The organism is Streptomyces sp. NPDC002994, assembly GCF_040611155.1.
GTDB lineage: Bacteria > Actinomycetota > Actinomycetes > Streptomycetales > Streptomycetaceae > Streptomyces.
In genome coordinates this window covers 57,672-115,342 of record NZ_JBEXNQ010000012.1, presented here as the reverse complement: position 1 = coordinate 115,342, position 57,671 = coordinate 57,672, and the positions used below count along the sequence as shown (strand labels likewise).

The following is a 57,671-nucleotide window of genomic DNA, read 5'->3' as shown; positions in this document are numbered from 1 at the left end:
CGCGACGCTGCCCGCGTGGATGCGCGAGAACGTGCCCCGGCTGCGCAAGCGGTTCCCGCAGGCCCCCGAGCGGATATGGCGCTCCATGGAGTCCGCGGACGAGCGCGAATTCGCCCTCGCCGTCGGTGTGATGGGCACGATCGTCGCCTCGGCCGCCGTCGCCGGGCACCGCTCCGGCGGCCGCTCCGGCTTCTACCAGTCGACGCTGTACGGCTTCGGGCTGCACGGCCTGCTCCACATGGCCCAGGCCGCCGCCGTACGCGGCTACACCCCCGGCGTCGCCACCTCGCCGCTGCTCGTGGTGCCCTTCTCGCTCTGGGCGCGCGGGCGGCTGCGCCGGGCCGGTGTGCTGCGGCCGACGCGAGCGCGGGACGGGGTGCAGGGCTTGGCCCTCGCCGGAGCGGCTACGGCGCTGTCGCACATGGTGGCGCGGCGAGTGCTCGGGACGCGGGGCGCCGGGGCCGGTGTAAAGAGCAGGTAAACGCGGGCGTACGCTGCGGGCATGAACGAGGCGAAAGTCCTTTTGCGGCGCATACGCGTGTGGTTGGTCTTCTTCATCGTCGCTCTCGTGCTGAGCGGTGTGACGGCCTTCCCGCTCGTCACCGAACTCCACTGGCTGGAGAGCCTGCTGAAGTCCTCGGCCTCCCCGGTGGCCGAGTTCTTCCCCGGTCTGATGGAGTGGATCGAGCGCGTACGGACCGGCCTCGACGCCACCGACGCCAAGTACCCCTTCGTGCTGTACGGGACGGACTGGCTGGCCTTCGCGCACCTCGTCATCGCCGTCGCCTTCTACGGCCCGTACCGCGATCCGGTACGCAACATCTGGGTGATCGAGTTCGGGATGATCGCGTGCGCCGGGATCATCCCGCTCGCGCTGATCTGCGGCCCGATCCGGGGCATCCCCTTCTGGTGGTCGGTCATCGACATCTCCTTCGGGGTCTTCGGCATCATCCCGCTGTACGTCGTACGCCGGAAGATCAAGCAGCTGGAGGCGCTCACCGCGCCGGTGCGGTTCGCGGTGCCGGCGGCGGTCTGAGTCAGCGGCGAAGGGCCACCACCGTGCCGCGCGTAATGGCCTCCTTGAAGCGGGCCGAGGTACGGCCGGTCAGGACGGCGCCCACCGGGCTGTCGTCGGCGCGGGTGAACTGGGTGAGGCCGTCGCGGCGGCCAAGGCTGATGTTCTGCCAGACGTAGCGCAGCCGCAGCGGCTTGGGGGTGCGGCCGGTGAGTGCGGCGGTCGCGCTGCCCGCGACGTACATGCCCATCGGCAGTCCGGTCTGGCAGGACATGCGCGATGCGCTGCCGCCGGGATCGTACGCCGCCGCCGCGTCGCCTGCCGCGAAGACCTCCGGGTGGGAGACCGAGCGCAGCGTCCCGTCGACCTTGATCAGACCGCGCGCGTCGACCGCGAAACCGGCCTCGCGCGCCAGATCCGGGACGCGGAAGCCGGCCGCCCAGACCACGGCGTCGGCCGGGATCTCGCCCCCGTCGGCGAGCACGAGGCCGTGCGCGGCGACCTCGTGGACCCGGGCGTACTCGCGCAGCTCGACGCCGCGCAGCTCCAGGGCGCGGCGGAGATAGCGCCGGCCGCGCTCCGAGAGGCCGGGGCCGAGCTCGCCCCCGGTGACCAGCCGCACTGTGAGCCCCGGGTAGGTCTCGGCCAGCTCGGTGGCGGCTTCGATGCCGGTCAGGCCGGCTCCGGCGACGGCGAGCGAGCCCTGCGCGCCGGCCGTGCGCTCGCGCAGGCGCACCGCGTCCTCGTAGGTGGCGACCGCCGTCGCGTGCTCGGCGGCTCCGGGGACGGCGGTGGTGTCGGCGGCGCTGCCCAGGGCGTAGACGAGGGTGTCGTATCCGATGGCGTACGGAGCGGAGTCGACCCGGACCGTACGGGTGTCGGCGTCGATGCCGGTCACCCGGGCGACGACCAGCTCGATGCCCGTACCGGCGAGGAGCCTGCTCAGGGGCAGGTCCCTCAGCCGCTGACCGGCGGCCAGCTGGTGCAGCCGTACCCGCTCGACGAAATGGCCGGCGGCGTTGACCAGCGTGACGCGTGCGCCGCCGCGGCCGCGCAGCTTGCGGGCAGCGCCCTTTGCGGCGGCCAGTCCGGCGTACCCGGCTCCCAGGACCACGATGTGATGTGTCATGCACCCTGAACCGGCGAGCGAGCAGATCCGTGACAGCTCAGCGTGTGAAGCGGATCACGTGAGCTGGGCGGCGGCGAAGGCGAGTTTGCCGGGGCTGATGACCGTACGGACCCCGCTGACCAGGCCGTCGGTGATCTCCGGCACCACGATCGCCAGCAGCGTCTCGTCGGCGAAGACCGCCACGGCGGGCTCGCCGTTCGCCTCGACGGACTCAGCTCTGACGTACGCCGCTTCCGGCCGGGCGCCCAGACCCAGCAGATAACGGAGCACCTTCTCGCGTCCGACGATCGGCCGGCGCGCCGCCGACACCTGACCTCCGCCGTCGGCCCAGGCGACCACGTCGTCGGCGAGCAGCCGCTCAAGCCCGGGCACATCGCCTTCGAGGGTGGCGGCGAAGAAACTCTCGACGATCTCGCGGCGCCGGTCGTCGTCGACGGAGAACCGGCGCCGCGGACGGCCCAGTTGTTCGCGGGCGCGGCGGTGCAGCTGCCGCGAGTGGGCCTCCTCGATGCCGAGGACTTCGGCGGTCTCCCGGTGGCTGTGCCCGAACGCCTCGCGCAGGACGAACACCGCGCGCTCGGCCGGGGTGAGCCGCTCCATCAGCGTGAGCAGCGCGAGCGATACGGACTCACGCTGCTCGGCGGTCTCCAGCGGGCCGAGCGGGGAGCCGCCGGAGCGCGTGAAGACCGGCTCGGGCAGCCAGGGGCCGACGTACAGCTCGCGCTTGGCCCGGGCGGAGGTGAGCTGGTTGAGGCAGAGGTTCGTCATGACCTTCGTCAGCCAGGCGGCGGGCGTGCGGACGGCGCCCCGGTCGGCAGCGCTCCAGCGCAGATACGTGTCCTGTACGACGTCCTCGGCCTCGCTCGCCGAACCGAGCATCCGGTACGCGAGCGAGAAGAGCCGGGGGCGGTGCGTTTCGAACTCTGCGGCGGGCTCCGTGGTCATATCCGCAGCATGCCAGGCGTGTCAGTTGGTGGCGAAGGCGGCGAGGACGATCTTCAGAGCCACCGGATTCATGCCTTCTCCCTTCGCGTCGGTCGCGTTGACCGAGTAGACGAGCGTGCGGGACAGATCACGGGTTCCGCCGATGGCGGTGTTGTAGTCGTACCGGCCGCCCGTCTTGCCCCAGGAGACCGTGCCGTCGGGCAGGACCATGCGGGACATGCCCGCGGTGAACTGGGCGTCCTCGCCGGACTCGGCTCTCCTCCAGCTGCGCCTTCGGCACGACCCGGCCACGGAACAGCGCGTCGGTGAAGCGTTCCAGGTCGGCGGTGGTGGAAATGATGTCGCCCGCTGCCCAGCGGTCGGAGGAGTTCCACTCGGTGACATCGCGGAGCTCAGTGGAGCCGTCGGCCTTCTTGACGGCCTGGTAGCCCCGGTTGTGCGGACCGTGGATCTTCGGGTCGTCGCCGGGGAATGACGTGTGGCGCATCGCGAGTGGCGTGAGGATCCGGTCGCCGACGGCTCGCTCGTACGACGTACCGGTCAGCCTCTCGATCAGGACGCCGAGCACGGTGTAGTTGATGTTGAGGTAGTGCTGTTCGCGGCCGGGCCTGAACTCCGGGCCCTTCGCGGCTGCGTTGGCGATCTGATCGTGCGGGGCGACGGTGTCGAAGCGGTGTGCGTACAGCTCCTCGAAGGTGTCGCCGGGGCCGTCGGCGGGCTGAATCCCGCTGGTGTGATTGAGGAGTTGGCGGACCGTGATGGGTCGGAAGGTGCGCGGCAGGAGGCCGGGGAGGTACTGCTGTACGTGCTTGTTGAGGTTGACCTTCCCCTCGGCGGCGAGCTGGAGGACGACGGCCGCGATGAACACCTTGGTGGTGGACCCGGCCCGGAAGCGGGCGTTCTCGATCGCCTCGCCGCGGGTCGTGAGCCCCCTGCGTGGAGGTTACTGGTACTGGCCCAGCGGAAGGGTGACGTGCACTTCGAAGCCCTTGCCGCCGGGGCCGGGCCCGCTACGGGCCGTGCCGTCGTGGGCCGCCGCTCGCTCGCGGATGCCGATCAGGCCGTGGCCGCCGGAGGGGGCGGTGCCCGTGACCGGGCCGCGTCCGTCGTCGGTGACGGTGATGTCCAGCGCGTCCGGACCGTACGCCAGCCGTACGAAAACCACCCGCGCGGCGGCATGCTTGACGACGTTCGTCAGCGCCTCCTGGACGATGCGGTAGACGGCGGCCCCGGTGTCGAGGGGGAGAGGGACGGCGCGGCCAGTGGTCTCGTAGCCGACGTCCAGGCCGCTGCGCGCCACCCGCTCCACCAGCGCGGGCAGTGCGGCCGGGCCCGGCTGCGGCTCGCGCGGAGCGTCCGTCCGCCCGTCCGCCGGCTCGCCCTCCCGCATGACCCCCAGCATCCTGCGCAGCTGCACCATCGCGTCCCGCCCCGTCTCCGAGATCGAGTCGAACGCCGCCTCCGCCCGCTCGGGCGCGCTGCGCACGGCGACGGGCCCGGCCTCCGCCTGGACGATCATGATGCTGACGGCGTGCGAGGGGATGTCGTGCATCTCCCGCGCGATACGCGCCCGTTCGCGCGCCGTCGCCTGCTCGGCCTCGATCCGGTTCGCTTGCTCCAGCTGCGCCGCGCGGTCCTCCACCGCGGCGGTGTACGCCTGGCGCGTGTGGGTCAGCCGGCCCATGGCGTATGCCGCTGCGAAGACGATCAGCGAGAAGACCAGCTCGCGCGCCTCGCCCGTGTTCAGCGCCACCGAGGGGAAGACGACCGCGAACACCAGCGCTCCGGTGATCTGGCGCTTGGGTGCGGGCGACAGTGCGGCGACGGTGTAGAGCGCGACGAGACCGTTGTACGGAAGGGTCTGTCCAGGGCCGTCGACGGCGAGACCGTAGACACCCTGCGTCACCAGAATCGCGCACAGCACCGCGACCGGTGCCCTGCGCCGCCACACCAGCGGCACCACGGTGAGTGTGGTCAGCAGATAGGCGGTCAGGGTCGCTTCCGGCAGACCAGGGGCTCGCGGGATCACCCAGGGCGTGGTCATCACGGCCTGCACCAGCAGGGCGACCCCGACATCCGTCATCCACGGGTGGGCGCCTCGCAACCGCGAGACAAGAGTGCGTACGACCGCCATCAGGGCTTGCGGGCCACCGCGCCGAACTGAGCCACCTCCGGCGCCCCTTCGCCACCCCGCCAGCGCGCGCACGACACGATGCCGGGCTCCAGGAGCTCCAGGCCCTCGAAGAAGGACGCGAACTCGGCTCGGCCGCGCGCCACGATCGGCGGCGTCGCGTTCTCGTTCCAGAAGCGCATCGCCTCGGCGTTGCCCTCCCCGCCCAGTTCGAGGGTGGGGTGGGTCAGCACGAGGTGGCTGCCGGACGCTACGGCGTCCATCAGTTCCCGTACGACCGACCGCGCCTTTCCGGTGTCCTGTACGAAGTTGAGGATGCCCAGCATCATCACCGCGACCGGCTGCCCCAGGTCCAGCGTCGCCGCCGCGGCGCGCAGTATGTCGCCCGGGGCGTGGGCGTCCGCGTCGATGTACTCGGTGACTCCGCCGGGAGCGCCGGTGAGCAGCGCGCGGGCGTGGGCGAGCACGATCGGGTCGTTGTCGACGTACACCACCCGCGCGTCGGGGGCGATGCGCTGGGCGACCTCATGGGTGTTGTCCGCCGTGGGCAGTCCGGTACCGATGTCCAGGAACTGGTGCGCTCCCGCGTCCGCCGCCAGGTGGCTCACCGACCGCTTCAGGAACTCCCGGTCCGCGCACGCCACTTCACCGATGCTCGGATACATGCCGGTGACCTGGTCGCCGACCGCGCGGTCGACGGGGTAGTTGTCCTTGCCGCCGAGCCAGTAGTTCCAGACGCGGGCGTTGTGCGCGATGTCCGTGCGCATTCTGTCCATCGGGTCATCATGCCGGAGCGCTCAACCGGCCTATGGGCGGGGCTTCTTGGCGGTAGTGGTGGTGAGTGCGTGCAGTACGTCGACGCGGTTCGTGGTGATGGAATCGACGCCGCGGCCGATCAGGCGGCGCATCGTACGACCGGTGTCGGCGGTCCACGCGGAGACCAGCAGCCCGTCCCGGTGCACGCGGTCCGTGAGGTCGCGGCTGACCAGACCGAAGCGGTAGTTGAGCCAGTGGGGCTTCACCGCGTCGAGCAGTGCCGCGCCCGGCGGGGTGAGGGTCGTCCACGTCATGGCGATCTCGGCGCCGGGGTCGGCGGCGCGTACGGCCAGCATGGCGGAGGTGCCCCCGCAGTAGTACGCGCGCTCGCCCGCCCCGCACTCGTGGACGACGCCGACCACGGTGCGTACCGACTCGGGCGTGGCGCCCGGCAGGTCGATCATGACGCGGTGGGAGTCGATGGCGCTCAGCGCCTCGCGGAGAGTGGGGACGCCGCCGTGAGTGAGCTCGCGCAGGTCATGCTCGGTGAGGCGCGCGAGCAGCCGCTCGTGGCCCCAGAGCCGCTTGAGCGAGTCGTCGTGGAGGAGGACGGGGACGCCGTCGCGGGTCAGGCGTACGTCGATCTCCACGGCGTCCGCACCCCGCTCCACCGCTGATCGGAGCGAGGCGAGGGTGTTCTCACGGACTCGGTACGGGTCGCCGCGGTGGGCCACGGCAGTGACGGTGCGCATGGGTATGAGCATGGCCCCATTGTCCGGCGTGCCAAGGCGTTACCGCGCGAGCCAGGCCGCTGTGTACGTGTCGATCTCGGCGGCGATCCTGGCCTTGCCCGCCGGGTCGAGGAAGGACGCCTCCACGGCGTTCTTGGCCAGGTCGGCCACGCCGCGCTCGTCGAGGCCGAGGAGGCGGGCGGCCACGCCGTACTCGCTGTTCAGGTCCGTGCCGAACATCGGCGGGTCGTCGCTGTTGATCGTGACCAGTACGCCCGCCTCCACCATCTCCCTGATCGGGTGCTCGTCCAGCGTGGCCACCGCGCGGGTCGCGATGTTGGACGTCGGGCAGACCTCCAGCGGGATCCGGTGCTCGGCGAGGTGCGCGAGCAGCCGCGGGTCCTGGACGGCGCTGGTGCCGTGGCCGATGCGCTCCGCGCGCAGGTCGTTCAGCGCGTCCCAGATGGTCTCGGGCCCGGTCGTCTCACCGGCATGCGGTACGGAACGCAGCCCGGCCGCGATCGCGCGGTCGAAGTATGGCTTGAACTGCGGGCGCGGTACGCCGATCTCGGGGCCGCCGAGTCCGAACGACACCAGGCCCTCCGGCCGCAGGTCCACAGCCAGCCGTGCCGTCTCCTCCGCCGCCTCCAGCCCGGCCTCGCCCGGGATGTCGAAGCACCAGCGCAGCACGGTGCCGAGCTCGGCCTCCGCCGCCTTGCGGGCGTCCTCGATCGCCTCCATGAAGGCCTCCTCGTCGATGCCGCGACGGGTGGAACTGAACGGCGTGACGGTCAGCTCGGCGTACCGGATGTTCTGCCTGGCCATGTCGCGGGCGACCTCGAAGGTCAGCAGCCGGACGTCCCCCGGGGTGCGGATCAGGTCGACGACGGAGAGGTAGACGTCGACGAAGTGCGCGAAGTCGGTGAACGAGAAGTAGTCCACGAGCGCCTCGGGGTCGGTCGGGACCTTGGAGTCGGGGTGGCGGGCGGCCAGCTCGGCGACGATGCGGGGGGAGGCGGACCCGACGTGGTGCACATGCAGTTCGGCCTTGGGCAGCCCTGCGATGAAGGGGTGCAGATCGGTCATCGGATCCTCCGGTGTACGGGCAGGTGGAGCGGGTTCAGGGATCATCGTAGGCGGGCGGTACGGGGGCGAAGCCAGGCCGTAGCATGGCGGAAATCATGATGGGGGAGCACATGTCAGACAACGTAAACCACCCTTCGGGCCCGCCGCCCGAGCAGTCGCGGGACCCCTGGGCTCCGCCGGACCAGTCGGGTCAGTCGGGCCCGTCCGGCCAGTCGGCGCAGAAGGTGCCGCTGGACAAGCCGCCGGCCGGGCGGCCTCCGGTGCACGACCAGCAGACGGTCACCTCGATGCCGGCCGCGGACCCGGTACCGGGCTTCGGTCCCACTGCTCCCGGGCAGGGCGCGGTGCCGCCGCCTCCGGCCGCACCGGTGGGTCCGGCGCAGACGACCCCCGGTCAGTACGGCTACCCGGCGGCGTACGCGAGCCCGTCGGCCTCGGCTCCGTACAACACCGGCGGCTACCCCGGATATCCCGGGTACGGCGGCGGCCCGGCCGCCTGGACGGGGCAGCATGGTCCGGCGCCGGCGAATGGTTTCGGCATCACCGCGATGGTGCTCGGCATCATCTCCGTGACGTTCTTCTGCGCCTACGGTCTGGGCATCATCCTCGGCATCCTGGCGTTGATCTTCGGCATCCTGGGTCGCAAGCGGGTCGCGCGCGGCGAGGCGACGAACAGTGGCATGGCGCTGGCCGGGATCATCCTCGGGGTCATCGGCTTCGTGCTGAGCGCGGCGTTCATCGGGTTCATCGTCTGGGCGGTTGTCCAGGGGGAGAGCGGGAGCAGCGACCTCGACTCGGAGGAGTACGACCCGTACGCGAACTCGTCACTGGTGATCGACGCCCCCCTCCGCGACTAGCGGTGGATCGGGTCCCCGTTTTTCTTTCCCCGCCCCGCCCCTTCCCGAACTGGGGCGCTGCCCCAGGCCCCGGTCCTCAAACGCCGGACGGGCTGAAGGTGCGCGCACGGAAGATCAAGCCCCTCCGGCGATTGAGGACACGCCCGTAGGGCGTCCGGGGGCCCGGGGGCTTGCCCCCGGTTCGGGAAGGGGCGGGGCGTGGGAGCGCCGCAAGCGCCGGGGGAACCGGCCGCACCGGCGGGACCGGCCGCACCGGCGGGACCGGCCGCACCGGCGGGACCGGCCGCACCGGGGAGACCGGCCGGGCCGGGGGAACCGCCGGAACCGGCCGCACCGGCCTTACCCGCTCCCGCCCACCCGCACCCGCCCTCACCTGGGCTTTCGTCCCGCGCCCCCGCCATGCCACGCCGCTTCGAGCCGCGCCACGGACACTCCGTACCGTATTTCGGTCCCGCCTCGACACATGGTCGACCGATTCCGTCGCGTAACCAAAAGGCAACAACGGAATCCCTTGTTGGTGATGGACCACTCTGCCAGGATCGGCACTCAAATCCAGCTGGAGCTACGGAGTGCGTCATGGTCAACCGCTTCCCGGTGCAGGACCGATTCGCGGACGGTGCGCAGTACATCGGCGGACAGCTGCGCCCAGGCACCTCGGGACGTACCCATGCCGTCGTGGACCCAGCGACCGGCGAGAAGGTCTACGAGTACGAGCTGGCCTCCACCGCTGACGTGGACGCCGCGGTCGCCGCCGCGCGCGACGCGTTCCCCGGGTGGGCCGCCACCACCCCCGGCGAGCGCTCCGACGCGATGCACCGCTTCGCCGCCGTACTCGCCGAGCAGGCCGAGGACTTCGCGTACGTCGAGTCGCTCCAGTGCGGCAAGCCGATCAAGCTGTCCACCGAATTCGACGTGCCGGGCAGCATTGACAACACCGCCTTCTTCGCGGGTGCGGCCCGCCATCTCGAGGGCAAGTCGGCCGGCGAGTACTCCGGCGACCACACCTCGTACGTACGCCGCGAGCCGATCGGTGTCGTAGGGTCCATCGCACCCTGGAACTACCCCCTCCAGATGGCCGCTTGGAAGGTCCTGCCGGCAATCGCCGCAGGCAACACCATTGTTCTGAAGCCCGCCGAGATCACGCCGCTGACGTCCATCATGTTCGCGCAGGCGGCCAAGGAAGCCGGCATCCCGGACGGTGTCGTCAACATCGTCACCGGAGCCGGCAAGGACGCCGGCGAGCACCTCGTCGGGCATCCGGACGTGGTCATGACGTCCTTCACCGGGTCGACCGCCGTCGGCAAGCGCGTCGCCGAGATCGCCACCTCCACCGTCAAGCGCCTCCACCTCGAACTCGGCGGCAAAGCACCCTTCATGGTCTTCGACGACGCCGATCTCGAAGCGGCCGTGAACGGCGCGGTCGCCGGCTCCCTCATCAACACCGGGCAGGACTGCACGGCCGCGACCCGCGCCTACGTCCAGCGCCCGCTGTACGACGCCTTCGTCCAAGGGGTCGCGGAGTTGATGGACAGCGTGCGGCTCGGTGACCCCTTCGACCCGTCCACCGACCTCGGGCCGCTCATCAGCCACGCCCAGCGCGACCGGGTCGCCGGTTTCGTCGAGCGGGCCCGTGCGTACGCCCGCGTCGTGGCTGGCGGCGAAGCGCCCGGCGGGGACCTCGCCAAGGGCGCGTACTACCGGCCCACCCTCGTGGCCGACGCCCCCCAGGACAGCGAGATCGTCCAGGCCGAGATCTTCGGCCCGGTGCTTGTCGTGCTGCCCTTCGACAGCGACGAGGAAGGGATCGCGCTCGCCAACGACACCCCGTACGGACTCGCCGCCTCCGCCTGGACCCGCGACGTGTTCCGCGCGAACCGCGCCACGCGCGAGATCAAGGCGGGCTGCGTGTGGGTGAACGACCACATTCCGATCATCAGCGAGATGCCGCACGGAGGTTACAAGGCCAGTGGGTTCGGCAAGGACATGTCGTCGTACTCCTTCGAGGAGTACACGCAGGTCAAGCACGTGATGTACGACAACACAGCGGTCGCTCGCAAGGACTGGCACCGCACGATCTTCGGGGACCGATAAGCACGCCGCCCGACCAGCGGCCACACCCACCCGAAAGGGCACTTGCGCATGGAGCAGTACGAGCCTGACAGCCTGTCCGCGGCCCAGATAGCCGCCATGCGACGCAGCGCGACGAGTGGGCGGGGTGCCCTCACCCGCCGTTCGCTGCTGCGCGCCTCAGGCGGCGCGCTCGCGATCGGCGGCCTGGGCACACTGACCGCCTGCGGCATCCCGGCCGCCAAGCGGGAGGACGACGCGCCGGCCTCCGACGACCACTCGGCCAAGGAGAAGCGGATCACCTTCTCCAACTGGACCGAGTACATGGACACCAGCGAGGACGAGAAGAGCCGGCCCACCCTGGAGGCGTTCACCAAGCGCACCGGGATCAAGGTCAAGTACACCGAGGACATCAACGACAACGTCGAGTTCTTCGGGAAGATCAAGCCGCAGCTCGCCGCCGGTCAGGACACCGGGCGCGACCTCATCTGCGTCACCGACTGGCTGGCGGCCCGGATGATCCGGCTGGGCTGGGCGCAGAAGCTCGACCCGGCGAACCTGCCGAACGCGTCCGCCAATCTCTCCGCCCAGTTCCGCAGCCCCGACTGGGACCCGGGCCGGGCCCACTCGTACCCCTGGACCGGCATCTCCACGGTCATCGCCTACAACTCCAAGGCGACCGGCGGCCGCAAGGTCGACTCCGTCAGCCAGCTGCTGGACGACCCCAAGCTCAAGGGCCGGGTCGGCTTCCTCACCGAGATGCGCGACTCGATCGGCATGACCCTGATCGACATGGGCAAGGACCCGGGGAAGTTCACCGACGCCGACTACGACGCCGCGCTCGGCCGGCTCCAGAAGGGCGTCGACAAGAAGCAGATCCGCCGCTTCACCGGCAACGACTACATCTCGGATCTCGACTCGGGCGACCTCGCCGCCTGTCTCGCCTGGGCCGGTGACGTCATCCAGCTCCAGGCCGACAACCCGGACATCAAGTTCGCGATCCCGTCGGCGGGTTACATCACCTCCAGCGACAACCTGCTGGTTCCGGCCAAGGCGCGGCACAAGACCAATGCCGAGAAGCTCATCGACTACTACTACGAGCTCCCGGTCGCCGCGCAGCTGGCCGCGTACATCAACTACGTCTGCCCGGTCGAAGGCGTACGCGACGAACTCAAGAAGATCGACCCCGAACTGGCCACGAACACGCTGATCCTCCCGGACAAGGCCATGGCCGCAAAGTCCCGCGCCTTCCGCGCACTCAGCAGCAAGGAAGAGACGGCGTACGAAGAGAAGTTCGCCAAGCTCATCGGTGCCTAGCGCCCGCGCGGCGGGGCCTTCGCGGGCCGGGTGCGGCTCTCCCGGTGCTTCTTCAGGAGAAGCACCGGGAGAGCGGCCCCGGCCCGGCCGGCCCCGCCTTCGCCCTGGACCTCCTCAGCCCCCTCAACGCCGGGAACCATCCATGACACAGACCAGCGGCGGCGACGTCCGCCTCTCGGGGATCAGCAAGACCTACGGCTCCTTCACGGCCGTGCATCCCCTCGACCTGACCATTCCGCAGGGCTCGTTCTTCGCCCTCCTCGGTGCGTCGGGCTGCGGCAAGACCACCACCCTGCGGATGATCGCGGGACTTGAGGACCCGACGACCGGCACCGTCTTCCTCGGCGACAAGGACGTCACCGACCTCCAGCCGTACAAGCGCCCGGTCAACACCGTCTTCCAGAGCTACGCGCTCTTCCCGCACCTCGATGTCTCCGAGAACATCGCGTTCGGCCTGCGCCGCCGCGGCATCAAGTCGGTGAAGAAACAGGTCGACGACATGCTCGGCCTCGTCGAGCTCGGCGCCTTCGCCCACCGCAAACCGCACCAGCTGTCCGGCGGTCAGCAGCAGCGCGTGGCCGTCGCCCGCGCGCTCATCAACCACCCTCAGGTCCTGCTCCTCGACGAGCCGCTGGGCGCCCTCGACCTCAAGCTGCGCCGCCAGATGCAGCTGGAACTCAAGCGCATCCAGACCGAGGTCGGCATCACCTTCGTGCACGTCACCCACGACCAGGAGGAGGCCATGACCATGGCCGACCAGGTCGCGGTGATGAACGGCGGCCGCGTCGAGCAGCTCGGCGCCCCCGCCGACCTCTACGAGAACCCGAAGACGACGTTCGTCGCCAACTTCCTCGGTACGTCGAACCTCATCGAGGCCGAGGTCGTCGAGACGGCGGGCGAGGACACCGTCGTCACCTGCGGCGGCTCCAAGCTCCGCGTCCCCGGCGAGCGGTGCGCCTCGCAGCCGCGCAGCGGCGGCAAGCTGCTCGTCGGCGTACGCCCGGAGAAGGTCTCGGTCGCGCACGCGGACGAAGCCGGCAGTGTCGCGATCGGCCGCAACAAGATCACCGGCCGGATCGTCGCCTCCAGCTTCATCGGCGTCTCGACCCAGTACATCGTCGACAGCCCGGCCTGTTCCGACTTCGAGGTGTACGTCCAGAACATCGAGCGCGACGCGCGGCTGACGCCCGGCGCCGAGGTCGTCCTGCACTGGAACCCCGCCCACACCTTCGGGCTGGACGCCGACCAGGACATCGACGCCGGCGTGGAAACGGTGGAGGAGAGCGCGTGAGCGTCACCGACGCGCCGCCCCTGGCGCCCGCACCGGCGGAGGAACCGCCCGCCCCGCGCAAGGCCTCCACCCGCAAGCGGCTCGTACCGTACTGGCTGCTGCTGCCCGGCATCCTGTGGCTGATCGTCTTCTTCGCGCTGCCGCTGGTCTACCAGGCGTCGACCTCGGTGCAGACCGGCTCTCTGGAGGAGGGCTTCGAGGTCACCTGGCACTTCCAGACCTACTGGGACGCACTGACGGAGTACTCCCCGCAGTTCGTACGGTCGCTGCTGTACGCCGGCACCGCCACCCTGCTGTGCCTGCTGCTCGGCTATCCGCTCGCGTACATGATCGCCTTCAAGGCGGGCCGCTGGCGCGGACTCGTCCTGGTGCTGGTCATCGCGCCGTTCTTCACCAGCTTCCTGATCCGCACGCTCGCGTGGAAGACGATTCTCGCGGACAGCGGTCCTGTGGTGGACGTGCTGAACACGCTGCACATCCTGGACGTCACCAGCATGCTCGGCTGGACCGACGGCAGCCGCGTGCTGGCCACGCCGATGGCCGTGGTGTGCGGTCTGACGTACAACTTCCTGCCCTTCATGATCCTGCCTCTCTACACCTCCCTGGAGCGCATCGACGGCAGGCTGCACGAGGCGGCCGGTGACCTGTACGCCACCCCGGCGACCACGTTCCGCAAGGTGACCTTCCCGCTGTCCATGCCGGGTGTCGTCTCCGGCACGCTGCTGACCTTCATTCCGGCGAGCGGCGACTACATCAACGCGGAACTGCTCGGCTCGACCGACACGAAAATGGTCGGCAGCGTCATTCAGTCGCAATTCCTGCGGGTGCTCGACTATCCGACGGCTGCCGCGCTTTCCTTCATCCTGATGGCGATCGTGCTTGCCATGGTCACCGTGTACATCCGCAAGTCCGGGACGGAGGATCTGGTCTGATGCGCTGGATACGACGCAACCTCGTGGTCATTGCCGGGCTGCTGACGCTCGCTTATATGATCCTGCCGAACATCGTCGTGATGGTGTTCTCGTTCAACAAGCCGCAGGGGCGCTTCAACTACTCGTGGCAGCAGTTCTCCCTGGACGCGTGGAAGGACCCGTGCGGCGTGGCCGACCTGTGCGGCTCGCTTTCCCTCTCGTTCCAGATCGCGGTCTGGGCGACCGTCGGCGCCACCGTACTCGGCACGATGATCGCCTTCGCGCTGGTCCGCTACCGCTTCCGGGCGCGTGGCGCGATCAACTCGCTGATCTTCCTGCCGATGGCCATGCCCGAGGTCGTCATGGCCGCCTCGCTGCTGACGCTCTTCCTCAACATGGGTGCGCAGCTGGGCTTCTGGACCGTCCTCATCGCACACATCATGTTCTGCCTGAGCTTCGTGGTGACGGCGGTCAAGGCGCGCGTGATGTCGATGGACCCGCGCCTCGAAGAGGCCGCGCGCGATCTCTACGCCGGTCCCGTGCAGACATTCGTACGGGTGACCCTGCCGATCGCCGCGCCCGGAATCGCCGCGGGAGCGCTGCTCGCCTTCGCGCTCTCCTTCGACGACTTCATCATCACCAATTTCAATTCGGGCTCGACCGTGACGTTCCCGATGTTCGTATGGGGATCGGCGCAGCGCGGCACGCCCGTACAGATCAACGTCATTGGCACGGCTATGTTCGTCATCGCCGTCACGATGGTTCTCGCCGGTCAGCTCATCGCGAGCCGGCGAAAGAACAACGCACAGCCCCAGTAAGTCCTGAAGGAGTTGGAAACCATGGCCCCAGTTGCCATGCGTAGTGCCGCACAATCCCTTTCCGGCGTAAGGCCGGTGTCGTTCTGGCTGGACGACCCCGAAAAGCCCGCTCCACAACCCGCCCTCACCGGCGACGAGCGCTGCGATCTGCTCGTCATCGGCGGCGGATACAGCGGACTGTGGACCGCGCTCCTCGCCAAGGAGCGCGATCCCGAGCGGGATGTCGTACTGATCGAGGGGCACGAGGTGGGCTGGGCCGCCTCGGGCCGCAACGGCGGATTCTGCGCCGCCTCCCTCACGCACGGCCTGAGCAACGGCATCGCGCGCTGGCCGGGGGAGCTGGCCAAGCTGGAGGAGCTCGGCGAGCGCAACCTCGACGCGATCGAGGCGGCGGTGGCGGCGTACGGCATCGACTGCGACTTCGAGCGCACCGGTGAGATCGACGTCGCCACCGAGCCGCACCAGCTCGAAGAGCTGAAGGAGATGTACGAAGAGGCCCACAAGCTCGGCTTCGGCGGCCATCTCGAACTCCTCGACCAGGACGCTGTCCGGGCCGAAGTCGACTCGCCGACCTTCATCGGCGGGCTGCTCGACCGGCGCGGCGTCGCGATGCTGAATCCGGCCAAGCTGGCGTGGGGGCTGAAGCGGGCGTGCCTCGGGCTGGGCGTACGGATCTACGAGCACACGCGGGGTCTGGACCTGGTTTCGGCCGGCGCGGGGATGGCGGTGCGCACGCCGTACGGCCGGGTCTTCGCCCGCCGGGTCGCTCTGGGCACCAACATCTTCCCGTCGCTGGTCAAGCGGATCCGCCCGTACACCGTCCCGGTCTACGACTACGCGCTGATGACCGAGCCGCTCACCGACGACCAGCTCGCCTCGATCGGCTGGAAGAACCGGCAGGGGCTGGGCGACAGCGCGAACCAGTTCCACTACTTCCGGCTGAGCGCCGACAACCGCATCCTGTGGGGCGGTTACGACGCCATCTACCCCTTCGGCGGCAAGCTGGACGCCGCCATGGACCACCGTCCGGAGACGTACCTCAAGCTGGCCGAGCACTTCTTCCGCTGCTTCCCACAGCTGGAGGGCGTGAACTTCAGCCACGCGTGGGGCGGCGCGATCGACACCTGCTCGCGCTTCTCGGCCTTCTTCGGTACGGCTCACGCCGGGAAGGTCGCGTACGCCGCCGGGTACACCGGCCTCGGTGTCGGGTCGACCCGCTTCGGCGCCGACGTGATGCTCGACCTGCTCTCGGGCGAGCAGACGGAGCGTACCGAGCTGGAGATGGTGCGCAGCAAGCCGATGCCGTTCCCGCCGGAGCCCTTCGCGTGGGCGGGCATCGGCATCACCAAGTGGTCGCTCGCCAGGTCGGACGAGAACGGCGGCCACCGCAACCTGTGGCTGAAGGCCATGGACAAGCTGGGACTCGGCTTCGACAGCTGAGACCCGGCTCACACCAACGAGGTGACCGAACCCGCGTAATACTCCGGGCCCAGGCCCCTCTCCCTCGTGAACGCACTGGCTGCGCACACGAATGGAGGCGGGGACACCATGGCCGGCTCGGGGCCCAAGACCGCGGTGGAATGGCTCGTATCGGTAGCACCGGACCCTGACGCCTGCCGGTGGGAATGGGAGCGAAACCCCCTGGGGGTCGCTCTTCTTCCCGCCGGCAGGCGCTGGGACGTCCTGATCCTGCCGGGCGAGCTCGGCTACCCCACGCTCGACATCCTGGCGCGTCTCATCGACCGCCCGGGGCCTGTCCTCGCCGACTTCGGCGATTCCCGCATGGGCTTCTTCGTGCCGCCGGGCACGGTCGGCCGCTGGATCGGTACGGGCGTACGCGGCGCGGGCCGCGGCACCTGGATCGTCGTCCCCTATCCCGGGCGGGCGGCCGGCGGGGTCCGCTGGCTGGTCCTGCCGGACGGCACGGGCACGCTCACCGATCCGGCGCTGCTGGAGCTCGCGATGCACGAGGCGGCCGCCGGTATCGCGCGGGAAGGCGATGGCTGAGCAGCAGCAGAAGGGCGCACAGACACCAGCTGCCGAGGACATCCAGCGGCCAGTGGTAGCCGCGCAGGATCAGGCCGGCGCCGGTGGCGAGCGTAAGGACGAGCGCGAGAAGGGGCGGCCACCAGCGGTGGCGGCGTACGTACGCCGAGACGAGCAGGGCCGCGCCGCAGTAGGCGACGGCCGCTGTCGCCGCGTGCCCGGACGGGTAGTAGCCGCTCTCCTGCGTGAGCGGCCCCGGGCGGGCGATCCAGGACTTCAGCGGGGCGACGAGGGCGGGCACCGCCGCCATGGCGAGCACGGCGGCAGCAGCGGAGGCGACAGCGCTGCGGCCACCGCGCCACAGCGTGTACACGACAGCGGCGGCCAGTACCGGCAGCGCGACGGCCATATTGCCGAGATCGGCGAAGAATTCCGTGAGACCGGTCGGGCCGTCGCCCACAACGGCCCGGCTGAGGCGCTCGTCAGCACGGTGCAGGGGGCCGTGGGCCGCGACCTGCCAGGTGACCAGAGCGAAGAGAAGCCCGAAGAGGGCGGCGGAGGCGAGGAGGAAAGCCGGCTGCCCCGGAACAGGGGGGGTAGTTCCGGGGCAGCCGCCCGGACCGGGCTGCCGCGCGCCCCGGGGGGTGTGGGACGGGCGGCGATCCGATCGGTGAGGAGTTCCAGAGCCCGAAGCTCCAGTGGTGTGCGCGAGGGCACGACCAGGGCGGGGCAGGGGGTGCCTCGACCTGGAACCGCCCGCAGTCCCCTGCGAGCGGGGTGTTTCTCTCATCTGCAGAAACCGTACGGCAGAGGGTGGGGGACCGACAGGCGGATCGTCATCCCGCCATTGGCCCCCCACCCTTTCTTCACAGCTCACATCCCGGTCACACGCCGGCGAAAGCCGCCTCGATGATGTCCAGGCCCTCGTTGAGCAGGTCCTCGCCGATGACGATCGGCGGCAGGAAGCGGAGCACGTTGCCGTACGTACCGCAGGTGAGGACCAGCAGACCCTCGGCGTGGCACGCCTTGGCGAGCGCGCCGGCGGCGGCCGCGTTCGGCTCCTTGGTGTCGCGGTCCGTGACGAGCTCGATGGCGATCATGGCGCCGCGGCCACGGATGTCACCGATGATGTCGAACTTCTCGGCCATGGCGGCGAGGCGGCCCTTCATGACCTCCTCGATCCGCTTCGCCTTCTTGTTGAGGTCGAGCTCCTTCATCGTCTCGATGGAGCCGAGCGCACCGGCGCAGGCGACCGGGTTTCCGCCGTACGTACCGCCGAGGCCGCCACCGTGCGGGGCGTCCATGATCTCGGCGCGGCCGGTCACGGCGGCGAGCGGCAGACCGCCCGCGATGCCCTTGGCGGTCGTGATCAGGTCGGGGACGATGCCCTCGTCCTCGCACGCGAACCACTGGCCGGTGCGGCAGAAGCCGGACTGGATCTCGTCGGCGACGAAGACGATGCCGTTGTCGTTGGCGAACTTCACGATCGCCGGCAGGAAGCCCTTGGCCGGCTCGATGAAGCCGCCCTCGCCGAGCACCGGCTCGATGATGATCGCGGCGACGTTGTCGGCGCCGACCTGCTTCGTGATCTGGTCGATGGCCTGGGCCGCGGCCTCGGGGCCGCAGTTCTCGGCGCCGGTGGGCCAGCGGTAGCCGTAGGCGACCGGGACGCGGTAGACCTCGGGGGCGAACGGGCCGAAGCCGTTCTTGTACGGCATGTTCTTCGAGGTCAGCGCCATCGTGAGGTTCGTACGGCCGTGGTAGCCGTGGTCGAAGACGACGACGGCCTGGCGCTTGGTGTACGCACGGGCGATCTTGACGGCGTTCTCGACGGCCTCGGCGCCGGAGTTGAACAGCGCCGACTTCTTGGCGTGGTCGCCCGGGGTCAGCTCGGCGAGGGCCTCACAGACCTCGACGTAGCCCTCGTACGGCGTGACCATGAAACAGGTGTGCGTGAAGTTCTGGAGCTGGGCGCTCGCCCGCCGCACGACTGCCTCGGCGGAGGCGCCGACGGAGGTCACGGCGATGCCGGAGCCGAAGTCGATCAGGCGGTTGCCGTCGACGTCCTCGATGATGCCGCCGTCCGCGCGCGCGGTGAAGACGGGCAGCACGGAGCCCACGCCACCGGCGACCGTGGCGGTGCGCCGGGCCTGAAGCTCGGCCGACTTCGGGCCGGGAATCGCGGTGACGACGCGGCGCTCCTGCGGGATTGCGGTCATGGTGGGGCTCCTGGGGGTATTCCGGACGCTTCTTTACCTCGCAGGCTAAGGGTGGGGGGTGGTACGTGGCATGTTCCGTTCGGGAGAAGTGGAGGCGTGTCGTTGTCCGTGGCGGACATAGTCGGAGGGCGCGGCGCGGCGCGGCCGGTGTTCCCTGCGGGGCTTTTCCCCCTGCCCGCCCCTTCCCGAACTGGGGCTCCGCCCCAGACCCCGCTCCAAACGCCGGAGGGGCTGAACTTCCCAGCCCGTCCGGCGTTTGAGGACACGCCCGGAGAGTGTCTGTGTGGTCTGGGGGCGCCGCAGGCAACATGCCCCCCGCCCACGCGCCGGGCGGTGAACTGCCCAGCCCCGGGCACTAGATTGAGGCCCTGCGCACACGCTGGTCAGGGGACGAGGGGCAGGGCACCGCATGGACACCGAGGGCACCGGCACACCAGACGCACGCGCCACCCGCGCCACCCCCGTACCGCGCCCGGCCGGCCCGCCCCCCGCCGCACCGCCCTCCGTACCCCCCGCCCCCACCCACGCCCCCACCACCGGCCCCACCCTCCCCGAATGGCTTCGCACGCCCCGCAACGCCGAAGGCGGCCCCGGCGTCTGGTCGTACGGCCATGTCCCGCGGCCCGCGGAGGAGCCCGAGATCATCCCCGGCCGCCAGCTCGTCAGCGGCGCCCTGATCTCCCTCCTCACCGCACTCCTCATCTGGTCGCTCTGCTGGAACGGCTACATCAGCTTCTGGCTGTGGCCGCTCTTCTGGTTCACGCCCGAAGCCTGGCGCGAGGACGGCGGCAACATGGCCTACGTCTGGGTCTCGTACCTCTACTACGGCCTCTTCGCCCTCCTGCTCGCCGTCGCCTTCGGCCGCATGGGCCGCTGGACCGAGGTCGTACGCCGCTACCTCCTCCCCAAGCCCCGCACCGAAGCCGGCCCCGCCCCCGACCCCCGCACCGAACCCGGCTCCGCCGCCGACCCCGCCGAGTGGCCCGAGCTGCGCGCCGCCGGCCAGGCCGAGGCCGCCGCGCGCCTGGCGCAGGACACGAAGTCCGGGCGTATGAACGACGTCGACTACGCCCGGATCCGCCGCGCCTGGCAGTCCGTCCAGGCCGACCCGTCCCGGCTGGCCGCCTTCACCGACACCGTCCTGCGCAACGGCGCCGCCGCCTGCACCCACCCCTCCGGCGCGCGCGACCTGCCCGTACGCGCCGCCGCGCACGACCTCCGCGCCCGCCAGGTCCGCCTCGGCACCGTCCACCCCGGCGAACGCAATCCGTACGGCCGGCGCGGTACCGGCCTCGCCCTCGACCCCGAACTGCTCGGCACCTCCCTCGTGGCCGTGGGCCCGCCCGGCTCCGGCAAGACCCGCGACCTGGTACGCCCCGTCGTGGAATCGCTCGCGCTCCAGGCGCTCGCGGGCCAGGCCGCCGTCATCGCCGTCGCGGCCGTCGGGGCGCAGCTCGGCCCGGACGAGGCGTACGACGTGGTGATCAAGCTCGGCGACCCCGCCTCCGTGTACGACCTGGACCTGTACGGCGGCACCACCGACCCGGACGAGGCCGCCGCCGTACTCGCCGAGGGCTTCGTCGGCGACCTGCCCGAAGTCGACAGCCGCCGCGCAGCCACCGCCCTCGCCCAGCTCCTCGGCCCGTACCGCGCCGCCTACGGCCGCTTCCCCTCCGTACCCGAACTGCGCGAACTCCTCGACGGCGTACCGACGGCGCTCGCAGCGCTGCGCGAAGCCCTCGACGACGGCTCGCAGTACGCCCTCCAGCGCGAACTCGACGCCCGCGCACGGCAGTCGGGTACCCCGGGGGACCCCGGTATCGCGCTCGCCGACCGGGTCGCGCTGCTCGACCGGCCCGCCTTCGCGTCGTTCTTCGACACGAGCGGCCGGGCGCGGCCCTTCTCGCTCCGCTCCCTGGAACACCCGCTGCGCGTCCGCATCGACCTGCCCGAGCGCGGGCACGCCGAGGCGTCCCGGATGCTGGCCCGGCTCGTACTCGCCCAGTTCACGGCGAGCGCCGCGCACCGCGCCGACCGTTCGCTCTTCGCCTGCCTCGTGCTGGACGACGCGACGCGCGCGATCACCGCGGAGACCGTGCGCGGCATCCAGCGGCTGCGCTCCGCCCACGCCGGAGCCGTGATCACGCTGCGGTCACTCGACGACGTACCGGAGAATCTGCACTCGGCCCTGCTCGGCGCCGTGGGGTGCCGGATGGCCTTCTCGGGGGTCACGACGTGGGACGGAAAGCGGTTCGCCGAGGCGTGGGGCACCGAGTGGGTCGAGACGCGTGACGTGACGAGCCGGACGGTTTTCGCTGATCAGCCGCTTACCCGGGCGTTTCACGTCTTCCGGCGGATCGTGACGGGCAAGGCCGTGACGACGGACGCGATTACGGTGCGCAAGGTCGAGCGGGAGCGGTGGTCCGCGTCGGATCTGGCCCATTCGGTGCCTGCCGGGCATGCCGTTCTGTCCCTGACCACGGTCCGGGGGGAGCACGCTCCGCCGCTGCTCGTGGATCTGCGGAGCTGAGTGGCGCGGCGCGCGGGACCCGTACGTCCTGGCACAATCGGTATGAGCCGTTCATACGCGACGGCGAAAAAACCTCCGAAAAAACCTCCGAACAATCCTTCGTTCCTCCTTCGTAAGGTCATACCGTCCATGCCGCCCACGCTCGCCTCGCTCGTCCACCACTCGGCGCTCAAGCTCACCGTCCGCGCCGGGGAGGACCGGCTGGACACGCCGGTGCGCTGGGCCCACGTCAGTGAGCTCCCGGACCCCGTGCCGTACATGGAGGGCGGTGAGCTCCTCCTCGTCACCGCCGTGAAGCTCGAAGCCGAGGATCCGGAAGTGATGCGCCGGTACGTGCGGCGGCTGGCCGGGGCGGGTGTCGTGGGGCTCGGCTTCGCCATCGGTGTCCATTACGACGACATTCCGCAGGCGCTCGTCGACGCCGCCACCGACGAGGGGCTACCGCTGCTGGAAGTGCCGCGCCGTACGCCCTTCATTGCCATCAGCAAGGCCGTCTCCGCCGCGAACGCCGCCGACCAGTACCGCGCGGTGACCGCCGGTTTCGAGGCGCAGCGCGAGCTGACGAAGGCGGCGCTGTCGGGCGACGGGCCGGGGGATCTGCTGGCCCGTCTCGCGTCCCACGTCAACGGGTGGGCGGCGCTGTACGACGTCTCCGGGGCGGTGGTCGCCGCCGCGCCCGACTGGGCCGCGCGCCGGGCCGCCCGGCTCACCGCCGACGTCGAACGGCTGCGGGAGCGGCCCGCGCCGGCGAGTTCGGTCGTCGGCGGTGGCGGCGCGGACAGCGACGCGGAGGCGGACGACCGGGTCGAGCTGCAGTCGCTGGGCGCGGGGCGGCGCGTGCGGGGCGTACTGGCGGTCGGCACGGGCGCTCCGCTGGGGACGGCCGAGCGGTACGCCGTCCACTCGGCGATCGCGCTGCTCACGCTGACGACGGAGCGGTCGCGGTCCTTGCAGGCGGCCGAGCAGCGGCTGGGCGCGGCGGTGCTGCGGATGCTGCTGGCGGGGGAGCCGGACCATGCGCGGGCGGTCGCCGGCGATCTGTACGGGGCGCTGCTGGATGCCCCCTTCCGCCTCCTCATCGCCGAGCCGACGGCCGCTGAGGCGGAGGGCGCGGCCGCGGGGTCCGACCCGTTGCACGGGCTCGCCGACGCGATGGAGTCGGCGGCGATGCGGGCGGGAGAACCGGTGCTGGTGGTGCCGGACGGCGACCGGCTGGTGGTGCTGGCGGCGGACGGGGGCGACGCGGTGCAAGCCTGCCTCGCCCATACGGAGGCGCGGCGCGGGGATTCGGCGCGGCCGCACGAGCCGGCGGACGAGGACGAGCTGGTGGTCGGTCTGTCGGCGCCGGCCGGCCCGATCGCGGCGGTCGGGGCGTACAAGCAGGCGGAACAGGCGCTCTCGGTCGCGCGACGGCGCGGGCGTGCGCTGGTCGAGCACGAGGAGCTGGCGGCGGGCTCGGTGATGCAGCTGCTGGCGGACGACGCGGTGCGATCTTTCGCGGACGGGACGCTGCGGGCACTGCACGAGCACGACGCGAAGGGACGCGGCGACCTGATCGCCTCGCTGCGGGCATGGCTGTCGCGCCACGGGCAGTGGGACGCGGCGGCGGCGGACCTGGGCGTTCACCGGCATACGCTGCGGTACCGGATGCGGAGGGTCGAGGAGATCCTGGGCCGGTCGCTGGACGACGCGGATGTCCGGATGGAGCTGTGGCTGGCGCTCAAGGCGACGTCGGGGTCGGGGTCCGGCTCCGCCTGAGTGGGGGACGGGGTCCCGAAACTGGGGCGCTGCCCCAGCCCCCGGTCCTCAAGCGCCGGACGGGCTGGTTGTGCCGCGGGGGTGCTGCCGGGGCTCCGCCCCAGGCCCCGCTCCTCAAACGCCGGAGGGGCTGGATGTGGCTGGGCGGGGAAGGGTTTGCCGCGCGGGCGGATGGCTGCCGCGTGGGTCCCGCGCCGGCGGAACGGCTGGCGCGCGCCGCAGATCCAGTTCAGCCATGTCCAGCCCGTCCGGCGTTTGAGGACACGCCCGTAGGGCGTCCGGGGGTCCGGGGGCTTGCCCCACCACGCGGCGGCAGCCGCAAAATGACACAGCGGGAAGGGGCGGGTAGGGGAAATTTCAGCCCTCAGCCCCGGGCCCGCACGTGCCGCCACCCCACGCCGCACCGCCCACGCCACGGCGCGAACCCGTGTCGTCCGCCAATCCGGCGTCCCCCGACCCCCCAGCACTCCATCCCGGATAAACGACCTCGCGCCCCCGCACCCCTACCGTGGTGACATCAGCACCCACCCCCTCGGAAGGGCCGGAAACGATATGACTTCCACCCACGCCTTCTGGCTCGCCGGCCGCCAGGCCACCGGCGAGGACGCGTTCGACGTCACGTCCCCCTGGGACGGCCGGCTCGTCGGCAAGGTGAGCATCCCCACCGACGCGCAGGTCGAAGAGGCCGTCGCGGCCGCGTACGCCGTCGAGAACGAGTTCGCGGCGACCCCCGCGCACGTTCGCGCCGCCGCCCTCGACCACGTCAGCAAGCGCCTCGTCGAGCGCACCGAAGAGATCGCGCAGCTCATCTCCGCGGAGAACGGCAAGCCGATCAAGTGGGCCCGCGGTGAAGTCGGCCGCGCCGTTTCCGTGTTCCGGTTCGCAGCCGAGGAAGCCCGCCGTTTCAACGGCGGCGAGGCCCAGCGCCTCGACACCGACGCCGGCGGCACCGGCCGCCTCGCCCTGACGCGCCGCTTCCCCCGCGGCACGATCCTCGGCATCGCGCCGTTCAACTTCCCGCTGAACCTCTGCGCACACAAGGTCGCCCCGGCCATCGCCGTAGGCGCGCCCATCATCCTCAAGCCGGCGCCCGCCACACCGCTCTCCGGCCTGATCCTGGGTGAGCTGCTCGCCGAGACCGACCTCCCGGCCGGCTCCTGGTCCGTCCTGCCCGTCGCCAACGAGAAGATGCCGGCGCTGGTGCAGGACGAGCGCCTGCCGGTCATCTCCTTCACGGGGTCCGAGAAGGTCGGCTACGCGATCATGGACTCGGTGCCGCGCAAGCACTGCACCCTGGAGCTCGGCGGCAACGGCGCGGCCGTCGTCCTCGCCGACTGGTCCTCGGACCAGGACCTGGACTGGGCCGCGACCCGCATCGCGACCTTCTCCAACTACCAGGCCGGCCAGTCCTGCATCTCCGTGCAGCGCGTGATCGCCGACGCCTCCGTGTACGAGCGTCTCGTGCCGAAGATCGTCGCGGCCGTCGAGGCCCAGGTCACCGGTGACCCGAACGACGCCGGAACCGACGTCGGCCCGCTGGTCAACGAGGACGCCGCCAAGCGCGTCGAGTCGTGGGTCGAGGAAGCCGTCAAGGCGGGCGCGACGCTGCTCACCGGCGGCAAGCGCGACGGTGCGTCGTACGCCCCGACCGTTCTCGCCGACGTACCGGCCGACACCACGATCTCCTGCGAGGAGGTCTTCGGACCTGTCCTGACGGTGCGCCGGGTGGAGGGCGAGGCCGAGGCCTTCGCCGCGGTCAACGACTCCAAGTTCGGCCTCCAGGCGGGCGTGTTCACACACGACCTCCAGACGGCCTTCCGCGCCCACCGCGAGCTGGAGGTCGGCGGCGTGATCGTCGGCGACGTCCCCTCGTACCGCGCGGACCAGATGCCGTACGGCGGCGTCAAGCAGTCCGGCGTCGGCCGCGAGGGTGTGCGGTACGCGATGGACGACTACACGTACGAGCGGGTCATGGTCTTCACGGGCCTCGCCCTCTGACGTACCTGACGTCGTACGTCACCTGAACGACGGCCGGAGCCCACTGTGCGGGGGCTCCGGCCGTTTCCTTTTGCCCGTGATGCCGATCGGTGCGCCAGGGGTGGTGAGGATGCCGGGAATCGGGTAGATACGGACGAGTAAAACCGGGCGGTAATGCGACCGGCCGGGCCACGACTCGCGGCGAGGTGAGCTCCTCATGTCCGCACAACCGACCCAGCAGCCCAAGGTCTCCGAACGCGAAGCACGGCAGGTCGCCGAGGCGGCGCGCGAACAGGACTGGCGAAAGCCGAGTTTCGCCAAGGAACTCTTCCTCGGCCGCCTGCGCATGGACCTCATCCATCCGCATCCGATGCCGCCGCCCGAGGACGCGGCGCGCGGAGAGGCGTTTCTCGCCAAGCTCCGCGTCTTCTGCGAGACGAAGATCGACGGCGCGCAGATCGAGCGCGACGCGAAGATCCCCGACGAGGTGATCAACGGGCTCAAGGAGCTCGGCGCGCTCGGCATGAAGATCGACATCAAGTACGGCGGCCTCGGCCTCACCCAGGTGTACTACAACAAGGCCCTGGCGCTCGTCGGCTCGGCGAACCCGGCCATCGGCGCACTCCTGTCGGCGCATCAGTCGATCGGCGTACCGCAGCCGCTCAAACTTTTCGGTACGCAGGAGCAGAAGGACGCCTTCCTGCCGCGACTCGCCCGTACCGACATCTCCGCCTTCCTCCTCACCGAGCCGGACGTCGGCTCGGACCCGGCGCGCCTGGCGACGACGGCCGTACCCGACGGCGACTCGTACGTCATGGACGGCGTGAAGCTCTGGACGACGAACGGGGTGGTCGCCGACCTGCTGGTCGTCATGGCGCGCGTACCCAAGTCCGAGGGTCACAAGGGCGGCATCACCGCCTTCGTGGTGGAGGCGGACGCCCCGGGCATCACCGTCGAGAACCGCAACGCCTTCATGGGGCTGCGCGGCCTGGAGAACGGCGTCACCCGCTTCCACCAGGTACGGGTCCCCGCCGCGAACCGCATCGGCCCGGAGGGCGCCGGCCTCAAGATCGCGCTCACCACGCTCAACACCGGACGCCTGTCGCTGCCCGCGATGTGCGTGGGCGCGGGGAAGTGGTGCCTGAAGATCGCCCGCGAGTGGTCGTCGGTGCGTGAACAGTGGGGCAAGCCGGTCGCCTTCCACGAGGCGGTGGGCTCGAAGATCTCCTTCATCGCGGCGACCACGTTCGCTCTGGAAGCGGTCCTGGACCTCTCTTCGCAGATGGCCGACGAGGACCGTAACGACATCCGCATCGAGGCCGCCCTCGCCAAGCTGTACGGCAGCGAAATGGCCTGCCTGATGGCCGACGAGCTGGTCCAGATCCGCGGCGGCCGGGGCTTCGAGACGGCGGATTCCCTGGCGGCGCGGGGCGAACGGGCCGTACCCGCCGAGCAGATCCTGCGCGACCTGCGCATCAACCGGATCTTCGAGGGCTCGACGGAGATCATGCACCTGCTGATCGCGCGGGAGGCGGTCGACGCCCACCTGAAGGTGGCGGGCGACATCATCGACCCCGAAAAGCCGCTGTCGGCGAAGGCGAAGGCGGGCGCGAACGCGGCGGGCTTCTACGCCAAGTGGCTCCCGAAGCTGGTGACGGGACCGGGCCAGCTTCCGGGCTCGTACGCCGAGTTCCACCCTCCCGGGCACCCGGACCTCTCCGCCCACCTCCGCTACGCCGAACGCACGGCGCGCAAGCTCGCCCGCTCGACCTTCTACGCCATGTCGCGCTGGCAGGGCCGCATGGAGACGAAGCAGGGCTTCCTCGGCCGGATCGTCGACATCGGCGCGGAACTCTTCGCGATGAGCGCGGCGTGCGTACGGGCCGAACTCCTGCGTACGACATCCGGGCACGGCCGCGAGGCGTACCAACTGGCCGACGTCTTCTGCCGCCAGTCCCGCATCCGGACGGAAGAACTCTTCAACCGGCTGTGGACCAACACCGACGACCTCGACAACAAGGTCGTCAAGGGCGTCCTGTCCGGTACGTACACCTGGCTGGAGCAGGGCATCGTCGACCCGAGCGGCGAAGGCCCCTGGATCGCGGAAGCGAACCCCGGCCCGTCCGCACGGGAGAACGTCCACCGCCCGATCCGCTAGGAACAGTGCCTGAAGCCCGGCGGGGCGGTCGGTCGGAAGGTCCGACCGCCCGCCGGGCCACCGGCATGTCCAAAGGGCGAAACGCACCGAAGCTCACCGCGCCCCACCCGGCAGGATGGGCCGCGTGACCGTCGTAGACATCCCCGGCTCCAAGTCCGTGACCGCCCGCGCGCTGTTTCTCGCCGCCGCGGCCGCCGGAACCACCACCCTCCTGCGCCCGCTCAGCTCGGACGACACCGAGGGCTTCGCCGAGGGGCTGGGCAGGCTCGGGTACCGGGTGGAGCGCGGGCCCGACGCCTGGCGCGTCGAGGGCCGCCCGGCGGGCCCGGCCGTCGGCGAAGCCGACGTCTACTGCCGCGACGGCGCCACCACCGCCCGCTTCCTGCCCACACTCGCCGCCGCCGGCGCCTCCGGTACGTACCGCTTCGACGCATCCCCGCAGATGCGCCGCCGCCCGCTCGCCCCGCTCACCGACGCGCTGCGCGCGCTCGGCGTCGACCTGCGCCACGAAGAGGCCGAGGGCCACCACCCGCTGCGCATCGCCGCCGCCGGCATCAAGGGCGGCGAAGTCACCCTGGACGCGGGGGAGTCGTCGCAGTACCTGACGGCGCTCCTGATGCTCGGCCCGCTCACCGCGGAGGGCCTGCGCATCACCGTCACCGACCTCGTCTCGGCGCCGTACGTCGAGATCACCCTCGCGATGATGCGTAGCTTCGGCGCCGAAGTGACGCGCGGGGGCAGCGTTTTCAGCGTCGCACCCGGCGGCTACCGCTCGACGACGTACGCCGTCGAGCCCGACGCCTCCACCGCGAGCTACTTCTTCGCCGCAGCGGCGATCTCGCCCGGCCGCGAGGTCACGGTCCCCGGGCTCGGCGCGGGCGCGCTCCAGGGGGACCTGCGCTTCGTCGACGTACTGGAACGGATGGGCGCTGAGGTCCGTATCACCGCGGACAGCACCACGGTCCGGGGCACCGGCACGCTGGGCGGCCTCACGGTCAACATGCGCGACATCTCCGACACCATGCCGACGCTGGCGGCCATCGCGCCGTACGCCGCCGGACCGGTCCGTATCGAGGACGTCGCCAACACCCGCGTCAAGGAGTGCGACCGGCTGGAGGCGTGCGCGGAGAATCTGCGCCGGATGGGCGTCACGGTCGCCACCGGCCCCGACTGGATCGAGATCCACCCCGGCATGCCCCGGCCCACCGAAATCGCCACGCACGGCGACCACCGCATGGCGATGTCCTTCGCCGTCACGTCACTGCGCACCGCACCACCCGGTGTGACCTTCGACGACCCCGGCTGCGTACGGAAGACCTTCCCGGCCTTCCACGAGGCCTTCGCGGCGCTTCAGCGAGCCTGGTGACCCTGACCCTCCGGGGCTCCGGGCCCCGACAGACGGACCCGCGCCGCGTGGGGAGGGTCGAAGAAGTCGACGTAGACGCGTTCATAGCGCTCGATGCACTCCAGCCTGACGGGGAGGTACTCGTCCGAAGAACCGAAGACCCCGAAGCCGCCGGAACAGAGAACTCGTGCCCGATGCGTGGCACGCCCCCCACGCATCGCACCACGCAGACAGCTTCGTCGGGTCCGGAGTGCTCAACCGAATGAATCTGCAGCCGGCCCGGGGGCGTGGCAGCGCGCATCACACCCCCACGGTCCCGTCGATGCCCTCGCGGAGGAAATCGGCGTGGCCGTTGTGGCGGGCGTACTCGTGCATCATGTGCAGCATCACCATCCGCAGCGACACGTCCTCGCCCGTTCGGGCCCAGTGGCCGGTCACGTCCAGCGACTCCGCCTCCCGCTCGATGCGACGCGCGTGCTCGACCTCCGCCTGCCAGGCGTCGAACGCCTGCGACCGGGTGGCCGAAGCGGCGTCGTACGCCACCTGGAAGTCGCCCTCGGCCGACCACACGAGCGGTATGTCCTGGCCGTCGATCACCCGCCGGAACCACGCCCGTTCCACCTCCGCCATGTGCCGTACCAGACCCAGCAGCGACAGCGTCGACGGCGGCATCGACTGCCTCCGCAGGTCCTCGTCGGTCAGCCCCTCGCACTTCATGGCGAGCGTCGCGCGGTGGTAGTCGAGGAATCCGCGCAGCGTCTCGCGCTCCCCGGCGGCGACGGGCGGACCGATGCGCTCGGTGGTCAAGGAAGGCTCCTTTTCGTACGGGCGGTAAGGCGGCCGGGGGCGGCGCCTGTGGCGCGAGCCGTACCCATGCACCACAATCGTGCATTCACCCACGCATCAACAGAACCAGGGGTCACGCATGTTCGGGGCGGGAAAGCGAAACAGCCGACGGCGTGGGGCGGCCCTCGCAGCGGGCGGACTGCTGTTCGCGGGAGCGGTCGCTTGCGGCGGCGGCAGCGAGGGCGGCGGCGGTCAGGACGACAACAAGCCCAGCAGTAAGGGCAAGGCCACCGCGAGTGGGCCCAAGGCGCTCACCGAGGCTCAGCTCACCGCCGCCTCCTTCACCGACGGCGAGACGGTCGGCAAGTACACCGCGTCCGAGTTCACTCTCGGCGCGCCCCACGGCGACAACTACACCGCCGACCCCGCCGTCTGCCAGCCGCTGGTCAGCCTCGCCGCCGATGTCACCGACTACGACCTGAAGACCGAGGTCAGCCGCCAGGTCGACGTCCCGGACGAGATGCTCGGCCTCACCGTCGCCGTCCAGCTCCGCTCGTACGGAGGCGGCGACGCCGCCCGCGTCATGAAGGACCTCGGCAAGGCCGGCAAGGAGTGCGCCGACGGCTTCACCGAGGTGCGCGCCATCGCCAAGGGCAAGTACCTCAAGGTCGAGCCGGTCGAGGCGCCCGAGTTCGGAGCCGGCGCGGACGAGGCCAGGGCGTACCACTTCACGATTCTCGACGTGAAGGGGAAGCTCAAGCTCCACGAGTACCTCACGGTCGTACGCTCCGGCTCGGCCACCCTCTCCTTCCGCGGCGAAATCACCGGCACCAAGGACATCGGCGGAGTGCCCGGGGAAGTCACGGACGCCCAGTGGGAGAAGTTCCGGGCGGCGGTCGGCACGAAGTGAGGGGGAAACGGAGTCGCTGTCCAACCAGTGAGCCATTGCGGCAACAATGGGGGGCATGAGCGACAGCCCAGCCCCCCTCGCCGACCCGCACATCGCCTTCGACCCGTCCGAAGGCCGCCGGGACATCGTCGTCCTCGGCTCCACCGGGTCCATCGGTACCCAGGCCATCGACCTGGTGCTCCGCAACCCCGACCGCTTCCGCGTCACCGCGCTCTCCGCGGCCGGCGGCCGGGTCGGACTGCTCGCCGAGCAGGCGCGGCAGCTGCGGGTCCGCAGCGTCGCGGTCGCCCGTGAGGACGCCGTGCCCGCCCTGCGCGAGGCGCTGGAAGCCCAGTACGGCACCGCTGAGCCCCTCCCCGAGATCCTGGCCGGGCCCGATGCCGCCACCCAGGTCGCCGCATCCCCGTGCCACACCGTCCTCAACGGCATCACCGGATCCATCGGCCTCGCCCCGACGCTCGCCGCCCTCGAAGCCGGCCGCACCCTCGCCCTCGCGAACAAGGAGTCGCTGATCGTCGGCGGCCCGCTCGTGAAGGCGCTCGCCAAGCCGGGTCAGATCATCCCGGTCGACTCCGAGCACGCCGCGCTCTTCCAGGCCCTCGCCGGCGGCACCCGCGCCGACGTCCGCAAGCTCGTCGTCACCGCGTCCGGTGGCCCCTTCCGCGGCCGTACGAAGGCCGAACTGGCCCACGTCACCCGTGAGGACGCCCTCGCGCACCCCACCTGGGCCATGGGCCCGGTGATCACGGTCAACTCGGCGACGCTCGTCAACAAGGGTCTTGAGGTCATCGAGGCGCACCTCCTCTACGACATTCCCTTCGACCGCATTGAGGTCGTCGTGCACCCGCAGTCGTATGTTCACTCAATGGTGGAATTTACCGACGGCTCGACGCTCGCCCAGGCGACCCCGCCCGACATGCGCGGTCCGATCGCCATCGGCATCGGCTGGCCCGAGCGCGTCCCCGACGCCGCGCCCGCCTTCGACTGGTCCAAGGCGTCGACGTGGGAGTTCTTCCCCCTCGACAACGACGCTTTCCCCTCCGTGGGACTCGCCCGTCACGTCGGTACGCTCGCGGGCACGGCCCCGGCGGTGTTCAATGCCGCGAACGAGGAATGCGTCGACGCGTTTCTCGCGGGACGGCTGCCGTTCACAGGAATCGTGGATACGGTCGCCGAAGTCGTGGCCGAGCATGGCAGCCCCCGTACGGGAACCTCGCTCACCGTCGCGGACGTCCTGGAAGCCGAGACCTGGGCACGAGCCCGGGCCCGTGAAATCGCAGTAAAGACAGCTGCACAGGCAACAGCGGAGGCTCGCGCATGACGACGGTCCTGTTGACGGTCCTCGGGATAGTCATCTTCTTTGTCGGGCTGCTCATCTCCATCGCCTGGCACGAGCTCGGCCACCTCTCGACCGCCAAGCTCTTCGGCGTCCGCGTGCCGCAGTACATGGTCGGCTTCGGCCCGACCATCTGGTCGCGCCACAAGGGCGAGACGGAGTACGGCGTCAAGGCGATCCCGCTCGGCGGCTACATCCGCATGATCGGGATGTTCCCGCCCGGAGCCGACGGGAAGATCGAGGCCAGGTCGACGTCGCCGTGGCGCGGCATGATCGAGGACGCCCGTTCGGCGGCGTACGAGGAACTGCAGCCCGGCGACGAGACGCGCCTCTTCTACACGCGCAAGCCGTGGAAGCGCGTGATCGTGATGTTCGCCGGTCCCTTCATGAACCTGATCCTCGCCGTGGCGATCTTCCTCGGCGTCTTCATGACGATCGGCCTGAACCAGCAGACGACCACGGTCGACACCGTCGTCCCCTGCGTGGTCGCGCAGAGCGAGAACCGCGACTGCCGCAAGAGTGACCCGGCGTCGCCCGCCAAGGCCGCCGGCCTGGAGAAGGGCGACAAGATCGTCGCCTTCAACGGCAAGCCCGTCGAGGACTGGACCACCCTTTCGGACCGTATCCGCGAGACCATCGGCCCCGCTTCGATCACGGTCGAGCGCGACGGCCGGGAGAAGGTCCTCCAGGCGACGCTGATCGCCAACAAGGTCGCCAAGAAGGACGCCCAGGGCCAGCCCATCGAAGATCAGTACGTCAACGCCGGTTACCTCGGCTTCGGCCCCGGCATGGCCGTCACCCCGCTGACCTTCACCGACTCGCTGGACCACATGGGCGTCATGATCGAGTCCGGCGTCGACTCGCTCATCGCCCTGCCGTCCAAGGTCCCCGACCTGTGGAACGCGGCATTCAACGGCGAGGAGCGCAAGGCCGACTCCCCGATGGGCGTGGTCGGCGCGGCCCGCGTGGGCGGCGAGATCCTCGGGCTCGGGCTGCCCATGGAGAACACCGCCGCGATGATGCTGTTCCTCGTCGGAGGCTTCAACCTCTCCCTCTTCCTCTTCAACATGCTGCCGCTCCTGCCCCTGGACGGCGGGCACATCGCGGGGGCCCTGTGGGAGTCGCTGAGGCGCAATGTGGCGAAGGTCTTCCGGCGCCCCGACCCGGGTCCCTTCGACGTCGCGAAGCTGATGCCCCTCGCGTACGTCGTCGCCGGGATCTTCATCTGTTTCACCGCGCTGGTGCTGGTGGCCGATGTGGTCAATCCGGTACGAATCTCCTGAGCCGACATGGTGACGTGGTGTGCTCCGGGCTTTCGAGGTGACGTAACCTCGGTGTCCGGAGCCCGCCGATCTCGGGACCTTGATCCAAACTTGGGGTTGCACAGCAGATGACTGCAATTTCTCTCGGAATGCCGTCCGTTCCGACGAAGCTCGCCGACCGAAGGGTCAGCCGCAAGATCCAGGTCGGATCAGTGGCCGTCGGCGGGGACGCACCCGTCTCGGTGCAGTCGATGACGACCACCAGGACGTCCGACATCGGCGCGACGCTCCAGCAGATCGCGGAGCTGACCGCCTCGGGCTGCCAGATCGTACGCGTGGCCTGTCCCACCCAGGACGACGCCGACGCGCTCGCGACCATCGCGCGCAAGTCGCAGATTCCGGTGATCGCGGACATCCACTTCCAGCCGAAGTACGTCTTCGCCGCCATCGACGCCGGCTGCGCCGCGGTCCGGGTGAACCCCGGCAACATCAAGCAGTTCGACGACAAGGTGAAGGAGATCGCCAAGGCGGCCTCCGCCGCCGGCACCCCGATCCGCATCGGCGTGAACGCCGGCTCGCTCGACGCGCGCCTGCTCGCGAAGTACGGCAAGGCCACCCCTGAGGCGCTCGTCGAGTCGGCGCTGTGGGAAGCCTCCCTCTTCGAGGAGCACGGCTTCGGCGACATCAAGATCTCGGTCAAGCACAACGACCCGGTCGTGATGGTCAACGCCTACCGGCAGCTCGCCGCGCAGTCCGACTACCCGCTGCACCTCGGTGTCACGGAGGCCGGACCGGCCTTCCAGGGCACCATCAAGTCGGCCGTCGCCTTCGGCGCGCTGCTGAGCGAGGGCATCGGCGACACCATCCGCGTCTCGCTGTCCGCGCCGCCCGTGGAAGAGGTCAAGGTCGGCCTCCAGATCCTGGAGGCGCTCAACCTCAAGCAGCGCCGCCTGGAGATCGTGTCCTGCCCGTCCTGCGGCCGCGCCCAGGTCGACGTCTACAAGCTGGCCGACCAGGTCGCCGCCGGTCTCGACGGCCTGGAGGTGCCGCTGCGCGTCGCCGTCATGGGCTGCGTCGTCAACGGCCCCGGCGAGGCCCGCGAGGCCGACCTCGGTGTCGCCTCCGGCAACGGCAAGGGTCAGATCTTCGTCAAGGGCGAAGTCATCAAGACCGTGCCCGAGTCGAAGATCGTCGAGACGCTCATCGAAGAGGCGATGAAGATCGCCGAGCAGATGGAGAAGGACGGCGTCATGTCGGGCGAGCCCGAGGTCTCCGTCAGCAGCTGACCTTTCCGCCCCACGACGACGCAACGGAGCCCCGCCCCCGGCAGGGCTTCGTTCCGTTTTGCGGCGTCCCCGAGGAGCGCCCGGTAGAGTGCGGAGATCAGAAAACCGTACGGTGAGGCCCCTCACGTGTTGACTCAGACCACTACCCGGGTCCTCGACCCCGGCGAACTCGGCGCCGCGCTCGCCATCCTCGAAAGCGAGCCCGTCGCCAACGCCTTCGTGACCTCACGCGTCCAGGCCGCCGGTCTCGACCCGTGGCGCCTCGGCGGCGAGATGTGGGGCTGGTACGCCGACGGCCGCCTGCGCTCGCTGTGCTACTCCGGGGCCAACCTGGTCCCGATCTGCGCGACCCCGGAAGCGGTACGCGCCTTCGCCGACCGCGCCCGCAGGGGCGGCCGCCGCTGCTCGTCGATCGTCGGCCCCGCCGAGGCCACCGGGCAGCTGTGGCGCCTCCTCGAACCCAGCTGGGGCCCGGCCCGCGACGTACGTCCGAACCAGCCGCTCATGGTCACCGACCAGCCCTCGCCCGACGTCCGGCCCGACCCCCGCGTCCGCCGCATCCGCAAGAGCGAGATCGACGTGATCATGCCCGCGTGCGTGGCGATGTTCACCGAGGAGGTCGGCGTCTCGCCGCTCGCGGGCGACGGTGGGCTGCTCTACCAGGCGCGGGTCGCCGAACTCGTCGCCGCCGGGCGCTCGTTCGCCCGTATCGACGACGGCAAGGTCGTCTTCAAGGCCGAGATCGGTGCCGCCACCCCCCAGGCCTGCCAGATCCAGGGCGTCTGGGTGGCCCCCGAGTACCGGGGCCGCGGCCTGTCCGAGACCGGCATGGCGGCCGTGCTGCGCTACGCGCTGGCCGATGTCGCGCCCGTGGTCAGCCTGTACGTGAACGACTTCAACACGGCGGCGCGTGCGTCGTACCGGAGGGTCGGCTTCCGCGAGGTTGGCGCGTTTATGAGCGTGTTGTTCTGAGGTGAGCGCCCAGTAGGGTGCAATTCATGGCACCTCTTGCCGGGGGCGAACCCCGGACCCCCGCCGTCGTGGTAGCGCCGGTTGACCTCGCCGAGCGCGTGGACGAGGCGCTCGCCGTACAGGCCCTCGCCTTCGGCCTCACCGACGACGAGATCGGTGTACGCCGTCACATCGTGCTGCGGCACCTCCTCAGCCCCGGCGCGCGGGCGCTCGGTGCCACGACGCCCGAAGGCCGGCTCGTCGGCTTCGTCTACGGGATGCCCAACGACCGTACGCACTGGTGGTCCACGGTCGTCGAGCCGTACCTGCGCCGAGCGGGGAACGACGACTGGCTCGACGACTCCTTCGTCATCACCGAACTGCACGTCGACCCCTCCCACCAGGCACGCGGCATCGGCCGCGAGCTGATCACCACCATCACGGACACCGCCGAGCAGCCCCGCTCGATCCTCTCCGCGATCGACATCGAGAGCCCGGCCCGCGGCCTCTACCGAGCACTGGGTTACGTCGACCTGGCCCGCCAGGTGCACTTCCCGAGTGCCCCGAGGCCGTACGCCGTGATGGGTGCGCCGCTCCCGTTGCGACGTTACGGCGCGTAACGGATTTCCCGGGGCCTGTACCACCCGGCTAACCTCCTTGCCATCACACTTTTCTTCGCAGGAGTTCACCATGGCCCAGGTCCAGCGCATGTCCCGTCTGATGGTCAAGACACTGCGTGACGACCCGGCGGACGCCGAGACGCTCAGCCACAAGCTGCTGGTGCGCGCAGGCTACGTCCGCCGGAACGCAGCGGGGATCTGGACCTGGCTCCCGCTGGGCAAGAAGGTCCTCGACAACATCTCGCGCGTCGTGCGCGAGGAGATGGACGACATCGGCGCCCAGGAGGTGCTGCTGCCCGCGCTCCTGCCCAAGGAGGCGTACGAGGCGAGCGGCCGCTGGGAGGAGTACGGCGACCTGCTGTTCCGCCTCAAGGACCGCAAGGGGGCCGACTACCTCCTCGGCCCGACGCACGAAGAGATCTTCACGCAGACGGTCAAGGACCAGTGCACGTCCTACAAGGACCTGCCGGTGATGCTCTACCAGATCCAGGTCAAGTACCGCGACGAGGCGCGTCCGCGCTCCGGCGTGCTGCGCGGCCGTGAGTTCCACATGAAGGACTCGTACTCCTTCGACACGACGGACGAGGGCCTCGCCGAGTCCTACGCGCTGCACCGCGCCGCGTACCAGAAGATCTTCGCGCGCCTCGGCCTCGACTACCGCATCGTCTCCGCCGTGTCCGGCGCGATGGGCGGCTCGGCGTCGGAGGAGTTCCTGGCGCCGGCCGGTGCCGGCGAGGACACCTTTGTGGACTGCCCGGCGTGCGACTACGCCGCCAACACGGAGGCCGTCACCTTCAGCGCCGAGGCTGTCGCCGCCGCGTACGACGGCTCGGAGCACGGCCCGGTCGAGGAGCTGGACACCCCCGACACCCCGACGATCGAGACCCTCGCCGACCACCTGGGCGTTCCGGCGTCGGCGACGCTGAAGAACCTGCTGGTCAAGGTCGACGGCGAGATCGTCGCCGTCGGCATTCCCGGTGACCGCGAGGTCGACCTCGGCAAGCTGGGCGAGCACCTGGCGCCGGCTGTGGTCGAGCTGGTCACGGCCGAGGACTTCGTGGGCCGTCCCGATCTCGTACGCGGGTACGTCGGCCCGCAGGGCCTGGAGAAGGTGCGCTACATCGCCGACCCGCGCGTCGCGGCCGGCACGGCGTGGATCACCGGCGCCAACAAGCCCGACACCCACGCCAAGAACGTCGTCGCGGGCCGCGACTTCGAGGTCGACGACTACCTGGACGTCGTCGTCGTCGAGGAGGGCGACCCCTGCCCGAAGTGCGGCACCGGCCTCAAGCTGGACCGCGCGATCGAGATCGGCCACATCTTCCAGCTCGGCCGCAAGTACGCCGACACCTTCCAGCTCGACGTGCTGGGCCAGCAGGGCAAGCCGGTCCGCGTGACCATGGGCTCGTACGGCATCGGCGTCTCCCGCGCGGTGGCCGCGCTGGCCGAGCAGTCCGCAGACGACAAGGGCCTGTGCTGGCCGGCGGAGATCGCCCCGGCGGATGTCCATGTCGTCGCCGCCGGTAAGGCGCTCCAGACGGAGCTGGCGGTGGAGGTCGCGGAGAAGCTGGGCGCGGCGGGCCTGCGGGTGCTGGTGGACGAGCGTCCGGGCGTCTCGCCGGGCGTGAAGTTCACGGACGCGGAGCTCATCGGCGTACCGAAGATCCTGGTGGCGGGGCGGCGCAGTGCGGAGGGCGTCGTGGAGCTGAAGGACCGCCGCACGGGTGAGCGCGAGGAGCTGACGGTCGACGAGGCGATCGCCCGCCTTACGGCCTGACGGCCGGGCGCCCCGGCTGGGGGGCGGGTGCGGTGCGGGTTGCCTGCGGCGCTTTCCCCTACCCGCCCCTTCCCGAAGCTGGGGGCAGGCCCCCAGACCCCCGGGACGCCCTGCGGGCGTGTCCTCAATCGCCGGACGGGCTGGATTTGCCGATTTCAGCCCGTCCGGCGTTTGAGGACCGGGGTCTGGGGCGGAGCCCCAGTTCGGGAAGGGGCGGGTCGGGGAAAAGCCCCGCGCAGCGGATCCGGGCCGGGCCGGTTACAGCCAGCCGGCGAATTCCAGCAGAAGCTCCGCGTCCTGGTGGCGGCCGACCGCTCGCGCCCGTACACCCGACTCCACCGCCCGGAACAGCGTCCAGCCATGCAGCCTCGCCCGGTCCACGTCCAGCGAGTCCGCGAGCTTGTTCACCCGACGGCGGGTGGCGGACGCGCCGCCGGCAGAGGCGACCAGGTCCTCGACCCGGTCGCGTACCAGCCGCGCCAGGTCGTACGCCCGCTCGCCGACCAGCGGATCCGGTCCGACGGCCAGCCACGGCGCCCGGTCGCCGGCGAGCACCTTCCCCTGCCTGAAGTTGCCGTGCAGAAGCAGGAGTTCGGCCGCGGACGACGCCAGTTCGTCGCGGGCCGCGAGCGCCGCTTCGACCAGGGGGGCCAGTTCCGGGTCGTCGGAACGTCGCATCGCCGCCGCCTGGCGGGCTGTGCGGTCCGTGACGGTCTCGAAGGGGTGGTCCGGCGGCGGCTCGATCCACAGCCGGCGTACGATCCCGGCCGCCTCCAGAAGGGCCTTGGCCTCCGGCAGGGAACGCAGCGAGACCTCGGAGTGCAGGCGCTCCAGCAGGAGTTCACCGGCCTTGGCGTCCCCGTCGAGCAGCTGGACCGCTCCCCAGCCGTTCCAGTGCGCCAGCGCCGCGCGCTCCAGCGTGGGCCCCGCCGCCTCCGGTGCGATCTTGAGCGCGGCCTGGGAGCCGTCCTGCTGCCGTACGAGGACGACCAGGCTGCTCCTGCCGCCGGGGTTCTGCACCCGCTCGACGGTCAACTTCCATCGGGACACGGCCTCTTCGGCCAGTGCGGGCACCTGCCCGAGCCAGTCGGCGGCCACGTCCGGGTACACCTCGCCGAGCGCCCGTACGAGACGCTGCGGCGGTTCGAAAAGCATGCGTGTGGTGTCCCCTTCAAAGGCCGGTTCAAAGCTCACTGCTTGCGGCTCACGTCCGACGTGGTCAGCTCGGCAAGCCCCGGAAAGGCTACGCCGCGTCCCCGCCAGCGCACCGCCCGCACCGCTGCCTCCCGCAGCGCCCCCGCCGCCTCCCGCCGCAGCGGCCCCCCGGCGGCGCGTACGACGTCGGAGTAGACCCCGGCCACCCGGTCCTCCAGCTCGGCGGCGAGACGTACCGCCGCCGCCGCGTCGGGCACCGGGAAGGGGAGGGCGTACGCGGCGGCCGCGGCCACCGGGGTGGCGCCCAGGTCGCGCACGGTCCGCTCCAGCGCGTCGCGCCGCGAACGGTGCGCGTCGTACGCCTCCCGCGCCTCGCCCCGGCGCTCGTCGGCGACCCGGCCGCCGACGACTCCGTACCCGTACACGGCGGCGTGCTCGGCGGCCAGCGCGGCCTGCACGGCCTGCACCGCCTGCATGGCGGTCGGCGTCGTCCCGGTCATCGCCCGTCGTTCCCCTCAGTCAGTAGGTATACGTGGGCGGCGCCGGCCGCGGCGACGGACGCCAGCAGCCGGGCCAGCTCCGGCGGCGCTTCGACGAGAGCCGCGGTGTGCGCGTCGGCGCCGCGCTGCTCCTCGGCGGCGAGTTCCTTGAGCGCGGCCTTGCGTTCGCCGGCGACGGCCGGGGGCGCGCCCGCACGGCCCGCCGCACCCTTGCCCCGCAGCGCGTCCGCCTGCCTGGCCACCGCTTCGCGCAGCGGCTCCAGCTGCTCGGCGGCGGAAGGGTGAGCGGCGATGACGGCGTCGTAGTGCGCCAGCAGTGTCTGCCTGGTCCGGGCGGAACGCTCCCGCAGCCCGGCCTCGGCGCGCAGCGCGGCGGCCAGGGCATGGGCCGTCGAGCCTTCCGTGCCGCGCGGAGCCGAATCCTCCGCACACCCGCCGGTCAGCAGCGCGACGGCCGCGGCCCCGGTCGCCGCGAGCGCACCCCTGCGTGTGGTTTCCGTGCGCGGCACCTGTGTCTCCCTCGGGCCTCAGCGGTGATCACCGCAGGCGAGCGTACCTGCGGCTCCCCGGCAGGCTGACGGCAACACCCCTCGGGACCGGATACCCTTTGATCTGACACGCGACGACACGCGACGATCCACACAACAGCACACGCGGCCGAGGAGTCACCCGGATGAGCACCACCCAGAGCGACAGGCTGCGCGCACTCCTGGAACCACTGGTCAGCGCGGAAGGCCTCGATCTGGAAGACATCGAGGTGTCCCGGGCCGGCAGACGCCGCCAGCTGAGGATCGTCGTCGACTCCGACGAAGGCGTGGAACTCGACGCCTGTGCCGACCTGAGCCGCGCCATCTCCGAGAAGCTCGACGAGACACCGGATGTGATGGGCGAGGGCGAGTACGTCCTCGAAGTCAGCTCCCCGGGCGCCGACCGCCCGCTGTCGGAGCACCGCCACTACGTACGGGCCACCGGCCGCCTGGCCAAGCTGACGCTGCACGACGGCAGCGAACTGGTCGCACGCATTCTGACCGTGGACGACGAGGGACTCGACCTCGAAGTGCCGGGTGTGAAGGGCCGCAAGCCCACCGCCCGCCGGGTCGCCTTCGCGGACATCGCCAAGGCGCGCGTGGAGATTGAATTCAGTCGCAAGGACAAGAAGGAAGAGGAGGCGTAGCCATGGATATCGACGTAAAGCTCCTGAAGGGCTTGGCGAAGGAAAAGGAGATCTCCTTCGACCTGATGGTCGAGGCGATCGAAGCAGCCCTCCTCATCGCGTACCACCGCACCGAGGGAAGCTTCCGCCGCGCGCGCGTGGAGCTCAACCGCGAGACCGGGCATGTGACGGTCTGGGCGAAGGAAGACCCGGCGGATCTCGAAGAGGGCCAGGAGCCCAAGGAGTTCGACGACACCCCGTCCGACTTCGGACGGATCGCGGCCAGCACCGCCAAGCAGGTCATCCTCCAGCGTCTGCGCGACGCCGAGGACGACCGGACCTTCGGCGAGTACGCCGGGCACGAGGGCGATGTCGTCACGGGCGTCGTACAGCAGGGCCGGGACCCCAAGAACGTCCTCGTCGACATCGGCAAGCTGGAAGCCATCCTGCCGGTGCAGGAGCAGGTGCCCGGCGAGGAGTACACGCACGGCCTTCGGCTGCGCTCGTACGTCGTACGAGTGGCCAAGGGTGTGCGCGGTCCGTCCGTGACGCTGTCCCGTACCCACCCGAACCTCGTGAAGAAGCTCTTCGCCCTCGAGGTCCCGGAGATCGCCGACGGCTCGGTCGTCATCGAGGCCATCGCCCGCGAGGCCGGCCACCGCTCCAAGATCGCCGTACGCTCGACGCGGTCGGGGCTCAACCCCAAGGGCGCCTGCATCGGCCCGATGGGCGGCCGTGTGCGCAATGTCATGGCCGAGCTGCACGGCGAGAAGATCGACATCGTGGACTGGTCGGACGACCCGGCCGAGATGGTCGCCAACGCCCTGTCGCCCGCGCGCGTCAGCAAGGTCGAGGTCGTCGACATGGCGGCCCGTTCCGCCCGGGTGACCGTGCCCGACTACCAGCTGTCGCTGGCCATCGGCAAGGAGGGTCAGAACGCCCGTCTCGCCGCCCGGCTGACCGGCTGGCGTATCGACATCCGTTCTGACACCGAGCAGCCCCAGGACCAGTCCTCCGACCAGGACTGAGGCTGTTTTTACGACAACAACCGTTCGATTTCTGCCCCCATGGGGCGAGGTCGCCGCGGGGAGGTAGACTTAATAGTGTCTGGCCGGACGCATGCCCGCGTATGCCCTGAGCGAACCTGTGTGGGATGCCGGGAGCGAGCGGCCAAGCGCGAACTGCTGCGCATCGTGGAGATCGAGGGTGAATGCGTCCCCGATCCTCGCGGTACGCTGCCCGGCCGGGGTGCGTACATTCACCCCGCCCCTGCCTGTCTCGCCCTGGCGGTCCGCCGCCGGGCGTTTCCCCGGGCCTTTCGGGGCCGGGCACCGCTCGACACAACGGCACTGAGCCAGTTTGTCGAGCAGGCAACACCGTAAGACGTAAGAACAGAACGGCACGGATAACCGTGCGGTCAGGTACCTCGCGAGTTGGAAGTAGGTCGAGATTGCGATGAGCACTCGATGAGTACGCGATGAGTACGCCCATGAAGTAGCGACGGTCCGGCGGTAACCCGGACCTAAAAGGAGCGAAGTGGCAAAGGTCCGGGTATACGAACTCGCCAAGGAGTTCGGTGTTGAGAGCAAGGTCGTCATGGCCAAGCTCCAAGAACTTGGTGAATTCGTCCGTTCGGCGTCCTCGACGATCGAGGCGCCGGTTGTACGCAAACTGACTGACGCACTGCAGGGTCCCGGCGGCAACGCCGGCAAGTCCGCAGCCAAGCCGGGTGCGCCTCGTAAGGCAGCGCCCGCGAAGCCGTCCCCGGCTACCCCCTCGTCTGCGCCTTCCCCGGCGCAGGCAGCACGTCCCGGCGCCCCGAAGCCCGGCGCACCGGCCCCCAAGCCGGCCGCTGCCGAGGCTCCGGCCACTCCGGCGGCCTCTGCGCCGTCCGGTGCCCCGCGTCCGGGCCCGAAGCCCGCACCGGCCAAGCCCGCTCCGGCGGCTCCGGTGCCCGCGGCGGAGTTCTCCGCGCCCGAGCCGGCCCAGCAGGCACAGGCACCCACCGCCCCCGCACAGCCGCAGCAGGCCCCGCGTCCCGCGGGTGCCACGCCGGGGCCCCGTCCTGCTGGCCCTGCCCGTCCGGCTCCGGCCGGTCAGCGTGACGCCGGTCAGCGCGACGGCGGTGCCCGCGAGGGTGGCCAGCGTGACGACCGCCGTGGTGGCGAGCGTCCCGCGCGTCCCGGTGGCCAGCAGGCCCCCCGTCCCGGTGGTGCCCGTCCCGCGGGTCCGCGTCCGGGCAACAACCCCTTCACCTCTGGTGGCTCCACCGGCATGGCGCGTCCGCAGACGCCCCGTCCGGGTGGCGCCCCGCGTCCCGGCGGTGCCGGTGCGCCTGGCGGCGCTCCGCGTCCGCAGGGTGCTCCCGGCGGCGCTCCGCGCCCGCAGGGTCAGGGTGGCGCACGTCCTTCCCCCGGTGGCATGCCCCGTCCGCAGGGCGGCGCCCCGCGACCGGGTGGCGCTCCGGGCGGTAACCGTCCGAACCCCGGCATGATGCCGCAGCGTCCCGCGGCCAGCCCCCGTCCCGGTGGCGGTCCTGGCGGCGGTGGCCGTGGTCCCGGCGGCCCCGGTGGCCGTCCGGCAGGCGGCGGCGGTGGCGGTCGTCCCGGTGGCGGCGGCTTCGCAGGCCGTCCGGCCGGTCCCGGCGGTGGCGGCGGCGGCTTCGCCGGCCGTCCCGGTGGTCCCGGTGGCGGTGGCGGCGCTGGTCGTCCCGGCGGTGGCGGCGGCTTCGGCGGTCGTCCCGGCTTCGGTGGACGTCCCGGCGGCCCCGGTGCCCGTGGTGGCACGCAGGGTGCGTTCGGCCGTCCCGGTGGACCCGCGCGTCGCGGTCGTAAGTCGAAGAGGCAGAGGCGCCAGGAGTACGAGGCCATGCAGGCCCCGTCGGTAGGCGGCGTCATGCTGCCTCGCGGCAACGGACAGACCGTCCGCCTGTCGCGCGGTGCCTCGCTCACCGACTTCGCCGAGAAGATCAACGCCAACCCGGCGTCGCTCGTCGGCGTGATGATGAACCTCGGCGAGATGGTCACTGCTACGCAGTCCGTCTCCGACGAGACTCTGAAGCTGCTCGCGGACGAGATGAACTTCATCCTCGAGATCGTCAGCCCGGAGGAAGAGGACCGCGAGCTTCTCGAGTCCTTCTCCATCGAGTTCGGCGAGGACGAGGGCGGCGAGGAAATGCTCGTTTCCCGTCCGCCGGTCGTGACCGTCATGGGTCACGTCGACCACGGTAAGACCCGACTGCTGGACGCGATCCGCAAGACGAACGTCGTTGCGGGCGAGGCCGGCGGTATTACGCAGCACATCGGTGCGTACCAGGTCGCCACCGAGGTCAACGGTGAAGAGCGCGCCATCACCTTCATCGACACCCCCGGTCACGAGGCGTTCACCGCCATGCGTGCCCGTGGTGCGAAGTCCACCGACATCGCGATCCTCGTGGTCGCGGCGAATGACGGTGTGATGCCGCAGACGATCGAGGCGCTGAACCACGCCAAGGCGGCCAACGTGCCGATCGTGGTCGCGGTCAACAAGATCGACGTCGAGGGTGCCGACCCGACCAAGGTGCGCGGTCAGCTCACCGAGTTCGGTCTGGTGGCCGAGGAGTACGGCGGCGACACGATGTTCGTCGACATCTCCGCGCGCCAGGGTCTCAACATCGAGCAGCTGCTCGAAGCCGTGATCCTCACCGCGGACGCGTCGCTCGACCTCCGTGCGAACGCCGAGATGGACGCGCAGGGTATCGCCATCGAGGCGCACCTCGACAAGGGCCGCGGCGCCGTCGCCACCGTGCTCGTCCAGCGCGGAACGCTCCGCGTCGGTGACACGATGGTTGCCGGTGACGCGTACGGCCGAGTCCGCGCCATGCTCGACGACAACGGCAACAACGTCGAGGAAGCGGGTCCGTCGACCCCCGTCCTGGTCCTGGGTCTCACCAACGTCCCCGGCGCCGGCGACAACTTCCTGGTCGTCGACGAGGACCGTACGGCCCGCCAGATCGCCGAGAAGCGTGCAGCGCGTGAGCGCAACGCAGCCTTCGCCAAGCGCACCCGCCGGGTGTCCCTCGAGGACCTCGACAAGGTGCTCAAGGCCGGTCTGGTCCAGGACCTCAACATCATCATCAAGGGCGACGCGTCCGGTTCGGTGGAGGCTCTCGAGTCCTCGCTGCTCCAGCTCGACGTCGGTGAAGAGGTTGAGATCCGGGTCCTGCACCGCGGTGTGGGTGCGGTCACCGAGTCCGACATCGACCTGGCGATGGGCTCCGACGCCATCGTCATCGGCTTCAACGTCCGAGCTGCCGGCCGCGCCGCGCAGATGGCGGACCGCGAGGGTGTCGACGTCCGGTACTACTCGGTCATCTACCAGGCGATCGAAGAGATCGAAGCGGCCCTCAAGGGCATGCTCAAGCCGGAGTACGAAGAGGTCGAGCTCGGTACGGCGGAGATCCGCGAGATCTTCCGCTCGTCCAAGCTGGGCAACATCGCCGGTGTCCTGGTCCGCTCGGGCGAGGTCAAGCGCAACACCAAGGCGCGACTCATCCGCGACGGCAAGGTCGTGGCCGAGGACCTCAACATCCAGGGTCTGCGCCGCTTCAAGGACGACGTCACCGAGATCCGGGAAGGCTTCGAGGGTGGTATCAACCTCGGAAACTTCAACGACATCAAGGTCGACGACGTCATCGCGACGTACGAGATGCGCGAGAAGCCGCGCGGCTGAGCCGTGTAGCTGATCCGTTCAGCGTCAGTCGGGGCCGGTCGGCGGAGATTATTTCCGTCGAGCGGCCCCGGCCGTTGCGTGTACGGTTCTTGTGTCCCTGCCAAGTGGTTGGCGGGGCACGACCCCGAACCGGCGGGACATCCGGACACACATGTATGTGGGGACACTGTCCTTCGACCTGCTCCTCGGCGACGTACGGTCGCTGAAGGAGAAGCGCTCTGTAGTACGCCCGATCGTCGCTGAACTTCAGCGCAAATTCGCCGTGAGTGTGGCGGAAGTCGGCGACCAGGATGTCTACCGCCGGGTCAGGATCGGCGTGGCGGTGGTGTCAGGGGAAACAGGGCATCTCACAGACGTACTGGACCGGTGCGAGCGCATGGTCGCCGGCCGGCCCGAGGTGGAGCTGCTGTCGGTACGGCGGCGGTTGCACACAGACGAAGACTGACGAAGCAGAAAGAGGAGACGGACCGGTGACCGACAAAGCGCGGGCCCGCAAGCTGGCCGATCGCATCCAGGTCGTGGTCGCGGAGACCCTGGACCGGCGAATCAAGGATCCGCGACTGGGGTTCGTGACCATCACGGACGCCCGGGTCACCGGTGACCTGCGGGAGGCCACGGTCTTCTACACGGTCTACGGCGACGACGAAGCGCGTGCTGCCTCGGCCGCCGCGCTGGAGAGCGCCAAGGGCGTCCTGCGTTCCGAGGTCGGCCGGCAGACCGGCGTGCGCCACACGCCGTCGCTGGCCTTCGTCGCGGACGCGCTGCCGGACAACGCGCGCACCATCGAGGACCTCCTCGACAAGGCGCGCGCCAAGGACGCCGAGGTGCGTGAGGTGTCGACGGGCAAGACGTACGCCGGCGAGGCCGACCCGTACCGCAAGCCCGAGGACGAGGCTGACGACGAGGCCGAGGACGAGGGCGAAACCGCGGAATGAAGAAGCGCACCACCACGACGCCGGACGGCCTTGTCATTGTCGACAAGCCGTCCGGCTTCACTTCGCACGACGTCGTAGCCAAGATGCGCGGGATCGCCAAGACCCGCCGCGTCGGGCACGCGGGCACCCTCGACCCCATGGCGACGGGCGTCCTCGTCCTCGGCATCGAGAAGGCCACGAAGCTGCTCGGCCATCTCGCCCTGACCGAGAAGGAGTACCTCGGTACGATCCGGCTCGGCCAGATCACGGTCACCGACGACGCGGAGGGCGAGATCACCGCGTCCACCGATGCGTCGGGCGTGACGCGGGAAGGCATCGACGCGGGTGTCGCCGAGCTGACCGGCGCCATAATGCAGGTGCCGTCCAAGGTCAGCGCCATCAAGATCGACGGCAAGCGGTCGTACTCGCGGGTCCGCGAGGGCGAGGAGTTCGAGATCCCGGCCCGGCCGGTGACCGTCTCGTCCTTCCAGGTGTACGACGTGCGCCCGGCGGTGGCCGAGGACGGGACGCCCGTCGTCGACCTCGTCGTCTCCGTGGTCTGCTCCTCCGGTACGTACATCCGCGCCCTCGCCCGGGACCTCGGCGCGGGTCTCGGCGTCGGCGGTCACCTGACCGCGCTGCGCCGCACCCGGGTCGGCCCGTACGGGCTCGACGCGGCGAAGACGCTGGAGCAGCTCCAGGAGGAGCTCACCGTCATGCCGATCGCCGACGCGGCGGCGGCGGCGTTCGCGCGCTGGGACGTGGACGAGCGGCGCGCGGGCCTGGTGACCAACGGCGTACGGCTCGACATGCCGGCGTACGACACCAGCCCGGTCGCGGTCTTCGGGCCGGAGGGCCGCTTCCTGGCCCTCGTCGAGGAAAACCGGGGCAAGGCGAAGAGTCTCGCGGTATTCGGCTGAGATTCTGCTCCACCGTGGAGCGGGCAGCCCGTCGGCCGGCCGCTCCACGATCCCCCTCGCAAGGGATCTGTCCACGCCGCCCCGCCGATTCACCCCTTCGGGCGGGCGCTCGGAGTGAATGACGGGTGTACTGGGGGCGCTTTCGCGGTGCGTTCTTCTCCTGCTGATCACCGCCGACCTACCGTCGGGGATACGGGGCACGGCGGGAGGTTCGGCGATGGCGGTACGGGAGACGCCGCTGCCACCACCGCCACCGCTGCCGCAGGTCACGCTCGTGCGGATCTGCGATCTGGCCGGACGGCCGCGCGGGACCGGGTTCGTCGCGGACGACCGGGGAACGGTCGTCACCAGCCATGAGGCCGTCGACGGCCTGACCCGGGTCGTCCTGCACGCGCCCGGTGAGTCGCGTGAGTCCACCTGTCTCGCCGAGGCCGACGCGATCATCCCGCTGCCGGAGGTGGATCTGGCGCTCGTACGGACCGAAGGGCTCGGCGTACGGCCCGTTCCGGTCGCGGCGCGGGACCGGATCGAGACAGGTACTTACGTGCGACTGCCGGCCGGCGGGTGGCGTGAGGCGCGGGTCTTGAGACCGCTTTCCGTCACCTACACGGCGACCGACCGCTTCCATCTCATCGAGCACGCGGTGGAGTTGGCGATGGGGACGGCCGGCACCGACGCGCTGCGGCTCGGCAGCCGGGCCGCGGGCGGCCCGGTCCTGGACGCGCGGACGGGCGCGGTGCTGGCCGTCCTCGGCACCGCGCTGGGTGCTGAGCAGCGGGCGGCGGGCTTCGCCGTACCCCTGCGAGCGGCGGCAGCGGCGGCTCCCGACGGCCCGCTCGCCGAGCTGCTGCGGCGGAACGCGGCGACGGTCCCGGGTTATGGGCCGGACCTCAACCTCGCGGGCGCGTTGCAGCTGACGGCGACGTCGGTCGGGTCGGTGGGCGGGCGAGGGCCGGGGCCGGGGCCGGGGCGGGAGCCGGTGGAACGGCCGGAGGTATCAAGGGAGTTCGCGTCCTTCTCCGCCCTCGGCGGCGCGTCGGTGCTCGCCCTGGTCGGGGATCCCGGGACCGGTCGTACGACGGAACTCGCCGGGCTCGCCGCCCGGCGGGCCCAGGGCCCCGAACCGGCACCGACGCTCTGGTTGCGCGGCGGCGAGCTGCGGGCCGGTGACACGTCGGTCGCGGACGCGGTGGCGCGGGCGCTCCAGCAGGCGGGGCGGATCGTCGCCGCGTCGGGGGAGTGGAGCGGCGACCCGGGGGCCGCGACGCCGGAGCGGTTGGCGCGGCTGGCTCTCGACGCCGGGCGGCCGCTGCTCGTACTGCTGGACGGCCCCGAGGAAATGCCGCCCGCACTGACCCACCGGTTGCCCGACTGGACCGCGGCGACGGCGAGTTGGCTGCGGGCGGCGGGGGTACGGATGGTCGTCGCGTGCCGGGCCGAGCACTGGGAGCAGGCGGGCGCGCTGTACCCGGAGGACGCCCTGCACCGGCCGGCGCGGCCTGCCCGGCCTGATCGGCCGTGGCCCGGGCTGCCCTCCGCCGTACGGATCGAGGACCTGACCGAGGCGCAGGCCCTGCGCGCGCGGGAGCGGTACGGCATCCCCGACGGGGCACTCGCGGACCCTTCCGACGCCCGGCATCCGCTGACGCTGAGGCTGCTGGCGGAGGTACGGGAGGCGCTGCCGGGGGATGTGCCGGGGCGGCCCACCCGCGAGGAGGTGTTCGCCGCGCACCTGGACCTGATGTGCCTGCGCATCGCGGTGCGACTGGCGGCGGCGGCCCAGCCGTCGCCGCGGGGCACGGCGGTGCGGCGGCTGGCGGCGAGGGTGTCGGGGCGCGTGCACGAGGCGGCGCGGCGGTGTCTGGGCCCGGGGCAGGGCGAGCTGGACCGCGCATCCTTCGAGGAGATCTTCCCCTGGGGTGCGGGGTGGGCGTCGGCGGTACTGACGGAGGGGCTGCTGGTGCCCGCCGGGGCCGGCTACCGGTTCGCCCACGAGGAGCTGGCGGACTGGCTCCAGGGAGCGCACCTGGACGTCGACGCGGCGCTGCACACCCTGGTCCACCAAGCCCACCCACCAGGACAGACGCCTCCGCCGGACCCCGCTGGACACATGTCATCCCCGCCCGCTGCGCACCGGGGGACCGCCGACGGGCAGGCGCACGCCGGGGCCGGTGTGGCGTGCGGCTCGCACGGGGGGACCTGCGAGGAGTGCGTGAGTGCGCCGCTTCCGCCGGGGGCGTACGGCGAGCGGCCTGCGCAGGTGCCGCCCCAGACCAGCTCGGACCCCGCGGAGTGGCAGGCGCAGACCGGCACTGGCCAGGCGGGCGCGTACGTGCCGCGTCCTTCGAGCTCGCACGCCGAGTGTCGGGCGCGGGTCGGGGCCGGTGAGGGGTGTGTGCGTGGGCCGCTTTCGTCGGGCGCGCCCTGCGGGCATCGTGCGCAGGTTCCGTTCCGGTCCGGCTCCGACGCGACGGGAGTGGAGTGGCAGGTGCAGGCGGGCTCTGGTCAGACGCCTGGGTGCGCGGTGGGTCTGTCGAGCTCGCGCGCCGGGTGCTGCGGGGGGCATCCGCTGATGCCGTCTCCGGGTGGCTCGTACGGCATGGGGGACGCCGAGTGTCGGGCGTGGGTCGGGGCCGGTGAGGGGTGTGGGTGTGTGTCGCTTCCGGCGGGGGCGCCTTGCGAGGTGGACGCGCACGTGCTGTCGCCGGGGGGCTCGCACGGCGAGGGGCGCTGGGCGCCGGTGCCTCGGCATCGCATGGGGGCGGTGGTGCAGGCGCTGCTGCTCGTGGAGCGTGTGCACGGGCCGCCCGCGCTGTCCCGCAGGCTGCTGGCCCTGGTCCGCGCGCTGGAATCCGTGTACGCATCCGAGGCCGCGCCTCCCGAGCCCCCGCCCGGCCACCCGCGTCGCACCGCGAGCTCTGCGGAGGAGGCCTCGTGGTGGGGGAGGCGGTTGTTGGGGGAGGTGTTGCTGCGGGTGGGGGACGCGGGGGGACATCTGGGCGTGCTGCGGGCGCTGGCCGACTGTGTCAGCCGGCGGTCCGTCCGGGGAGGCGGGCCGCAGAGTCTGGGCGGGCTCGGGGAGTTCGGGCCCTGGTTCTGGGAGCGGGTCACCGTCGCGGAGGGGGAGCGCGTCGATCTGCTGCGGCGGCTCCTGCCCGCCGACGGGGCGCCGGGGAGCGGGCACGTACCCCCACAGGGGCGGTATCTAGACGCCGTCGCGCGCCGGCTCGAGGCCGCGCCACGGACCGTCCAGCCCATGCTCTGCCAGTGGTTCGACGACGAGCGGCCGCTGCCGGCCGCCGACGACGCCGCGGTACGTCCCACCGTCGCCGGCGTCGCCCAGGCACTGCTCTACGCCCGCCGTGACCTCGCCATCGACGATCTGACCGAGGCCCTCGTCGTCGGCGCGCACCCCCGCGCCGACGAACTGCTCACCGCCCTCGCCGAGGACGAGCCGTCCGCGCTCTGCCGGGCCGTCGACCGCTGGGCCCACGACGGCGAACGGCCGGAGCGGCGGGTCGCCGCCGCCCTGTACGGGCTCGCCGCCGCGCCGCACGTCACGACCGCCGCCGACCGCGAGCTGCTCAGGTACGCCGCGCTCTCGCTGCTCGCCCGGCCGGGCGACAGCACCCTGCACGGACCCGCCCTCGGGCTGCTCGTACGGGATCCGGACACCAGGTCGCGTTACCTGGACCGGGCCCTGGCGGCGTTCGGCGGCGACGGCTCCCGGCCGCCCGCCACCGCCCTCGCCGCCGCGCTCACCACCCACCCCGAGCCCGTCCTCGCCGCATTCCGGGCCCGCCTGGCGGAGTGCGGAGCGGGCGGCGCGGAGGGCGCGGGCGAAGTGCTGCGCGCGCTCGCCGACGTCCGTACGCCCGCCCTCGCCCGCCGCGCCGCCGCCCTCGTCCGCGCGTACGCCGACCGCCACCCGGAGGCAGGCGCCGCGCACACCGCCGCGTACGTGGACCGGCGCCTCGAACACGGCCCCGCCGCCCGCGCCGTCCTCTTCCCCCTGGTCACAGGCCTGCTACGGGACCACCCCGGCCAGCTGCGGTGCGCCCTCGCCCCCGTGCTCGCCGCGCCCGGCAGCCGCGCCTCGCGCCCGCTGCGGGCCGAGCTGCTCGACGTACTGCTGGAGGGGGAGCTGTACGGGGGATACGGGGAGCACCAGGTACGGGATTCCGGGGTTCTGGAGGCGGTGCTGCTGGCCGCCGGCACCGGCGCCCGGCGCAGGGGCGAGGCGCGGACCAGGGATCTCGTACACCGCACCGGGATGCTCCTGGTCCGTACGCCCGAGGGCGCCACCCGCTTCGACCGGCTGCTGGTCGGGCTCGCCCGCGAGGTCCCCGGATTCGCGGCCCTCGTCGCCGGCTGGCTGGCCGCCGCGCCGGACGAGTGGGCGGCGGTGGTCGGGCCGAGCGCCCGCTGGACCGTCGAGAGCCTGGCGAGCCTGGCCACTCCCATGCCGATGCGAGCCGCACCGCGTGGGCATGGCAGTCTTAGACCTGCGTAATCGATGCGTAATCGGGTTCGAGTTCGGACGAGGAGAGCGGTCACAGTGCAGCGCTGGCGTGGCTTGGAGGACATCCCCCAGGACTGGGGACGCAGCGTCGTCACCATCGGCTCCTACGACGGCGTACACCGCGGGCACCAGCTGATCATCGGCCGCGCGGTCGAGCGCGCCCGTGAGCTGGGCGTGCCGTCGGTCGTCGTTACGTTCGACCCGCACCCGAGCGAGGTCGTGCGCCCCGGCAGCCATCCTCCGCTGCTCGCCCCGCACCACCGCCGCGCGGAGCTCATGGCGGAACTGGGCGTGGACGCGGTGCTCATCCTCCCCTTCACCGCCGAGTTCTCGAAGCTCTCGCCGGCCGACTTCATCGTGAAGGTGCTGGTCGACAAGCTGCACGCGCGGGCGGTCATCGAGGGCCCCAACTTCCGCTTCGGGCACCGGGCGGCGGGCAATGTGGCCTACCTGGCCGAGCTCGGGCAGACGTACGACTACGAGGTCGAGGTCGTCGACCTGTACGTGCGCGGAGCGGCGGGCGGCGGCGAGCCGTTCTCGTCGACGCTGGTGCGGCGCCTGGTCGCCGAGGGCGACGTCGAAGGCGCGGCGGAGATCCTGGGCCGGCCGCACCGCGTCGAGGGCGTCGTGGTGCGCGGCGCGCAGCGCGGCCGCGAGCTCGGCTACCCGACGGCCAACGTCGAGACCCTGCCGCACACCGCGATTCCGGCCGACGGCGTGTACGCGGGCTGGCTGACGGTGGCGGGCGAGGAGATGCCCGCCGCGATCTCGGTCGGCACGAACCCGCAGTTCGACGGCACCGAGCGGACCGTCGAGGCGTACGCCATCGACCGGGTCGGCCTCGAACTGTACGGGCTGCACGTCGCCGTGGACTTCCTCGCGTACGTACGCGGCCAGGAGAAGTTCGACTCGATCGAGGCGCTGCTGGAAGCGATCGCGGACGACGTGAAGCGTTCCAGCCAGCTCATCGAGGCGTACGAGGCTCAGTAGCCGCCCCTTCCGTGGGCCGGGCCGCCGCCGCCCAGTGGCAGGCCACCTGCGCCTCGTCACCGCCGGTCAGGACCGGCAGGAGCGTCGTACGGCAGTCGGCGGCGACGCCCGTACGCTCGGCCTCACCGGAGGCGAGCACCTGGCAGCGGGCGTGAAAACGGCAGCCGCCGGGGACACGGGACGGGTCCGGGGGCTCACCGGTGAGGACGACCGGCACCTCGCCCGACTCCGGAAGTACGGACAACAGCGCGCGGGTGTACGGGTGCTGAGGTGCCGTCAGGATCCTCTCGGCCGGTCCGGTCTCGACGATCCGGCCCAGGTACATCACCGCCACGCGGTCCGCGATGTTCCAGGCGAGACCGAGGTCGTGGGTCACGACGAGGGCGGACAGCCCGAGTTCGTCGCGCAGCGACAGGAGCAGGGCCAGGATCTCGCCCCGTACGGACGCGTCGAGTGACGCCACCGGCTCGTCGGCGACGATGAGTTCCGGTTCGAGGACGAGCGCGCCGGCGATGACGACACGCTGGCGCTGGCCGCCGGAGAGTTCGTGCGGGTAGCGCAGGAAGAACCGCTCGGGGGGCCGGAGCCCGGCGCGGGACAGCGCCCCGGCGACGGCTTCGCGCTCGTCACCGGCGTAACCGTGGATCCGCAGGCCTTCCGCCACGGCGTCGTACACCGTGTGACGCGGATTGAGCGAGCCGCTCGGGTCCTGGAGCACCAGCTGGACGCGCTTGCGGTACGCCTTGAGGGAGCGCGAGCCGTAGTCGAGGGGCGCGCCGGCGAAGGTGACCTGGCCGGAGGTGGGCGCGACGAGGCCGAGCAGGGAGCGGGCGAGCGTGGTCTTGCCGCAGCCGGACTCGCCGACCAGCGCGACGATCTCGCCCGGGCGGATGTCGAGGTCGACCCCGTCGACGGCACGGGCGGTCGCCGCGCCGCGCCGGCCGGGGAAGGCGACGTGGAGTCCGGCGGCGGAGAGGAGGGGGGTGGTGGGGGTGGTGGTGCTGGTCATGTCTGGCTCCGGTGAAGTGGTGGTAGTGGATCCGGGCGTGGGTGCGCGTGCGGGTTGCCTGCGGCGCTTTCCCCTACCCGCCCCTTCCCGAAACTGGGGGCGAGCCCCCAGCCCCCAGTCAACTCAGACGCCCTGCGGGCGTGTCCTCAAACGCCGGACGGGCTGGATATGCTGCCGCACCCCTCCAGCCCCTCCGGCGTGTGAGGAGCGGGGTCTGGGGCGGAGCCCCGGGCCGGGGCACACCCGCTCACGCCGGCGGCAGCCCCGGCGCCGGCACCGCCGCCCCCACCCGCACACACGCGGCCCGCCGCCCCACCCCCGCCTCCAGCAGCACCTGGTCCTGCGTGGCACACTCGTCCAGCGCGACCGGGCAGCGCGGGTGGAACGTACAGCCGGGCGGCAGCGCCGACGGATCCGGCGGGTCGCCCGGCAGGCCGCGCGGAGCCCGGCGTGAAGCCGGGTCGCCGATGCGCGGGAACGCCGCCGACAGGGCCAGGCCGTACGGATGCCGCGCATCGGTGAACACCTGGTCCGCCGGACCCTCCTCGACGACCCTCCCGGCGTACATCACCGCGAGCCGGTCACACGTGTCGGCCAGCACCGACAAATCGTGGCTGATCATCAGCAGACTGATGTCCTTGTCCGCGACCAACTGCTCGATCAGCCGCAGGATCTGCGCCTGGATCATCACATCCAGCGCTGTCGTCGGCTCGTCCGCGACAATCAGACGCGGATCGCACGCCAGCGCCATCGCGATCATCACGCGCTGCCGCTGCCCGCCGGACAACTCGTGCGGATATGCGTCGGCCCGCGAGACCGGCAGCCCCACCTGCTCCAGGAGATCGCCGACCCGCCGCCGCGCGGCCGCCGCAGTGGACTTCTGGTGCAGCAGCACCGGCTCGGCGATCTGCTCGCCGATGCGGTGCACGGCGTTCAGCGAATGCATGGCGCCCTGGAAGACGATCGAGGCGCCCGCCCACCGTACGGCCCGCAGCCGCCCCCACTTCATGGTGAGGACGTCCTCGCCGTCGAGCAGGATCTCACCGCTGAGCGTCGCGGACGCGGGCAGCAGGCGCAGCAGCGCCAGCGCCAGCGTCGACTTGCCGCAGCCCGACTCGCCCGCGACGCCCAGCTTCTGACCGGCGGACAGGGACAGATCCACACCCCGTACGGCCCGCGTCCCGGCGCCGTACGTGACGTGCAGGTCTTTGACTTCAAGCAGCGCACTCATCGGGCGGACACCCCCAGCTTCGGGTTCAGCACGGACTCCACCGCACGCCCGCACAGCGTGAACGCCAGCGCGACGAGCGCGATGGCGATGCCCGGCGGCGCCAGGTACCACCAGTGGCCGGACGAGACCGCGCCCGCCTCCCGCGCGTCCTGGAGCATGCCGCCCCACGAGACGACGTCCGGGTCGCCGAGGCCGAGGAAAGCGAGCGTCGCCTCGGTCAGGATGGCGTTGGAGATGCCGAGCGTGGTCTGGGCGAGCACGAGCGGCATGACGTTGGGCAGGACATGGCGGCTCATGATGTGCCCGTGACCGCCGCCGAGCGCCGTCGCCCGTTCGATGTACGGACGCGACTCGACGGCCAGGGTCTGCGCCCGCACCAGCCGGGCCGTCGTCGGCCAGCTCGTGACGCCGATCGCCAGGATCACCGTCCACACGCTGCGTGACATCACCGTGGCCAGCACGATCGCGAGCACCAGCGCCGGCATCACGAGGAACCAGTCGGTGATCCGCATGGTCACGGTCGAGAACCAGCCGCCGAAGTGCCCGGCGAGGATGCCCACGAGCGTACCGATGGCCACTGACAGCGCGGCCGCCATCAGGCCCACCGTCAAGGAGATTCGCGCGCCCCAGATCAGCAGTCCCAGCAGCGAGCGCCCGAACTGGTCGGTGCCGAGCGGGAATTCACCGCTGGGCGACTCCAGCGCCGACCCGGGAGCGCTCGTCACACTCTGTACGTCGCTGCCGACGAGCAGCGGCGCGGCCAGCGCCACCAGCGCGATCACGGCCAGGGCGCCGAGTCCGAAGAGGCCCGCCCGGTGCGTACGGTACGAACCCCAGAACCGGGCCACGGAGTGCCGGCGCCGCGCCCACGCGAGGGACGAGGCGGTCTGAGCATCAGTCACAGGACTAGTCATCGGCCCACCCGGGGATCGAGCAGCGGATAGAGCAGGTCGGCGAGGAGGTTCATCACGATCATCGCGCCCGCGAAGACCACGAACAGCCCTTGCACCAGCGGCAGATCGGGCACACTCAGCGCCTGGTAGAAGAGCCCGCCGAGCCCCGGCCAGGAGAAGACCGTCTCGACGAGGATCGAACCGGCCACCACATGGCCGAGGTTGATGAAGACCATGGTGACGGTGGGCAGCAGGGCGTTCGGCACGGCGTGGTGGCGTCGTACGAGGTCGTCGCGCAGCCCCTTCGCTCGCGCCGTCGTCAGATAGTCGCTGCCCATTTCGTCGAGCAGCGAGGCCCGCATGACCAGCAGCGTCTGCGCGTACCCCACCGCTACCAGGGTGACGACCGGCAGCGCCATGTGGTGCGCGACATCGGCGACGTACGCGAACCCGGTCTCGCCGCCCGTCTCCATGCCGCCCGTCGGGAACATGCCGGGGATCGGGCCGGTGCCCACCGAGAAGGTGATGATCAGCAGCAGGCCGAGCCAGAACGACGGGACGGACCAGAGGGCGAGGGCCACCCCGGTATTGATCTTGTCGCCGAGCCGGCCGTGCCGCCACGCGGAGCGCGTGCCGAGCCACAGGCCGAGCGCCGAGTAGATGACGACGGCGACTCCGGTCAGCAGCAGGGTCGCGGGCAGTTTCTCCACGATCAGCTCGCCCACGGGCGCGTGGAACTGGTACGAAACGCCGAGATCGCCGCTCAGCGCCTTCGCGCAGTAGTCCGTGAACTGCTGCCACACCGGTAGGTCCAGGCCGAACTGCCGACGCAGCGACGCGAGCTGCTCTGCGGACACCTGGCGGCCGTGCGTCATGGTGCGTACCGGGTCGCCGGGGATGATCCGGAAGAGGAAGAAGCTGGTGACGAGGACGGCGAAGAGCGAGACGGCCGCGCCGCCCAGCTTTCCGGCGACGTAGAGGAGGTACGCCCTGGCGGAGCGGGCGCGGGGGCCGGACGGCCCGGTCTTCACCGGGACCGGGCCGTCGGCCGTACCCTCCGCGAGGGGGGCGGTGCTTGCAGTGCTCATGGACTACTCACGGTCTTCCGCGGTGGAGCGGCGGCGCATGGCGACGAAGGCCCCGAGTCCCGCGGCGAGGACGACGGCCACGCCGATACCGATGACGAGACCGGTGGAGGCGGCGCCGCCCTCCTCGGAGGTGTCGTTCACGTCGGCGGGCACGGCGGACCACCAGCTCCAGTAGCCGTCCTGGCCCCACAGATTGCCGCCGGACTCGGGCATTGTCGTGATCGCCCTGATCTGGTCGGTACGGTACGCCTCGACCGCGTTCGGGTACGCCATGACATTCATGTACCCGGTGTCGTAAAGCCGCGACTGCATCTGCTTGACGAGATCGGCGCGCTTGGCCTGGTCGTACTCCGCGGTCTGCTTCGCGTAGAGCTCGTCGAACTTCTTGTCGCAGATGAAGTTGTCCGTCGCGCCGGTGTCCTTGGGCGTGGACGGCAGCGCGGCGCACGTGTGGATGGAGAGGACGAAGTCGGGGTCGGGGTTGACGGACCAGCCGTCGAAGGCCAGGTCGTACTCGCCGGCCAGCCAGGGGTCGGAGACGTTGTCGAGGCAGTCGACCTTGAGCCCGATGCCGAGGTCGCCCCACCACTCCTGCATGTACTTGCCGATGGCCTTGTCGTTCGGGTCGGTG

General features: G+C 71.1%; 48 protein-coding genes and 1 pseudogene (2 of these 49 cut by a window edge). 31 read left to right on the top strand and 18 right to left on the bottom strand.

Annotated features, from left to right (window positions below):
- On the top strand, positions 1-481 hold the 3' portion of the coding sequence (locus tag ABZX79_RS18015; protein WP_355257955.1) for an HXXEE domain-containing protein. It extends 83 nt beyond the left edge of the window; only the last 481 of its 564 coding nucleotides appear in the window; its start codon lies beyond the left edge, outside the window; it ends in the stop codon at positions 479-481.
- A gap of 21 nt (positions 482-502) precedes the next feature.
- Positions 503-1,036 (top strand): hypothetical protein, encoded by a 534-nt coding sequence (locus ABZX79_RS18010; RefSeq protein WP_355257953.1) that lies wholly within the window; start codon positions 503-505, stop codon positions 1,034-1,036.
- A 1-nt stretch (position 1,037) separates the two neighbouring features.
- Here the strand turns inward: ABZX79_RS18010 and ABZX79_RS18005 are convergent, their stop codons facing one another.
- The 7 genes and pseudogenes from ABZX79_RS18005 to ABZX79_RS17975 all read right to left on the bottom strand — a co-directional run bounded on the left by ABZX79_RS18005 (position 1,038) and on the right by ABZX79_RS17975 (position 7,793).
- Positions 1,038-2,144: an FAD-dependent oxidoreductase gene (locus ABZX79_RS18005; RefSeq protein WP_355257950.1), complete on the bottom strand. Its 1,107-nt coding sequence runs from the start codon at positions 2,142-2,144 to the stop codon at positions 1,038-1,040.
- Positions 2,145-2,198: 54 nt separating this feature from the next.
- Positions 2,199-3,089, bottom strand: a complete 891-nt coding sequence (locus ABZX79_RS18000) for an RNA polymerase sigma-70 factor (RefSeq protein WP_355257947.1) — start codon at positions 3,087-3,089, stop codon at positions 2,199-2,201.
- Positions 3,090-3,110: 21 nt separating this feature from the next.
- A pseudogene (locus ABZX79_RS17995) lies at positions 3,111-3,990 on the bottom strand (serine hydrolase domain-containing protein); the annotation flags it as partial.
- 42 nt (positions 3,991-4,032) lie between these two features.
- The gene (locus ABZX79_RS17990; protein WP_355257944.1) at positions 4,033-5,172 is read right to left on the bottom strand and encodes a sensor histidine kinase; all 1,140 of its coding nucleotides are present in this window, start codon (positions 5,170-5,172) and stop codon (positions 4,033-4,035) included.
- Between the two features lie 50 nt (positions 5,173-5,222).
- On the bottom strand, positions 5,223-5,996 hold the full coding sequence (locus ABZX79_RS17985; RefSeq protein WP_355257941.1) for an SAM-dependent methyltransferase: 774 nt from the start codon (positions 5,994-5,996) through the stop codon (positions 5,223-5,225).
- Between the two features lie 30 nt (positions 5,997-6,026).
- Positions 6,027-6,728: a glycerophosphodiester phosphodiesterase gene (locus ABZX79_RS17980; protein ID WP_355257938.1), complete on the bottom strand. Its 702-nt coding sequence runs from the start codon at positions 6,726-6,728 to the stop codon at positions 6,027-6,029.
- A gap of 39 nt (positions 6,729-6,767) precedes the next feature.
- Positions 6,768-7,793 carry an adenosine deaminase gene (locus ABZX79_RS17975; protein WP_355257935.1) on the bottom strand — a complete coding sequence of 342 codons (1,026 nt, stop codon included), beginning with the start codon at positions 7,791-7,793 and terminating at the stop codon, positions 6,768-6,770.
- Between the two features lie 110 nt (positions 7,794-7,903).
- Between ABZX79_RS17975 and ABZX79_RS17970 the strand changes: the two genes are divergently transcribed.
- From ABZX79_RS17970 to ABZX79_RS17935, 8 genes are all read left to right on the top strand, one after another.
- Entirely contained in the window at positions 7,904-8,650 is a 747-nt protein-coding gene (locus tag ABZX79_RS17970) for a DUF4190 domain-containing protein (RefSeq protein WP_355257932.1), read from the top strand.
- A 576-nt stretch (positions 8,651-9,226) separates the two neighbouring features.
- Complete coding sequence (locus ABZX79_RS17965; protein ID WP_355257929.1) at positions 9,227-10,741, top strand: gamma-aminobutyraldehyde dehydrogenase; 1,515 nt, start codon at positions 9,227-9,229, stop codon at positions 10,739-10,741.
- A 48-nt stretch (positions 10,742-10,789) separates the two neighbouring features.
- A complete protein-coding gene (locus ABZX79_RS17960; RefSeq protein ID WP_355257926.1) occupies positions 10,790-12,034 on the top strand; it encodes a spermidine/putrescine ABC transporter substrate-binding protein in 1,245 nt (414 codons plus the stop codon).
- Between the two features lie 142 nt (positions 12,035-12,176).
- Positions 12,177-13,325, top strand: coding sequence for an ABC transporter ATP-binding protein (locus tag ABZX79_RS17955; RefSeq protein WP_355257923.1), 1,149 nt, complete (start codon positions 12,177-12,179; stop codon positions 13,323-13,325).
- On the top strand, positions 13,322-14,257 hold the full coding sequence (locus ABZX79_RS17950) for an ABC transporter permease (RefSeq protein ID WP_355257921.1): 936 nt from the start codon (positions 13,322-13,324) through the stop codon (positions 14,255-14,257). The genes ABZX79_RS17955 and ABZX79_RS17950 overlap by 4 nt, the downstream gene beginning before the upstream one ends.
- A complete protein-coding gene (locus tag ABZX79_RS17945; RefSeq protein WP_355257918.1) occupies positions 14,257-15,054 on the top strand; it encodes an ABC transporter permease in 798 nt (265 codons plus the stop codon). Before ABZX79_RS17950 ends, ABZX79_RS17945 begins: the two co-directional genes overlap by 1 nt.
- 21 nt (positions 15,055-15,075) lie before the next feature.
- Positions 15,076-16,494, top strand: coding sequence for an FAD-dependent oxidoreductase (locus ABZX79_RS17940; RefSeq protein ID WP_355257915.1), 1,419 nt, complete (start codon positions 15,076-15,078; stop codon positions 16,492-16,494).
- A 108-nt stretch (positions 16,495-16,602) separates the two neighbouring features.
- Positions 16,603-17,061 (top strand): hypothetical protein, encoded by a 459-nt coding sequence (locus tag ABZX79_RS17935; protein ID WP_214976785.1) that lies wholly within the window; start codon positions 16,603-16,605, stop codon positions 17,059-17,061.
- Here ABZX79_RS17935 and ABZX79_RS17930 read toward each other — a convergent pair.
- Both ABZX79_RS17930 and gabT read right to left on the bottom strand, forming a co-directional pair.
- Complete coding sequence (locus ABZX79_RS17930; protein WP_355257912.1) at positions 16,988-17,500, bottom strand: phosphatase PAP2 family protein; 513 nt, start codon at positions 17,498-17,500, stop codon at positions 16,988-16,990. The genes ABZX79_RS17935 and ABZX79_RS17930 overlap by 74 nt on opposite strands.
- Positions 17,501-17,924: 424 nt before the next feature.
- Positions 17,925-19,259: a 4-aminobutyrate--2-oxoglutarate transaminase gene (gene gabT, locus ABZX79_RS17925; protein ID WP_028814518.1), complete on the bottom strand. Its 1,335-nt coding sequence runs from the start codon at positions 19,257-19,259 to the stop codon at positions 17,925-17,927.
- A gap of 409 nt (positions 19,260-19,668) precedes the next feature.
- On the opposite strand from gabT, the gene ABZX79_RS17920 reads away from it, so the two are divergent.
- From ABZX79_RS17920 to aroA, 5 genes are all read left to right on the top strand, one after another.
- Positions 19,669-21,789, top strand: coding sequence for an ATP-binding protein (locus ABZX79_RS17920; RefSeq protein WP_355257909.1), 2,121 nt, complete (start codon positions 19,669-19,671; stop codon positions 21,787-21,789).
- 129 nt (positions 21,790-21,918) lie between these two features.
- Positions 21,919-23,547, top strand: coding sequence for a PucR family transcriptional regulator (locus ABZX79_RS17915; RefSeq protein WP_355257907.1), 1,629 nt, complete (start codon positions 21,919-21,921; stop codon positions 23,545-23,547).
- A gap of 552 nt (positions 23,548-24,099) precedes the next feature.
- Positions 24,100-25,545, top strand: coding sequence for an aldehyde dehydrogenase family protein (locus tag ABZX79_RS17910; RefSeq protein WP_355257904.1), 1,446 nt, complete (start codon positions 24,100-24,102; stop codon positions 25,543-25,545).
- Positions 25,546-25,741: 196 nt separating this feature from the next.
- A complete protein-coding gene (locus tag ABZX79_RS17905; protein WP_355257901.1) occupies positions 25,742-27,682 on the top strand; it encodes an acyl-CoA dehydrogenase family protein in 1,941 nt (646 codons plus the stop codon).
- Between the two features lie 124 nt (positions 27,683-27,806).
- Positions 27,807-29,048: a 3-phosphoshikimate 1-carboxyvinyltransferase gene (gene aroA / locus ABZX79_RS17900; RefSeq protein WP_355257898.1), complete on the top strand. Its 1,242-nt coding sequence runs from the start codon at positions 27,807-27,809 to the stop codon at positions 29,046-29,048.
- A gap of 279 nt (positions 29,049-29,327) precedes the next feature.
- Here aroA and ABZX79_RS17895 read toward each other — a convergent pair whose 3' ends face one another.
- The gene (locus ABZX79_RS17895; RefSeq protein WP_355257895.1) at positions 29,328-29,834 is read right to left on the bottom strand and encodes a DinB family protein; all 507 of its coding nucleotides are present in this window, start codon (positions 29,832-29,834) and stop codon (positions 29,328-29,330) included.
- A gap of 118 nt (positions 29,835-29,952) precedes the next feature.
- On the opposite strand from ABZX79_RS17895, the gene ABZX79_RS17890 reads away from it, so the two are divergent.
- From ABZX79_RS17890 to ABZX79_RS17860, 7 genes are all read left to right on the top strand, one after another.
- Positions 29,953-30,723, top strand: a complete 771-nt coding sequence (locus tag ABZX79_RS17890) for a hypothetical protein (RefSeq protein WP_355257892.1) — start codon at positions 29,953-29,955, stop codon at positions 30,721-30,723.
- Positions 30,724-30,778: 55 nt separating this feature from the next.
- The gene (dxr, locus tag ABZX79_RS17885; protein WP_355257889.1) at positions 30,779-32,044 is read left to right on the top strand and encodes a 1-deoxy-D-xylulose-5-phosphate reductoisomerase; all 1,266 of its coding nucleotides are present in this window, start codon (positions 30,779-30,781) and stop codon (positions 32,042-32,044) included.
- Positions 32,041-33,342: a site-2 protease family protein gene (locus ABZX79_RS17880; protein WP_355257886.1), complete on the top strand. Its 1,302-nt coding sequence runs from the start codon at positions 32,041-32,043 to the stop codon at positions 33,340-33,342. Before dxr ends, ABZX79_RS17880 begins: the two co-directional genes overlap by 4 nt.
- Positions 33,343-33,449: 107 nt before the next feature.
- On the top strand, positions 33,450-34,607 hold the full coding sequence (ispG, locus tag ABZX79_RS17875; protein ID WP_215133368.1) for a flavodoxin-dependent (E)-4-hydroxy-3-methylbut-2-enyl-diphosphate synthase: 1,158 nt from the start codon (positions 33,450-33,452) through the stop codon (positions 34,605-34,607).
- A gap of 126 nt (positions 34,608-34,733) precedes the next feature.
- Positions 34,734-35,579, top strand: a complete 846-nt coding sequence (locus ABZX79_RS17870) for a GNAT family N-acetyltransferase (RefSeq protein ID WP_355257883.1) — start codon at positions 34,734-34,736, stop codon at positions 35,577-35,579.
- 26 nt (positions 35,580-35,605) lie between these two features.
- Entirely contained in the window at positions 35,606-36,178 is a 573-nt protein-coding gene (locus ABZX79_RS17865; protein ID WP_215133370.1) for a GNAT family N-acetyltransferase, read from the top strand.
- Between the two features lie 70 nt (positions 36,179-36,248).
- Complete coding sequence (locus ABZX79_RS17860; RefSeq protein WP_355257880.1) at positions 36,249-37,955, top strand: proline--tRNA ligase; 1,707 nt, start codon at positions 36,249-36,251, stop codon at positions 37,953-37,955.
- A 258-nt stretch (positions 37,956-38,213) separates the two neighbouring features.
- Here the strand turns inward: ABZX79_RS17860 and ABZX79_RS17855 are convergent, their stop codons facing one another.
- From ABZX79_RS17855 to ABZX79_RS17845, 3 genes are read right to left on the bottom strand one after another with little or no spacing between them, the layout of a single operon-like run.
- Positions 38,214-39,110, bottom strand: a complete 897-nt coding sequence (locus tag ABZX79_RS17855) for an aminoglycoside phosphotransferase family protein (protein WP_355257877.1) — start codon at positions 39,108-39,110, stop codon at positions 38,214-38,216.
- A gap of 35 nt (positions 39,111-39,145) precedes the next feature.
- The gene (locus ABZX79_RS17850; RefSeq protein ID WP_355258285.1) at positions 39,146-39,586 is read right to left on the bottom strand and encodes a ferritin-like domain-containing protein; all 441 of its coding nucleotides are present in this window, start codon (positions 39,584-39,586) and stop codon (positions 39,146-39,148) included.
- Positions 39,587-39,606: 20 nt separating this feature from the next.
- On the bottom strand, positions 39,607-40,119 hold the full coding sequence (locus ABZX79_RS17845) for a hypothetical protein (protein WP_355257874.1): 513 nt from the start codon (positions 40,117-40,119) through the stop codon (positions 39,607-39,609).
- Positions 40,120-40,283: 164 nt separating this feature from the next.
- Between ABZX79_RS17845 and rimP the strand changes: the two genes are divergently transcribed.
- From rimP to ABZX79_RS17800, 9 genes are all read left to right on the top strand, one after another.
- Positions 40,284-40,784 (top strand): ribosome maturation factor RimP, encoded by a 501-nt coding sequence (gene rimP / locus ABZX79_RS17840; protein WP_355257871.1) that lies wholly within the window; start codon positions 40,284-40,286, stop codon positions 40,782-40,784.
- Between the two features lie 2 nt (positions 40,785-40,786).
- Positions 40,787-41,791, top strand: a complete 1,005-nt coding sequence (gene nusA / locus ABZX79_RS17835) for a transcription termination factor NusA (protein ID WP_355257868.1) — start codon at positions 40,787-40,789, stop codon at positions 41,789-41,791.
- Positions 41,792-41,866: 75 nt separating this feature from the next.
- Entirely contained in the window at positions 41,867-42,145 is a 279-nt protein-coding gene (locus ABZX79_RS17830) for a YlxR family protein (RefSeq protein WP_215133376.1), read from the top strand.
- A 154-nt stretch (positions 42,146-42,299) separates the two neighbouring features.
- Positions 42,300-45,473 carry a translation initiation factor IF-2 gene (infB, locus tag ABZX79_RS17825; protein WP_355257864.1) on the top strand — a complete coding sequence of 1,058 codons (3,174 nt, stop codon included), beginning with the start codon at positions 42,300-42,302 and terminating at the stop codon, positions 45,471-45,473.
- A gap of 151 nt (positions 45,474-45,624) precedes the next feature.
- The gene (locus ABZX79_RS17820) at positions 45,625-45,918 is read left to right on the top strand and encodes a DUF503 domain-containing protein (protein WP_355257861.1); all 294 of its coding nucleotides are present in this window, start codon (positions 45,625-45,627) and stop codon (positions 45,916-45,918) included.
- Between the two features lie 25 nt (positions 45,919-45,943).
- Positions 45,944-46,408: a 30S ribosome-binding factor RbfA gene (gene rbfA / locus ABZX79_RS17815; RefSeq protein WP_215133379.1), complete on the top strand. Its 465-nt coding sequence runs from the start codon at positions 45,944-45,946 to the stop codon at positions 46,406-46,408.
- On the top strand, positions 46,405-47,307 hold the full coding sequence (gene truB, locus ABZX79_RS17810) for a tRNA pseudouridine(55) synthase TruB (protein WP_355257858.1): 903 nt from the start codon (positions 46,405-46,407) through the stop codon (positions 47,305-47,307). The genes rbfA and truB overlap by 4 nt, the downstream gene beginning before the upstream one ends.
- 217 nt (positions 47,308-47,524) lie before the next feature.
- Positions 47,525-51,820 (top strand): serine protease, encoded by a 4,296-nt coding sequence (locus ABZX79_RS17805; protein WP_355257855.1) that lies wholly within the window; start codon positions 47,525-47,527, stop codon positions 51,818-51,820.
- Between the two features lie 45 nt (positions 51,821-51,865).
- A complete protein-coding gene (locus ABZX79_RS17800) occupies positions 51,866-52,819 on the top strand; it encodes a bifunctional riboflavin kinase/FAD synthetase (protein WP_355257852.1) in 954 nt (317 codons plus the stop codon).
- Here the strand turns inward: ABZX79_RS17800 and ABZX79_RS17795 are convergent.
- The 5 genes from ABZX79_RS17795 to ABZX79_RS17775 all read right to left on the bottom strand — a co-directional run.
- Complete coding sequence (locus ABZX79_RS17795) at positions 52,794-53,828, bottom strand: ABC transporter ATP-binding protein (protein WP_355257849.1); 1,035 nt, start codon at positions 53,826-53,828, stop codon at positions 52,794-52,796. The genes ABZX79_RS17800 and ABZX79_RS17795 overlap by 26 nt on opposite strands.
- Before the next feature lie 247 nt (positions 53,829-54,075).
- On the bottom strand, positions 54,076-55,059 hold the full coding sequence (locus tag ABZX79_RS17790; protein ID WP_355257846.1) for an ABC transporter ATP-binding protein: 984 nt from the start codon (positions 55,057-55,059) through the stop codon (positions 54,076-54,078).
- Positions 55,056-55,961 carry an ABC transporter permease gene (locus tag ABZX79_RS17785; RefSeq protein WP_355257843.1) on the bottom strand — a complete coding sequence of 302 codons (906 nt, stop codon included), beginning with the start codon at positions 55,959-55,961 and terminating at the stop codon, positions 55,056-55,058. The genes ABZX79_RS17790 and ABZX79_RS17785 overlap by 4 nt, the downstream gene beginning before the upstream one ends.
- Positions 55,962-55,969: 8 nt before the next feature.
- Positions 55,970-57,040 carry an ABC transporter permease gene (locus tag ABZX79_RS17780; protein WP_355257840.1) on the bottom strand — a complete coding sequence of 357 codons (1,071 nt, stop codon included), beginning with the start codon at positions 57,038-57,040 and terminating at the stop codon, positions 55,970-55,972.
- Between the two features lie 3 nt (positions 57,041-57,043).
- Positions 57,044-57,671 carry the 3' end of an ABC transporter substrate-binding protein gene (locus ABZX79_RS17775; RefSeq protein ID WP_355257837.1) on the bottom strand. 1,220 nt of this gene lie beyond the right edge of the window, so 628 of the gene's 1,848 nt are visible here — the last part of the coding sequence; its start codon lies beyond the right edge, outside the window; it ends in the stop codon at positions 57,044-57,046.

What these genes read in the sequence shown, in the direction of transcription:
- ABZX79_RS17940 (WP_355257915.1), top strand. Translation starts at nt 15,076, where the DNA reads ATGGCCCCAGTTGCCATGCGTAGTGCCGCACAATCCCTTTCCGGCGTA.
- ABZX79_RS17780 (WP_355257840.1), bottom strand. Translation starts at nt 57,040, where the DNA reads ATGAGCACTGCAAGCACCGCCCCCCTCGCGGAGGGTACGGCCGACGGC.
- ABZX79_RS17880 (WP_355257886.1), top strand. Translation starts at nt 32,041, where the DNA reads ATGACGACGGTCCTGTTGACGGTCCTCGGGATAGTCATCTTCTTTGTC.
- ABZX79_RS17955 (WP_355257923.1), top strand. Translation starts at nt 12,177, where the DNA reads ATGACACAGACCAGCGGCGGCGACGTCCGCCTCTCGGGGATCAGCAAG.
- ABZX79_RS18005 (WP_355257950.1), bottom strand. Translation starts at nt 2,144, where the DNA reads ATGACACATCACATCGTGGTCCTGGGAGCCGGGTACGCCGGACTGGCC.
- ABZX79_RS17945 (WP_355257918.1), top strand. Translation starts at nt 14,257, where the DNA reads ATGCGCTGGATACGACGCAACCTCGTGGTCATTGCCGGGCTGCTGACG.
- ABZX79_RS17855 (WP_355257877.1), bottom strand. Translation starts at nt 39,110, where the DNA reads ATGCTTTTCGAACCGCCGCAGCGTCTCGTACGGGCGCTCGGCGAGGTG.
- ABZX79_RS17795 (WP_355257849.1), bottom strand. Translation starts at nt 53,828, where the DNA reads ATGACCAGCACCACCACCCCCACCACCCCCCTCCTCTCCGCCGCCGGA.
- ispG (WP_215133368.1), top strand. Translation starts at nt 33,450, where the DNA reads ATGACTGCAATTTCTCTCGGAATGCCGTCCGTTCCGACGAAGCTCGCC.
- ABZX79_RS17865 (WP_215133370.1), top strand. Translation starts at nt 35,606, where the DNA reads ATGGCACCTCTTGCCGGGGGCGAACCCCGGACCCCCGCCGTCGTGGTA.
- ABZX79_RS17970 (WP_355257932.1), top strand. Translation starts at nt 7,904, where the DNA reads ATGTCAGACAACGTAAACCACCCTTCGGGCCCGCCGCCCGAGCAGTCG.
- ABZX79_RS17820 (WP_355257861.1), top strand. Translation starts at nt 45,625, where the DNA reads ATGTATGTGGGGACACTGTCCTTCGACCTGCTCCTCGGCGACGTACGG.
- ABZX79_RS17965 (WP_355257929.1), top strand. Translation starts at nt 9,227, where the DNA reads ATGGTCAACCGCTTCCCGGTGCAGGACCGATTCGCGGACGGTGCGCAG.
- dxr (WP_355257889.1), top strand. Translation starts at nt 30,779, where the DNA reads ATGAGCGACAGCCCAGCCCCCCTCGCCGACCCGCACATCGCCTTCGAC.
- ABZX79_RS17915 (WP_355257907.1), top strand. Translation starts at nt 21,919, where the DNA reads ATGCCGCCCACGCTCGCCTCGCTCGTCCACCACTCGGCGCTCAAGCTC.
- ABZX79_RS17790 (WP_355257846.1), bottom strand. Translation starts at nt 55,059, where the DNA reads ATGAGTGCGCTGCTTGAAGTCAAAGACCTGCACGTCACGTACGGCGCC.
- ABZX79_RS17860 (WP_355257880.1), top strand. Translation starts at nt 36,249, where the DNA reads ATGGCCCAGGTCCAGCGCATGTCCCGTCTGATGGTCAAGACACTGCGT.
- ABZX79_RS17985 (WP_355257941.1), bottom strand. Translation starts at nt 5,996, where the DNA reads ATGGACAGAATGCGCACGGACATCGCGCACAACGCCCGCGTCTGGAAC.
- truB (WP_355257858.1), top strand. Translation starts at nt 46,405, where the DNA reads ATGAAGAAGCGCACCACCACGACGCCGGACGGCCTTGTCATTGTCGAC.
- ABZX79_RS17990 (WP_355257944.1), bottom strand. Translation starts at nt 5,172, where the DNA reads ATGACGGATGTCGGGGTCGCCCTGCTGGTGCAGGCCGTGATGACCACG.
- rimP (WP_355257871.1), top strand. Translation starts at nt 40,284, where the DNA reads ATGAGCACCACCCAGAGCGACAGGCTGCGCGCACTCCTGGAACCACTG.
- ABZX79_RS17935 (WP_214976785.1), top strand. Translation starts at nt 16,603, where the DNA reads ATGGCCGGCTCGGGGCCCAAGACCGCGGTGGAATGGCTCGTATCGGTA.
- ABZX79_RS17980 (WP_355257938.1), bottom strand. Translation starts at nt 6,728, where the DNA reads ATGCGCACCGTCACTGCCGTGGCCCACCGCGGCGACCCGTACCGAGTC.
- nusA (WP_355257868.1), top strand. Translation starts at nt 40,787, where the DNA reads ATGGATATCGACGTAAAGCTCCTGAAGGGCTTGGCGAAGGAAAAGGAG.
- ABZX79_RS17805 (WP_355257855.1), top strand. Translation starts at nt 47,525, where the DNA reads ATGGCGGTACGGGAGACGCCGCTGCCACCACCGCCACCGCTGCCGCAG.
- ABZX79_RS17850 (WP_355258285.1), bottom strand. Translation starts at nt 39,586, where the DNA reads ATGCAGGCGGTGCAGGCCGTGCAGGCCGCGCTGGCCGCCGAGCACGCC.
- ABZX79_RS17920 (WP_355257909.1), top strand. Translation starts at nt 19,669, where the DNA reads ATGGACACCGAGGGCACCGGCACACCAGACGCACGCGCCACCCGCGCC.
- gabT (WP_028814518.1), bottom strand. Translation starts at nt 19,259, where the DNA reads ATGACCGCAATCCCGCAGGAGCGCCGCGTCGTCACCGCGATTCCCGGC.
- ABZX79_RS17905 (WP_355257901.1), top strand. Translation starts at nt 25,742, where the DNA reads ATGTCCGCACAACCGACCCAGCAGCCCAAGGTCTCCGAACGCGAAGCA.
- ABZX79_RS17960 (WP_355257926.1), top strand. Translation starts at nt 10,790, where the DNA reads ATGGAGCAGTACGAGCCTGACAGCCTGTCCGCGGCCCAGATAGCCGCC.
- ABZX79_RS18010 (WP_355257953.1), top strand. Translation starts at nt 503, where the DNA reads ATGAACGAGGCGAAAGTCCTTTTGCGGCGCATACGCGTGTGGTTGGTC.
- ABZX79_RS18000 (WP_355257947.1), bottom strand. Translation starts at nt 3,089, where the DNA reads ATGACCACGGAGCCCGCCGCAGAGTTCGAAACGCACCGCCCCCGGCTC.
- ABZX79_RS17975 (WP_355257935.1), bottom strand. Translation starts at nt 7,793, where the DNA reads ATGACCGATCTGCACCCCTTCATCGCAGGGCTGCCCAAGGCCGAACTG.
- ABZX79_RS17910 (WP_355257904.1), top strand. Translation starts at nt 24,100, where the DNA reads ATGACTTCCACCCACGCCTTCTGGCTCGCCGGCCGCCAGGCCACCGGC.
- ABZX79_RS17890 (WP_355257892.1), top strand. Translation starts at nt 29,953, where the DNA reads ATGTTCGGGGCGGGAAAGCGAAACAGCCGACGGCGTGGGGCGGCCCTC.